Below are 57671 nucleotides of genomic sequence, written 5' to 3' on the forward strand. Positions count from 1 at the left end.
CGGCTCGCGGAGACCGGCCTGGAACCGATCCTCCTGGAGCGGACCGCGGGGCGCACCAACGTCGTCGCCCGCGTCGAGGGGACGGACCCGGCCGCGGACGCGCTCCTGGTCCACGGCCACCTCGACGTCGTACCCGCGCAGGCCGCCGACTGGAGCGTCGACCCGTTCTCCGGGGAGATCCGCGACGGGGTGGTGTGGGGGCGGGGCGCCGTCGACATGAAGAACATGGACGCGATGATCCTGGCGGTCGTGCGGGCCTGGGCCCGGGAGGGGGTACGGCCGCGGCGGGACATCGTCGTCGCGTTCACCGCCGACGAGGAGGCCAGCGCCGAGGACGGCTCCGGGTTCCTCGCCGACCACCACCCCGAACTGTTCGAGGGCTGCACCGAGGGCGTCTCCGAGTCCGGCGCCTTCACCTTCCACGACGGCACCGGGCGGCAGCTCTACCCCATCGCCGCCGGGGAGCGTGGCACCGCCTGGCTCAAGCTCACCGCGCGCGGCCGGGCCGGCCACGGCTCCAAGGTCAACAGCGAGAACGCGGTCACCCGGCTCGCCGCCGCCGTCACCCGCATCGGCGAGCACCGGTGGCCGCTCCGCCTCACCCCGACGGTCTCCGCCGCCCTCACCGAACTCGCCGCCCTCTACGGCATCGAGCCCGACCTGCACGAGGTCGACCTCCTCCTCGACAAGCTCGGCCCGGCCGCCAAGCTGGTCGAGGCCACCGTCCGCAACAGCGCCAACCCGACCATGCTGAACGCCGGTTACAAGGTCAACGTCATCCCCGGCGAGGCCGTCGCCTTCGTCGACGGACGCTATCTGCACGGCACCGAGGACGAGTTCCGCGCCACCCTCGACCGCCTCACCGGCCCCGACGTCGACTGGGAGTTCCACCACCGCGAGGTCGCCCTCCAGGCACCGCTGGACTCACCGACGTACGCCCGGATGCGGGCCGCCGTCGAGGAGTTCGCGCCCGACGGGCACGTGGTGCCGTACTGCATGTCGGGCGGCACCGACGCGAAGCAGTTCTCCCGGCTCGGCATCACCGGCTACGGCTTCGCCCCGCTGAAGCTCCCCGAAGGCCTGGACTACCAGGCCCTGTTCCACGGCGTCGACGAACGCGTCCCCGTCGAGGCCCTGCACTTCGGCGTCCGCGTCCTGGACCGCTTCCTGCGCACAGCGTGACACCCGAGAGGAGAGAGCACGTGGAGACCAAGGCGTACGGCTCGTGGCCCTCACCCGTCGACGCGGCCCTGGCGGCGGCGCACGACGGCTTCGCCGAGTGGGTGGGCTTCGTCGGCGACGAGCCCTGGTGGACCGAGCCCCGGCCCACGGAGGGCGGCCGCAGAACCCTGGTCAGCGGCTCCACCGGGGAGTCCGTCCTGCCCGCGCCCTGGAACGTCCGCAGCCGGGTCATCGAGTACGGCGGACGGCCCTGGGCCGGTGCCGTACCCGACGGCGAAGGTCAACCGCTGCTGGTCTTCGTCCACTTCGACGACCAGCGGCTGTACCTGTACCGCCCCGGCGAGGAGCCCCGGCCGCTGACCCCGCCCGGACCCCGCTGGGCCGACCCGCAGTTGCTCCTCGACCGGGGCGAAGTCTGGTGCGTCCTGGAGGAGTTCACCGGGCCCGCACCCACCGACGTCCGTCGGGTGCCCGCCGCCGTACCGCTGGACGGCTCGGCCGCCGACGACCGGGCCGCCGTACGCGAACTCACCGAGGAACGGCACCGGTTCGTCACCGGACCGCGTCTGACGCACGACGGACGCCGGGCCGCCTGGCTCGCCTGGGACCACCCGCGGATGCCGTGGGACGGCACCGAACTGCTGGTCGGCGAGGTCGGCGCCGACGGAAACCTGCACTCGGTCCGCACCGTGGCCGGCGGCCCCACCGAGGCCGTGGCCCAGGTGGCGTGGTCCGCCGACGACCGGCTGCTGTACGCGAGTGACCGCAGCGGCTGGTGGAACCTGTACCGCGACGACGTGGCCCTGTGCCCGCGCGAGGAGGAGTTCGCGGGACCGCTCTGGCGGCTCGGTCACAACTGGTTCGCACCGCTGGACAACGGGCTGGTCGCCGTCCTCCACGGCCGCGGGGCGATGACACTCGGGATACTCGACCCGGAGACCGGCGAGATCGCCGACGCGGCCGGGCCGTGGACCGAGTTCTCCGCCACCCTCGCCGTGCACGGCACCCGCGTGCTCGCGGTCGGCGCCGGCCCGCGCACCGCCCACGAGGTCGTCGAACTCGACACCGCCTCCGGCCGGGCCCGGGTCGTCGGCACCCCGCACCGGGACGCGGTCGACCCCGCCTACTACCCCGATCCGCGGATCCGCACCTTCGCCGGCCCCGGCGGCCGAGAGGTGCACGCCCACATCCACCCGCCCCACCACCCCGGCCACCGCGCCCCCGAGGGCGAACTGCCGCCCTTCGTCGTCTGGGCACACGGCGGCCCCACCAGCCGGACACCGCTCGTCCTCGACCTGGCCATCGCCTACTTCACCTCCCGGGGCATCGGCGTCGCCGAGGTCAACTACGGCGGCTCCACCGGATACGGGCGGGAGTACCGGGAGCGGCTGCGCGAGCAGTGGGGCGTGGTCGACGTCGAGGACTGCGCGGCCGTCGCGCTCGCCCTCGCCGAGGAGGGCGCCGCCGACCGGGCCCGGCTGGCGATCCGCGGCGGCAGCGCCGGCGGCTGGACCACCGCCGCCTCCCTGACCAGCACCGACGTCTACGCCTGCGGCACCATCTCCTACCCCGTCCTCGACCTCACCAGCTGGGGCGCGGGGGAGACCCACGACTTCGAGTCCCAGTACCTGGAATCCCTGATCGGCCCGCTCGCCGAGGTGCCCGAGCGGTACGTCCAGCGGTCGCCCAGCGAACACGCCGACCGGCTCACCGCGCCCTTCCTGCTGCTCCAGGGGCTGGACGACGTGATCTGCCCGCCCGCGCAGTGCGAACGCTTCCTCGCCCGGCTCGACGGCCGCCCGGTGCCGCACGCGTACCTCACCTTCGCGGGCGAGGGCCACGGCTTCCGGCGCGCGGAGACCCTGGTCCGCGCGCTGGAGGCGGAGCTCGCCCTCTACGCTCAGGTGTTCGGGCTGGACGTGCCCGGAATCCCCGAGCTGGAACTGGTGAAGTGAGCGAAGTACCGGAACAGAGCGACATGCCGGAACGGATCGAAGTGCCGGAGCAGGCCGAAGTGGCCGAACTGGTGAGACCGCCGCGGCTCTCCGCCGGAGCCCGGGTCGCCGTCGTGGCGACGAGCGGGCCGGTGCAGGAGGAACGGCTCCAGGCGGGCCTCGACGTCCTGCGCGGCTGGGACCTCGACCCGGTGGCCGCACCCCACGCGCTCGCCAGGGACGCCGAACTGGGCTACCTCGCGGGCTCCGACGCCGAGCGCGCGGCCGACCTCCAGCGGGCCTGGTGCGACCCGTCCGTCTCCGCCGTGCTCTGCGCGCGCGGCGGCTACGGCGCACAGCGCCTCGTCGACCTGCTCGACTGGGAGGCGATGCGGGCGGCGGGCCCGAAGGTGTTCGTCGGCTTCAGCGACGCGACCGTGCTGCACGAGGCGTTCGCGACCCGGCTCGGCCTCGCCACCCTGTACGGTCCGGTGGCCGCCGGCGCCGACTTCGTCAAGAGCACCGAGGCACAGGAACACCTGCGGGCCACCCTCCTCGCCCCGGAGACGGTCCGCACCATTGCCTCCCGGGGCACCGCGCTGGTGGGCGGCCGGGCCACGGGCGTCACCGTCGGCGGCTGCCTGCGGCTGCTCGCCACCGGCATCGGCACCCCGCACACCCACACCGGCACCCGGGGCGGCCTGCTCCTGCTGGAGGACGTCGGCGAGGCCCCGTACAGCCTCGACCGGAGCATCACCCAGCTGCTGCGGTCCGGTCTGCTGGACGGCGTCGCCGGGATCCTGCTCGGCTCCTGGGACCGGTGCGGGCCCTACGAGCGGCTGCGGCCGATGCTCCTCGACCGGCTCGGCGGCCTGGGCGTGCCGGTGCTGGAGGAGTTCGGGTTCGGGCACTGCGAGGCGGCCCTGACCATGCCGCTCGGGGTCGCCGCCGAGCTGGACGCGGACGCGGGCACGCTGACCCTGCGGGAGCCGGCGCTGAGCTGAGGCCGGCGCCGAGCCGGGGCCGGCGCCGAGCCGGCGGCCCACCCGGGGGGCCGTGCGGTGTATTCCGTGAGGCGTCCGCGCCGGGTCCGCGTAGGGTGTCGGGATGCCGCACACCGCTTCCCGCTATCTCGCCGAGGGCCCCCGCGTGGGCATCCGCCCGTACACCTACGAGGACGGTGCCGAGTTCATCGCCCGCGCCAGGGAGAGCAAGGACCTCCACCAGCCCTGGTTGTTCCCGCCCACCACGGACGCGGCCTACGCCGGCTACGCGGGGCGGCTGATCGAGGACCGCAGCAAGGCCGGGTTCCTGGTCTGCGAGAAGGAAGCAGGGGAGGGCGGGGCGGGCGGGGAGCGCGGTGAGCAGGGCGGGGCGATCGCCGGGTTCATCAACATCAACAACATCGTCGAGGGCGGCTTCCAGTGCGGTGCGCTCGGCTACGGCGTGTTCGCGCACGCGGCCGGGCGCGGCCTGATGCGGGAGGCGATGGGCCTGGTCGTGGACCACGCCTTCGGACCGATGCGGCTGCACCGGCTGGAGATCAACGTGCAGCCTGGCAACGCCGCGTCCATCGCGCTCGCCCGCGGGGCCGGGTTCCGGCTGGAGGGCTTCTCACCGAACATGATCTACATCGACGGGGCCTGGCGGGACCACGAACGCTGGGCGATCACGACGGAGACGCGGGCCGGCGCCTGACCTCGTACGGAGGCGGCCTTTGCGTAATCCTGACCGGCAGCTCCCCTGGTCAGCTCAACCGGCGGCGGGTTCCATGGTGATCGTGACGAGGATCCGACGTGAGGTACTGACCCTGCCCGCGGCGGAGTTGGGCCCGGACAACCCGCTGCCGCCGCTCCGCCTCCTCGAGGAGATCCACCGCGTCGACGAGCGTGACCGGGAGGACCTGCCCCGGGACATGGCCCGTCAACTCGGCCACGAACCGCTGGGCAGCCTGCTCCCGGTGCGGATCCGTGACGGCTACGGCAGAACGCGCACACCTCGCGGGATCGACGCCCTGGTGATCGAGAACGACCGGCTGCGCGCCACCGTCCTGCCCGGTCTCGGCGGGCGCGTCGCCTCCCTCGTGCACCTGCCCACCGGCCGCGAACTCCTGTACCGCAACCCGGTGTTCCAGCCCGCCAACCTCGCCCTCAACGGCGCCTGGTACGCCGGCGGCATCGAGTGGAACATCGGCGCCACCGGTCACACGGCCCTCTCCTGCGCCCCGCTGCACGCGGCCCGCGTCCCCGCCCCCGACGGCGGCGAGATGCTCCGGCTGTGGGAGTGGGAACGGCTGCGCGACCTGCCCTTCCAGGTCGACCTGTGGCTGCCGGACGGCTCCGACTTCCTGTACGCCGGGGTCCGCGTCCGCAACCCGCACGAACACCCGGTGCCCGGCTACTGGTGGTCCAACACCGCCGTACCCGAGGACCGCCGGATCGTCGTCCCGGCCGAGGAGGCCTGGGAGTTCGGGTCCGAGCGCAGGCTGCGCCGGGTGCCCGTGCCGGCCCCCGACGCCCGACACCCCTACCCGGCCGACTGGTTCTACGACATTCCGGACGGGCGGCGCCGCTGGATCGCCGCGCTGGACGCCGACGGCCACGGCCTGGTGCAGACCTCCACTGACGAACTGCGCGGCCGGAAGCAGTTCGTGTGGGGCTCGGGGCCGGGCGGCCGACGCTGGCAGGAGTGGCTCGGCGGGTCCGGCACCGGCGGCTACCGCGAGATCCAGGCCGGGCTGGCCCGCACCCAGCTGGAGCACGTCCGCCTCGACGCGGAGCGCGAGATCTCCTGGCTGGAGGCGTACGGCCCGCTCTCCGCGGCCCCGCAGGACGTGGCGCGGCAGCTTGAACTCGCCCTGCCGCGCGCGGAGTTCGACGCCGCCCACGCCGCCTGGAAGCCGTACGCGGACGCCGAGCCCGGCGAACTCCTCGCCACCGGCTCCGGCTGGGGCGCCCTCGAAGCGCTGCGCGCCGACTGGAAGCTGCCCGGCACGCCGTTCGCCGAGGCCACGCTGACCGAGGAGCAGGCGCCCTGGCGCGAGCTGCTGCGCACCGGCACCCTGCCCGAACCCCGCCGGGTCAGGCCGCCGGGACCGACCCTGGTCGCCCCGCACTGGCGGGACATGCTGGAGACGGCGCCCGCCACCCCGCACACCGAGTACCACCTGGGTGTCGCCCAGTGGCACGCCGGCGACCGCGCCCAGGCCGTCCGCAGCTGGGAGCGGGCCCTCGCCCTCGCCCCGTCGCTCTGGCCGCTGCTGCGCTGCCTCGCCGTCGCCGACCAGGAGTACGGGCAGCACGAGCGGGCCGCCGAGCGGTACGCCGACGCCTTCGACGACCTGTGCCGGGAGCGCCGCGACGACGGCGCGACCTGGACGGCGGCCTGCGCTGCGCTCGGCCGCGAGGCCGTCGAGGCGCTGCTGCGGGTACGGCGGGTCGCCGAGGCCCGCGCCGTGTGGGAGGCGCTGCTGCCCGCGATCCGGGAGCGCGGGCGGTTCCGGCTCCTGGAGGCGGAGCTGCTGCTGGCCGAAGGGCGGCGGGCGGCGGCCCGGGCCGTCTTCGAGGCCGGGTTCGAGGTGGCCGACCTGCGGGAGGGGTCGGACGCGCTCGGCCGGCTGTGGGCGCGGCTCGGTGACGAGCCGCTGCCCGCCCGGTACGACTTCCGGATGCGGCCGCAGGGCCTGTGACCCGGCCGGTTCAGTCCCGGTGCTGGTCGACGTACTCGAAGACCGAGCCGTCCGGGTGCATCGCGAGCAGCGTGTGGCCGACGGGGGTGGCCATCGGCCCGGCGAGGACGCGGGCGCCGAGGTCGTCGAGGAGCCGGTGGGCCGCGCCGACGTCCTGCACCGCGATGGTCGCGGCCACCTTGCGCAGCACCTCCAGCTCCGACTCAGGTCCGCTCATCAGGAGGAAGGAGCCGACCGCGGCGACCTGGACGTCGCCACGTTCGAAACGGAGGGCTCTGCCGCCGGAGAGGCGTTCGTAGAACGGGATCGCGGTCTCGAGGTCGTCGACGCAGATGCGCAGGGAGGCGCCCAGAATCTCCATGGGCACGAGCCTAGTTGCCGTGGGCCGGGTGTGGGTGCGGAGTCGCCTTGTCATCGGGACCGGCCCGGCTACTGTGCGCGCTCGACTGCGGACCGTGTGTGGTTGATCGCGCAGTTCCCCGCGCCCCTTGGGGGGCGCGTTTCGACGCGCGGGGTTTTGAGGGTGAGCCTACGGTTACGTGGGTGGTATGCGCCTCGGCCATGAGTGACCGTCCTCCGGAAGGAGCCTCATGAACACCGCCGAACTCGTCGAACTCGCCCAGCAGTTGCGCGTGGACAGCGTGCGGGCGGCTGCCGCGGCCGAGTCGGGGCATCCGACCTCGTCGATGTCCGCCGCCGATCTGATGGCGGTCCTGCTCGCCCACCACCTGCGCTACGACTTCGAGCGGCCCGACCACCCCGGCAACGACCGCTTCGTCCTCTCCAAGGGCCACGCCTCGCCGCTGCTGTACGCCGCCTACAAGGCCGCCGGTGCCCTCGACGACGCCGAGCTGCTCACCTTCCGCAAGCTCGGCAGCCACCTGGAGGGGCACCCGACCCCGCGCCGGCTGCCGTGGGTGGAGACCGCCACCGGCTCCCTCGGCCAGGGCCTGCCGGTCGGCGTCGGTATCGCGCTGTCCGGGAAGCGGCTGGAGCACGGCCGCTACCGGGTCTGGGTGCTGTGCGGGGACAGCGAGCTGGCGGAGGGGTCCGTGTGGGAGGCCGCCGAGCACGCCGGGTACGAGCACCTCGACAACCTCACCGCGATCGTCGACGTCAACCGGCTCGGGCAGCGCGGCCCCACCCGGCACGGCCACGACCTGGACGCCTACGCCCGCCGCTTCCAGGCCTTCGGCTGGCACACCGTGGAGATCGACGGGCACGACGTGGACGCCGTGGACCGCGCCTGCGTCGAGGCCGCCGCCACCCCCGGGCAGCCCACCGTGATCCTGGCCCGCACCCGCAAGGGCCGGGGCGTCGCCGCCGTCGAGGACCGCGAGGGCATGCACGGCAAGCCGCTGCCGGACCCCGAGGAGGCCATCGCCGAACTCGGCGGGGTACGGGACCTCCGCGTCCACGTGAAGGAGCCGCCGGCGGCCCGCGCGCTGCACTCGGTGCCCACCGGCGCGCTCGAACTCCCCCGCTACGACAAGGGAGAAGAGGTCCCCACCCGCGACGCCTTCGGCAAGGCGCTCGTCGCGCTGGGCCACGCCCGCGCCGACGTGGTCGCGCTGGACGGCGAGGTCGGCGACTCCACCCGTACCGAACTCTTCGGCAAGGAACACCCCGACCGGTACTTCGAGTTCTACATCGCGGAACAGCAACTCGTCGCCGGAGCCGTCGGCATGGCCACCCGCGGCTGGGTGCCGTACGCCGCCACCTTCGCCGCCTTCCTCAGCCGGGCCTACGACTTCGTGCGGATGGCCGCCGTCAGCGGCAGCGGGATCAACCTGGTCGGCTCGCACGCGGGCGTGGCCATCGGGCAGGACGGGCCCTCCCAGATGGGCCTGGAGGACCTGGCGATGTTCCGCTCGCTGTACGGCTCGACCGTGCTCTACCCGTGCGACGCCAACCAGACCGCCCGGCTCGTCGCCACCATGGCCGGGCTCGATGGCATCCGCTATCTGCGCACCTCGCGCGGGGCGAGCCCGGTGGTCTACGGCCCGGACGAGGAGTTCCCGGTCGGCGGCAGCAAGGTGCTGCGCTCCTCCGAGGAGGACCGGCTGACCGTGGTCGCCGCCGGGGTCACCGTGCACGAGGCGCTGAAGGCCGCCGACGCGCTCGCCGAGGACGGCATCCTGATCCGGGTCGTCGACCTGTACTCCGTGAAGCCCGTCGACCGGCAGACGCTGCGCACGGCCGCCGAGGAGACCGGCTGCCTGCTCACCGTCGAGGACCACCACGAGGAGGGCGGGCTCGGCGACGCGGTGGCGGAGGCGTTCGCGGACGGCAGGCCCGTGCCGCGGCTGGTGCGGCTCGCCGTCCGCACCATGCCGGGTTCGGCCGCCCCCGACCAGCAGCTGCACGCCGCCGGGATCGACGCCGACGCGATCGCGGTGGCCGGACGGCTGCTGGTCGAGGAGGCGATCGTGCGGTGAACCCGCACGGACTCCGACCCGCCGCAAGGAGAAGACGAAGACGAGGGTGAGGGTGAGGGCGAGGGTGAAGTCGAGAGCGAGGGAGGAGCAGGAGTGGGCACGTACGTCTACGGCGTCACGGCCGCCGCGCACCCCGCTCTGCCCGAGGGCACGGCCGGGGTCGGCGATCCGCCGCGCCGGGTGCGGGTTCTCACGGAGGGTGAACTGGCCGCACTGGTCAGCGAGGCCCCCGACGGGCTGCGGCCCGGGCGCCGGGACCGGCTCGCCCACCAGAACGTGCTGGCGGTGGCCGGAGGCGGCGGCTGCGTGCTGCCCATGCGGTTCGGCAGCGTCGCCCCGGACGACGACACCGTCACCGGCGTCCTCGCCGAACGCGCCGACCACTACCGGGAGCGGTTGCGCGCCCTCGACGGCAAGGTCGAGTACAACGTCAGGGTTTCCCCCGTCGAGGAGGCCGTGCTGCACCGCGTGATGTCCGAGAACCCCGAGCTGCGCGCCCTGGCCGAGGCCGGCCGCAAGGCGGGCGGCGCAAGCCACCGGAGCCGGCTGCTGCTCGGCGAGATGGTGGTGGACGCCGTACGGGTCCGGGAGGCCACGGACGCGGCCGAGGTGCGGCAGGCGCTGGAACCCGAGTCGGCCGCCGTCAGCGCGGGGCCCGGCTCCGCCGACCGGCTCGTCGACGTGTCCTTCCTCGTGGACCGGCACTCCGCCGAGACCTTCCTGGCCGGGGTCGAACGGCTGCGCAAGAGCCATCCGCATCTCGACCTGAGCCTCATCGGGCCGCTCCCGCCGTACAGCTTCGTCGAACCGGGGCCCGCCGAACCCGCGGTCTCCACGGCCGGCCGCGGACCACGTCACGAGGAGGACGGATGACCGCACAGGGCGGACTCCGGTACGTGTACGCCGTCTGCCGTCCGTTCGCGGCGGCCCTGCAGGCCCAGCTCACCGGCGTGGCCGGGGTCCCGCCGGGGCTGCTCAGGCACCACGGGCTGGTCGCCGTCGTCAGTACGGTCCCGGAGGGCGACTTCGCCGAGGAACCGCTGCGGGACCATCTGGCGGACCCGGACTGGCTGGCCGCGACCGCCCGGGCCCACCAGGGCGTGATCGACGCGCTCACCACGGTCACCACGCCGCTCCCGCTCCGGCCGGCCACGGTCTTCCCGGACGACAGCGGCGTACGGATCATGATGGAGGCCCGCGAGGCCGACTTCCTGCGCACCCTCGACCGGCTCGAAGGACGGGTCGAGTGGGGGGTGAGGCTGTACGCCGACCCGCCCGGGCCCGAGGCGAAGCGCCGGGCCGCCGAGGAATTCGCCCACGACCTGCACGAGCGGCTCTCGGCACGCGCCGAGGACTCCCGGCTGCGCCCTCCGCGGAGTGCGACGCTCTCCGAGGCGCCCGGGCCGGGCCTGCTCGACGCGGCCTATCTGGTGCCGCGCGCGGATTCCGAGGCATTCGTCGAACTGGTCGACCGCACCAGGGACCAGGCACCGGGTATCCGGGTGGAGCTCACCGGGCCCTGGGCGGCCTACTCCTTCACCGAGCAGGGCGCCGGAGCGGCCGGGCCGCGCTGACCGTCGGCGCACGCCGTGCGGCGGCCCGGCTCGCTTGCGGGCCCGCTTGCGGGCTCACTTGCGGCCCAGGATCTCTCCGTGCAGTACGGCGAACCAGCCGTCCTCCTGCGCCGCCCACTCCCGCCAGGCCGCCGCGATCTCCGCCAACCGCTCCGTGGTCGCGTGGCCGCCCTCGGTGGCCCGCTCGGCGTAGGAGGAGGCGACCGTACGGTCCGCCCACAGCCCGCCCCACCAGGCCCGTTCCTCGGCCGTGCTGTACGTCCAGGTGCCGGAGGTGGCCGTGATGTCCGTCAGCCCGGCCGCCAGTGCCCAGGACCTCAGCCGCCGGCCGGCGTCCGGCTCGCCCCCGTTGGCGCGGGCCACCCGCCGGTACAGGTCCGACCAGTCGTCCAGGCCGGGCACCGCCGGGTACCAGGTCATCGCCGCGTAGTCCGAGTCCCGTACCGCGATGAAGCCGCCCGGTTTGGTCACCCGGCGCATCTCGCGCAGCGCCTGCACCGGGTCGCCCACGTGCTGGAGCACCTGGTGGGCGTGGACCACGCAGAAGGTGTCGTCCGGGTAGTCCAGCGCGTGCACGTCGGCGACGGCGAAGTCCACGTTCGTCAGACCGCGCCCGGCGGCGGTCGCGCGGGCCTGCTCCAGGACGCCCGGCGCGTGGTCGACGCCGGTGACCCGGCCGTCCGGGACCAGTTCGGCCAGGTCGGCGGTGATCGTCCCCGGACCGCAGCCGATGTCCAGGATCCGCATGTGGGGCTTCAGCGAACCGAGCAGATAGGCCGCGGAGTTGGCGGCGGTGCGCCAGGTGTGGGAACGGAGCACCGACTCGTGGTGCCCGTGCGTGTAGACGGCCGTCTCCTGTGCCTTCGACATGGCTCAACCCCTTCGCGTCACACCGGCGGACGGGGCCGGACGGCCCCGTCCCGCGGTATCCGCAACGCTACGCCCGCATGTCGAATGATGAGACCTGCGTTTCGCGATATGGACTGACGGCTCGTCACGCCGGATGGGTGGATCAGGGCAGCGGCCGGTACACGGTCAGGGCCCTCGGCAGCTTCTCCACGGTCAGCTCACCCGTCACATCGGTGACTTCACCGTCGTAGGCGAGCGGTGTGCCGGCCCCGATGCCGGTCAGGCGCAGCCGGGTCACCCGGGCCCCGGCGCGGGTGGCGTCCGGGTGCCTCCCGCCCGAGCGGACCCGGGAGTGGGGGAGGGGGAGCGGGCCCGCGAGGGCGGCGGAGAGCAGGCGGAGCGCGGGATGCCGGCCGCCGTGCACCACGCGTACGTCGAGCCGCCCGTCCGCCAGGTCGGTACGGCGGCCCGGGGTCAGGGCCAGCCGGTGGTAGAGGCAGTTGCCGACGAACAGCAGCCACAACGGGTGCGTCTCGCCGCCCAGTTCGACCCGGAGCGGACGCCGGTCGGTGCGCAGCACCCGCAGCACGGCCAGCACCTCGGCGGGCCACGCGCCGATCCGGTGCGACCAGCGTTCCCGCTCCCGGACCAGCTCCGGATAGACGCCCAGGCTCAGCGTGTTCAGGAAGACGCCCTCCAAGCCGCCGGAGGCGAACCGGCCGACGTCCACCCGGATCGCCTCGCCCTCGCGCACCGCCCGGCCGAGGCCCCGGCCGTCCTCCACGCTCAGGTCGTGGGCGAAGTGGTTGAGGGTGCCGCCGGGCAGTACCGCGAGCGGCAGCCCGTGGCGCAGGGCGACGCCGGCCGCCGCGTTCACGGTGCCGTCGCCGCCGCACACCCCGAGCGCCCGCGCCCGCGCCGCCGCCTTCGCCAACTCGGCCTCCACCTCGCCCGGTTCGCACTCCACCAGCTCCGCGGCGGGCAGCTCGCGGTGCAGCACCCGCATCCGCTCGGCGCTGCCCGAGGCCCGGTTGGCCACCACCACCAGTCCCTCCCCGTCCGGCAGCGCCGGGGCCTCGGCGCGCGGCCGGGGCGGCGGGCCGGTCTGCGCCCGGGTCGGCACCAGTCCCCGTACCGCGAACGCGGCGCCCATCCCGAGCGCCGCGCCCGCGAGCACGTCGCTCGGGAAGTGCACGCCCGTGTACACCCGGGACATGACGACGGAGAACGCCAGCGGAGCCACCGTCGCGCCCCACCCCGGGGACTCCAGGGCGACCCCGGTCGCGAAGGCCGCAGCCGACGCGGCGTGCCCGGAGGGGAACGAGGTGGTGATCGGCTGCCGCTTCAGGTGCCGTACCGCGGGCACCGGGTCGAGCAGCGGGCGCGGGCGGCGCACCGAGCGCTTGCCGAGGGTGTTGATGGCCAGCGAGGCCAGGGCGAGCGAGGCCAGGCCGCGGGCGGCGGCCCGGCGGGCCCGGGGCGTGCGGGTCGCGGCCACCGCGGCGGCGGTCGCGCACCACAGCACGCCGTGGTTGGCGCCGCGGCTCAGCCGGGGCAGTACCGGCTCGGCGAACGGCCAGTTCCGCTCGGCGGCGAACTCGAACAACCGGCTGTCGAGGGCGAGCAGCCGGTCGCGCAGCGCGTGCCGGCCGGGCTTCGGGACGGTGAGGTCGACGTCTGGGCTCATGCGGGTGCGGGTACCCTGAAGTGGCACTTTCCTGCCTGCCCGCGCCGCGGTCGAGTGAGCCGAGTGAGAGGAACCCTGGATGCGCCTGCTCCTCATACGTCACGGACAGACCCCGACCAACGTCGACTTCCTGCTCGACACCGCGGTACCCGGTCCCGGTCTGACCGCCCTCGGCGAGCAGCAGGCGGCGGCCCTCCCCGCGGCCCTCGCCGGCGAGGACATCGAGGCCCTCTACGTCTCCACCCTCACCCGCACCCGGCTCACGGCCGCCCCGCTTGCCGCCGCCCGCGGTCTCGACCCGGTCGTCCGCGACGGCATCCGCGAGGTCTTCGCCGGCGACCTGGAGATGCTGCCCGGCCACTCCGGGCGGGGCGAGGAGTACATGCGGACCGTGTTCGCGTGGGCGGCCGGGGACACCGCGCCGCGCATGCCCGGCGGGGAGACCGGGGACGAGGTCCTCGGCCGCTACGACGCGGTGGTCGCCGAGGCCGCGGCGAGCGGCGCCGGGACGGTCGCCATGGTCAGCCACGGCGCGGTGATCCGCCTCTGGGCGGCCGCCCGCGCCGACAACGTGGACGTCCCCTACGCCGCCTCCCGCCTCCTCGCCAACACGGGCGTCGTGATCCTGGAGGGCTCCCCTGCCGACGGCTGGAAGGCGCTGTCCTGGGAGGGCGCGGTCGTGGAGCCGGCGGGGGCGAGCGGGCCGACCGGGGAGCCGGTGGAGTAGGGGCCGCCGTCTTCGGCCGCGGGCCCGGTGGGGGCTGGTCGCGCAGTTCCCCGCGCCCCTTTCAGGGGCGTCCACCGGGCGCCCCTTCAGGGGCGCGGGGAACTGCGCGAGCAACCACGACGCACCCGCACCCGAAGGCGACGGCCCGATAACGGTTTGCCCCATCCCGGCCCCGCCCCGCAGAATCCCTGACCATGGGACATCTGGAAGCCGCGCACCTGGAGTACTACCTCCCCGACGGGAGGGCCCTGCTCGGCGATGTCTCCTTCCGGGTCGGCGAGGGCGCCGCCGTCGCCCTCGTCGGACCCAACGGCGCCGGTAAGACCACCCTGCTGCGGCTGATCTCCGGCGAGCTGAAACCGCACGGCGGCACCGTGGCCGTGAGCGGCGGCCTCGGCGTGATGCGCCAGTTCGTGGGCTCCGTACGGGACGAGACGACCGTACGGGACCTCCTCGTCTCCGTCGCCCCGCCCGGCATCCGCACGGCCGCGCAGGCCGTAGACAAGGCCGAGCACGCCCTCATGACCGTCGACGACGAGGCGGCCCAGCTGAAGTACGCGCAGGCCCTCGCCGACTGGGCCGAGGTGCGCGGCTACGAGCACGAGACCCTCTGGGACATGTGCACCACGGCCGCCCTCGGGGTGCCGTACGAGAAGGCCCAGTGGCGCCAGGTGCGTACCCTCTCCGGCGGAGAGCAGAAGCGGCTGGTGCTGGAGGCCCTGTTCCGGGGCACCGACGAGGTGCTGCTGCTCGACGAGCCGGACAACTACCTCGACGTGCCCGGCAAGCGCTGGCTGGAACAGCAGCTCAAGGAGACCCGCAAGACGGTCCTGTTCGTCTCCCACGACCGCGAACTCCTCTCCCGCTCCGCCGAGAAGATCGTCTCCGTGGAGCCCTCGCCGACCGGCGCCGACGCCTGGGTGCACGGCGGCGGCTTCGCCACCTACCACGAGGCCCGGCGCGAACGCTTCGCCCGCTTCGAGGAGTTGCGCCGCCGCTGGGACGAGAAGCACGCCCAGCTGAAGAAGCTGGTGCTGAGTCTCCGTCAGGCCGCCTCCATCTCGCACGAGTTGGCGTCCCGGTACGCGGCCGCCCAGACCCGGCTGCGCAAGTTCGAGGAGGCCGGCCCGCCGCCCGAGCCGCCGCGCGAGCAGGACATCAGGATGCGGATCAAGGGCGGCCGTACCGGCGTACGGGCCGTGACCTGCGCGCAGCTCGAACTCACCGGCCTGATGAAACCGTTCGACCTGGAGGTCTTCTACGGCGAACGGGTCGCCGTCCTCGGCTCCAACGGCTCCGGCAAGTCGCACTTCCTGCGGCTGCTGGCCGGCGAGGACGTCGCGCACTCGGGGGAGTGGAAGCTGGGCGCACGGGTGGTCCCCGGGCACTTCGCGCAGACCCACGCCCACCCCGAGCTGGAGGGCCGCACCCTCCTGGACATCCTGTGGACGGAACACTCCCAGGACCGCGGCGCGGCGATGTCCCGGCTGCGCCGCTACGAACTCACCCAGCAGTCCGAACAGAACTTCGACCGGTTGTCGGGCGGCCAGCAGGCCCGGTTCCAGATCCTGTTGCTGGAGCTGCAGGGTGTGACGGCACTGCTCCTGGACGAGCCGACCGACAACCTCGACCTGGAGTCCGCCGAGGCCCTCCAGGAGGGCCTTGAGGCGTTCGACGGCACGGTGCTCGCCGTCACCCACGACCGTTGGTTCGCCCGCTCCTTCGACCGCTACCTGGTCTTCGGCAGCGACGGCCGGGTCCGCGAGACCGCGGAGCCGGTGTGGGACGAGCGCCGTGTGGAGCGGGTGCGGTAGGGCGGGGCGGTGCCGTAGGGAGGCCCGCGCGCCCGGATGTTCGTACAGTGGAGGCAGGAATCCGGACCGCCGGGACCCACACCACGAGCGGGGTACCACCATGACCGGAGTCGACCCCAGCCGGCTGGACGAGCAGCAGCTCATGAAGGAGCTGGAGACCATCCACCGGACGCGCCACGACACCCTGCTGTACGGCTCGAACGACGCGCTGCGGGCCCACAACGAGCGCATGGCCCAGCTGGAGGGCGAGTACCTGCGGCGCCACCCCCGGCGTCTCGTCGCCGCCGGCCGTACCCGCGAGGGCGCCCGGGAGCGGAACTGCGCCGAGACGGCGACGCCGGGCGCCACCGCGGGCTGAGGCCGTCCGGCCGCGGAACGTCCGGCCACGGCACGGTCGGCTCCACCTGCTCGACACGCCCTCCGGCGCGCCCTCCCACGCGGGAGCGTTCCCGCGCCGGATCCGGGCTGTGACGTCACCCGAAAGTGCGGGCGTGTCCCGCGAATGGGTCCTGCCGCGCGCGGCGGGGCGTGGGCCGGGCTGTGATGGCTGCGGGGGTACGGGCCCCGTGCCTCCGAGTCGTCCGTGCAAGGAGTTCCTCCCATGCGCCGCACCGTTCGCACCCTGTCCGTCGCCGTCCTGGCGGGTGCCGCGTTCGGCGCCACCGGCGCGGCCGCCGTGGCCGTCGACCCCGCCGCCGGGATCAGCCCCGCCGACGCCCGGCCGGGCGCCGTCGTCACCGTCTCGGTGACCTGCGCGGCCGCCGGGGGGCAAGCGCCCGCGGCCATCGACGCCACCTCGTCGGCGTTCGCCGGGCGCACCGTGCGGCTGGCCAGGGCCGAGCAGGAGAGCGGCCTCGTCTACCGGGGGACCGCACGGGTCGTCTCCGACGACCGGCCGGTGACTTATGCGGAGGGGGACGCGGCGGGCGCCGGGCAGGACGGTACCCGGACCGTCGACGGGACCTGCCCGGCGGCGGCGAGCGGTCAGCAGGGACGGCCCTGGAGCGCGCACCTGGCCGTCGCGCGGGACGACGCCGGTACGCCCTCCGTGGGGGACGGCGGCACGTTCCCCCAGGGCGACGGCGGGGCGATGCCGCAGGTCGGCGGTGGGGCCGTGCCGCCCGTCGGCAGCGGCGTGGTGCCCCCGCCCCAGGTGGGCGGCGGGACGGTCACCGGCGGCTCCGGCGGGACGGTCACCGGCGGGGACGACGGAACCGTCACCGGCGCGGACGACGGCATGTATGACGGCACGTCCGCCCGTGGCGACGCGGGCACGGCTCCCCGAGAGGACGCGGGCACCGGCGTGCGCGGGGACGAGGGCGTCACCGGCCGTGCGGACGACGGCAGCACCGGTCGTGCGGACGACGGCAGCACCGGTCGTGCGGACGACGGCAGCACCGGTCGTGCGGACGACGGCAGCACCGGTCGTGCGGACGACGGCACGGCCTCCCGGGGTGATGACGGCACGGCCGTCCGCGGTGATCGCGGTGACGGTGACGCGGCGTCGCGGGGCGACGTCGGTGCCTCGGTCCCTCGGGGAGAGGACGGTGACGTCTCCCACGGGTCTCACGCGGAGGGCGAGCGGCCCTGCTCCGGAGGACAGCAGTCGTGCGGTGGCGCGCAGGAGTGCGGCGACGACGGCTCCTGCGCCGCGTCGGGCGTGCAGCACGGGGTGGCGGCCGGGGACGGCGGCGCCTACAACACCTCCGTACCGGCGCTGGTCGCGGGCGCCATGCTGATCGCGGCGGCCTGCTGCGGCGCCGCGTACCGGCTGTGGGGCGGGCGGGCGTACCGGCTGTGGGTCGGGAGGTCCGGCGCGGACGGGTGACCGGGCGGTCGCCGGGTACCCCGGAGCGCCCACTCCGGCACCGTACGCACGACACGGACCGGACCAGCACACGGCACCACGGACTGCGCGGAGGCGGACATGCGGCGGACGGATCCCGAGAGCCACGGACCGGCGGCCGGCACATCCGCGGAGGAGACCGCTCCCGCCGTACCGGAAGGCCACGGGCCCGTCCGCTACGGGCCGCCCCTGCCCGACGACGGGCTGCCCGTCCTGCCCGAGCTCGCCGCCGTACTGGCCGCCGCCGCGGACCGGGGCGCGGAGGAGCCCGTCGGCGGCGGACCGGCGCTGCTGGAGGCGGCCCGCGGCTACTGGGCGCGCCGTGGGCTGCCCGCTCCGACCGACCGGCTGACGGCGGGTCCCGGCGCCCCCGCCCTGCTGCTTGCGCTCACCGCCGCGCTCGGCGGCGACGTGCTGGTGCCGCGCCCCTGCGCCGCCTGGTGGGCGCCGTACGCCCGGCTTCTCGGCCGGCCCGTCTTCCACGTGGCCACCCCGGCCGAGTCCGGCGGCGCCCCCGACCCGTACGCGCTGCTGGAGACCGTGCGCCGGGTCCGGGACGAGGGCGGCGACCCCCGGCTGCTGGTGCTCTCCGTGGCCGACGACCCCACCGCCACCGTCGCCCCGCCCGAACTGCTGCACGAGACCGTGGAGGCCGCGGCCGGCGCGGGACTGCACCTGGTCAGCGACGAGACCTGGCGCGACACCCTGCATGCCCCGGACGCCACCGTGCTGCTCAGCCCCGCCGAGATGCTCCCCGACCGGGTCACCGTCGTCACCGACCTGGCCGGTGCCCTGCTGCCGGCCGGCTGGCCCGCCGCGGTCGCCCGGTTTCCGGCCGGCGCCACCGGCGGGGCCCTGCAGGCGCGCGTGCTCGACATCCTCACGGCGGTGGGCGCCCGCCTCGCCGGACCGGTCGCGGTCGCCGCGGGGTACGCGCTCGACGAGCCCGAGCCCGTCACCGCGCGCCGGGAGGCCGTCGTACGGCTGCACGCGCGCGTGGCCGCCGCCGCGCACGCCGCGGTCGTCGCCTGCGGGGCCCTGGCCCGGCCCCCGCAGGCGGGCCGTCACCTGTACGCCGACCTGGAGCCGCTGCGCGCCGCGCTCACCGGCCACGGGGTCGGCGACGCACAGGAGTTGGAGGACTTCCTCACCGCCCGGCTCGGCATGCCGGCGCCCGGCGGCCACCGGTTCGGCGACGACCTGGGCGCACTGCGCGTCCGGCTCGCCACCGGGCCGCTGCTGGGCGGCACCGAAACGGAGCGCCTGGAATGCCTCACGTCACCCACGCCGTTGGAACTGCCACACGTGCAACGCGCGTTGATGTCCTTGGGGTCGGTACTCGACGATCTCCGCGACGACGCTCAGCGATGGGAGCCTCCTCGATGACGCAGCAGACGCATGAGTCAGGGTCCGCGACGACTGCCACCACGACGACTGCCACGACGACTTCGACCACGACGACTGCTCCGACGACGCAAGCCCTCACCACCCCTGCCCTCACCACCCCTGCCCTCGCCACGCCTGCCCTCGCCATGCCTGCCCTCACCACGACGGTCGCGACCGCCGCTAGCGCCATAGCGGCCACGGCGACCGGAGAAGCCGGTCCCGGCACGGCCCTGTCCCCGACTCCGACCCCGTACGCGCCGCCGTTCCCGCCGCTGGCCGAACCCCGCCCGCTGGGTGAACTCCGGGTCTGGCCGCGGACCTTCCACGACCGCCTGACCGCACCGCTGCCCGGCCTCAAGGCCATGGCCCGGTTCGCCCGCGAGGGCTCCGTCCGCCCCGGTCGCGAGGGTCTCGCCGACGTCCGCCGGCTGCCCTACGAACCCGGCCCGCTGCCCCGCGCGGACCCCGACACCGTCGCCGTCACCTGGGCGGGACACGCCAGTTGGGTCGTCCGGATCGGCGGTCTTACCGTCCTCACCGACCCGGTCTGGTCCCGCCGCATCCTCGGCACCCCCGCCCGCGTCACCCCGGTCGGTGTCCCCTGGGAGACCCTGCCGCGCGTCGACGCGGTCGTCCTCAGCCACAACCACTACGACCACCTGGACGCCCCCACCCTGCGCCGCCTCCCGCGCGACACCCCGGTGTTCGTGCCGGCCGGGCTGGGCCGCTGGTTCCGGCGCCGCCGGTTCACCACCGTCACCGAGCTGGACTGGTGGGAGGCGGCCGAACTGTCCGGGGTCCGCTTCGACTTCGTCCCCGCCCACCACTGGTCCAAGCGCACCCTCACCGACACCTGCCACAGCCTCTGGGGCGGCTGGGTGCTCACCGCCCCCGACGGCGCCCGCGTCTACTTCGCCGGGGACACGGGCTACGGCCACTGGTTCTCCCGCATCGGCCGCCGCTACCCCGGCATCGACCTCGCCCTGATGCCCATCGGCGCCTACGACCCCCGCTGGTGGCTCAGCGACGTCCACCTGGACCCGGAGGAGGCGGTACGGGCGACGCAGGACCTGGCGGCGCGGCGCATGGCCCCCATGCACTGGGGCACCTTCATCCTCTCCGCAGAGCCGGTCCTGGAGCCCTTGACGCGGGTACGGGCGGCTTGGGAGCGGGCGGGGTTGGCCCGGGAAGACCTCTGGGATCTGCCGGTGGGAGCTTCAAAGATGCTGGAGTGGAGCGCCCCGTAAGGGACGCGGGGCTGTATCTGTATGCGGCTGTCGCCGCGTGGGCGCGATCAGCCACGAAGCACCGGCACTCCGCAACGCACCTTCACGCGGCGGACCGAACCCGTCGCCACACACTCGGCGCCACACTGATCGCCACCGTCAGCGCGACCGCCACCACAACCCCCTCCCACGGCTCCGGAAACAACGACCCGCCCAGAATCCCGATCACCTGATACGCCGCCGCCCACGCCAGGCACGCCGCCACGTTCCCCCGCGCGAACCGCCGCAACGGCCACTGAGCCAGCAGACACGCCAGCATCACCGGTATCCGTCCGGCCGGCACCAGCCGGGACAGCACCAGCACGGCCACCCCGTGCTCGGCCAACTTCCCCTGCGCCTGCTCCAGCCGCTCCTCCGGCGCCCGCGCCCGTATCGCCTCCAGCCACCGCGACCCGTTCCTCGACCGCAGCCCCCGCCGCCCCAGCCAGTACAGCGCCGCGTCCCCCAGGAAGGCCGCCAGCGAAGCCGTCACGAAGACCAGCGCCAACGCGAACGGTGCCGTCTGGTGGAACGCCACCACCGCGGCCGAACTCACCAGCGCCCCCGTCGGCACCACCGGCACCAACGCCCCGATCAGCACCAGCAGGAACAGCGTCGGATACCCGATCGCCTGCTGCGCGGACTCGGTCGAGGTGGAGGTCGCCGCCGTGGAGCCGGCGGCGGCCACCATGACCACCAGCAGTCTCACCGCGCGACCTCCAGCCGCACGCTCTCCCCGTGGCCGAGCCTGTGCACCGCCACCTGCGGCGCGTACTCCGCCGCAAGGCGCACGAACTCGTCGCCGGGCGCGTGGAACTCGTGCGGGCGTACCCCGTCCATGCCGATCGGCCAGTACGTCCCGTAGTGCACCGGCACCGCGCTGCGCGGCCCCAGCAGCGCCAGCGCCCGCGCCGCCCGGCCCGCGTCCAGATGCCCCTCGCCGAGGTGCGGCCCCCACCCGCCGACCGGCAGCAGGGCCACGTCCACCGGCCCCACCGCCTCGGCCATCTCGTCGAACAGCCCGGTGTCCCCGGCGAAGTACGTCCGCGCCGCGCCCTCGACGACGTACCCGAGAGCGGGCGAGCGGTGCGGTCCGACCGGCAGCCGGCGGCCGTCGTGCCGCGCGGGCACCGCCCGTACGACGAGGGGGCCGACGGCTGTCTCGTCCCCGACGTCCACCTCGGTGATCCGCAGCCGGCCGAGGCGGCGGAGCGCGGGCACCGCCCGTGGTGCGCCCCGGGGCACGAGCAGGCGCGTGCCCGGGGCGAGGCCGGCGAGCGAGGGGACGTGCAGATGGTCCGCGTGCAGATGCGAGACGAGCACGAGGTCCGCGCGGCGGGCCTCGGGCGGCGGCGGGGCGCCCCGGCGACGGCGCAGGTGGGCGAGCCGGCGCGCGAACAGAGGATCGGTGAGCAGGCGCATGCCCGAATCCTCGATCGTGCAGGTGGCGTGACCCCACCAGGTGATCTCCACCGGCACCTCTTTGCCTCCTTCGCGCGACTCCCCGAAGCCTACGTGCAGGAGTAGGGTCGGCGGCGAAACCCGGAGGTGAGGGGGGACGCCATGGGACAGGTGCGGGGTGCCTCCGGCGGGCTCGCGCCGGTGCGGGTGACCGCGATCGCGAGTCTGACGCCGCTGGAGGAACTGGAGATCGACCCCTTCCTGGTCGATTCCCGCAGCCAGCACGCGATGTGCGCGCGCTGGGCCGTGGAACACGGCTACGTCATCGCCCGCGAACTCCTGGTCCGCGGCCTGCGCCCCGACCACAGCGCCCTGTGGAGCGGCGTCCGGCCCGGCCTCGACGTCTTCGTCGCCCCGAGCCGACGGGTCCTGGAGAGCGCGCTGTCGTCGGTCGAGGACTTCATGGCGGAGTGCGCGAGACGCGGGGTCCGGGTGGAGACGGTGGGCCGCGCCGAGCCGTGCTACGACGCGCAGATGAAGGCCCGGGTCCACCGCAGGCTGTCGATGCCGACGGCGGGCTACGACGGACGCTAGGCGCTCCGCGGGCAGGGCCGCGCGACCCGTCGCGGATCCTCCGCGCCGCCGTCGTGGCCGGTCGCGCTGTTCCTCCCTCCGGTTCGCCATCGACGTCACACGCGTCCCGTGCTCGTCCGTGTGAAAGTGTTGACGGCGGTGGACCCGCAGTCGGCGGGGTCGCGGAGGTGAGGTCGGTGGGGCGTGCGGTGGCGGCGGGTCGTCAGTCAGGTCGGGCGGAGCGTCACGGTGTGGGCGGTGTCCACCGTCACCATGCTGGTCCTCGCCGGCATCCTGCCCGACTTCCAGCTCCAGTCGCCCGACGGTGACAGCACCACCCGCATCGCCGTGACCGCCGCTCTCGGCGCCGGCGCCTTCGGTGTGCTCTCGGCCGTCGTCTGGCCCCTCCTCGTACGGCTGCTGCTGCTCGTGCCCGCCCTCGTCCTCGGCCTGCTGGTCTTCTTCCTCAACGGCTCCCTCCTCCTCGTCGCCCTGCGCATCAACCCCTCCGGGCAGAGCGAGGCCGCGCCGGAGACCGCCGTGATCGTGGCCGCGGTGATGTCCGCCGTCGCCTCGGCCACCGGCGGTGCCCTCGCCGTCCGCGACGACGACGCCTACCGCAGCCGGCTCTCCCGCCTCGCCATCCGCCGTCGCAGATCCCATCCGCCCTGCCCGGCCACCCCCGGCACCGTCTTCCTCCAGCTCGACGGCGTCGGCCACGACGTGCTCACCGCCGCGGTCGCCAAGGGCCTGATGCCGACGGTGGCCGGCTGGCTGGGCGCGGGCGAAGGACACTCCAGCCACCGCCTCACCCCCTGGCGCACCGACTGGTCCAGCCAGACCGGCGCCAGCCAGCTCGGCATCCTGCACGGCTCCACCTTCGACGTCCCGGCCTTCCGCTGGTACGAGAAGGACAGCCGCGAGGTGATGGTCTGCAACCGGCCGACCAGCGCCGCCGAACTCCAGCGCCGGGCGATCGAGCGCACCGCAGACGGCGGTCTGCTCACCCTGGACGGTGCCAGCCGCGGCAACCTGTTCGGCGGCGGCGCCGACGAACAGGCCCTCGTCCTGTCCATAGCCACCCGCCGCCGCGGCCGGGAGAACCGTTCCCGCGCCGGTTACTTCGCTTACTTCGCCGACCCGGCCAACGCCGTCCGCACCGCGCTCTCCTTCTTCGCCGAGGTCGCCCGCGAGATCGGCCAGTCCACCGCGGCCCGGCTCCGCAAGCAGCGCCCGCGTGTCGGCCGCGGCGGCCTCTACCCCTTCGTCCGCGCCTTCGCGACCGTCGTCGAACGGGACGTCGTCGTCGCCGCCGTCATGGGCGACCTGCTCGTCGGCCGCACCGCCGTCTACGCCGACCTGGTCGCCTACGACGAGGTCGCCCACCACTCCGGCCCGCACAGCCGGGACGCCGAGAAGGTGCTGCAACGCCTGGACCGCGCCCTCGCCCTGATCGAGAAGGCCGCCGAACACGCCCCGCGGCAGTACCGGATCGTCGTCCTCTCCGACCACGGCCAGAGCCCCGGCGAGACCTTCCACACCCGCTACGGCCTCGGCCTCGGCGACCTGGTCCGGGCCGGCTGCGGACTGCACGTGCCGCGCAGGGCCGAGCGCACCCACAGCGGCACGGAGGCGCGGGCCGCCGTCCGCGCGGCGCTGCGCAGGCCGGTCGAGGAGGGCGGCGAGAAACACCGGCCCACCCGGCACTCCGAACCGATCGTGCTCGCCTCCGGCAACCTCGGCCTGGTCTCCTTCCCCGACGTACCGCACCGGATGACCAAGGAGGAGATCGACGCACGCCACCCCGCGCTGCTGCCGACGCTCGCCAACCATCCCGGCGTCGGGTTCCTGCTGGTGCGCAGCGCGGAGCACGGTGGCGTGGTGCTCGGCGCGTACGGCGCGGAGATCCCGCTCGACCGGCTCGACGGCCCCGCGGGGCCGCTGGCCGTGTTCGGGGCGGGCGCCGCCGACGCCGTGCGGCGCACGCACTCCTTCCCGCACACCGCCGACATCATGGTCAACTCGTGGTACGACCCCGAGAGCGGGGAAGTGCTGGCGTTCGAGGAGCAGATCGGGTCGCACGGGGGGCTGGGGGGTGCGCAGGGGCGGCCGTTCCTGCTGTCGCCGGTCTGTGTGTCCGAACCGGTGGGGGAGGGGGAGGAGCTGGTGGGGGCCGAGGCGGTGCACGGGGTGTTGCGGCGGTGGCTTCGGGAGGCGGACGGCCCGCAGGTGCCGTTGGCGGAGGACCGACAGGAGAACGTCGCGTAGTTCGTTCGCTGCGGGGCGGTGGGGACTTGTCGCGCCCACGCGGCGGAGCCGCAAATTGACACAGCCCCGCGCCCCTGACGGGGCGCGTCCCCACCGGCGAAAAATCGGCTGCGTTCGTGAAGCCTCCGGCTCACACTGTTCGAGTCGCAGTAGTCCTCGAACACCCTCAAGGAGCAGCCTCTTGCAGGCAGCCGTGTCCGTCACGCCCTCCCGTATCCCCGAACTCCTCCTCGGCCTCGCCACCGTGCGGCCGGTGTTCATCTGGGGCGCCCCCGGTATCGGGAAGTCGTCCCTGGTGCGGGAGTTCGCCGATTCGCTCGGACTGGAGTGTGTGAGCCTGCTGGGTACGCAGCTCGCGCCCGAGGACCTGATCGGGGTTCCGCAGATCAGGGACGGGCGGTCGGTGTTCTGCCCGCCCGAGTCGATCGCTCGCGACGAGCCCTACTGCCTCTTCCTCGACGAGCTGAACGCGGCCACCCCCGATGTGCAGAAGGCGTTCTACTCGCTGATCCTCGACCGGCGCATCGGCAACTACGAGCTGCCCAAGGGCTCGATCGTCATCGGCGCCGGCAACCGGGCCACCGACAACGCCCTCGCCCGGCCCATCGCCTCCGCGCTCGTCAACCGGCTGGCCCACGTCCACCTGGAGGCCTCCGCGCACGACTGGCTCGCCTGGGCCGGGGCCAACGGCATCCACCCGTGGATCCTGGACCACCTCACCGACCGGCCCGACCACCTGTGGTCCAAGCCGCCGAAGACCGAGGAGCCGTTCTCCACACCGCGCTCCTGGCACATGCTCTCCGACGCCCTGCACTCCTTCGGGCGGGAGCTGGACGAGGAGACGCTGAAGGTGCTGGCGCACGGCACGCTGACCCCCGCCCACGCCACCGCCTTCTGCGGGTACGTCAAGATCGTGCGCAGCCGGTTCGGGATCGAGGCGATCCTCAAGGGAGACGCGGGATGGCCGCCCCGGATCGAGGACCGCGACCTGCTCTACTACCTCGCCGAGTCGTTCCGGGGACGGCTGGTCAAGGAACTGCCCGTCGACAAGGAGCACATGTCGGCGAACGGCCGGCAGACCGCGTACCGCGCCAAGTCGCTGCTGGTGCAGCTCGCCGAGATCTCCGTCGAGGTCGCCCAGACCGTCATCGCCTCCGACGCCGACGGCAACCCGGTGCTGCCCGCCTGGTTCCTGATCGAGGCCGCCCGGGACATGCCCCGGCTGGTGGAGGCCCGGCGATGAGCCGGGCCGCCGCCCGCAAGAAGCAGGACCCGGCCGCCGAGAACTTCGCGGCCGGCGTCGAGCTGCTCCGCGCCAACCCCGCCCTGCGGGCGGTGGAGTTCACGATCTGCCGGCACGAGAAGTGCGAACTCGGCCCTCGGGAGGGGCTGGTGCGCGCGGACTCCGACGGAGTCCTGCACGCGCACGCCACCCGGCGGGCCGAACCCGCCGAGTGGGCCTGGGCGTTGGCGCACTGCACCATCCATCTCGGCTTCGGCCACCTCCCGGCCGCCACCGGGCCGCGCGAGCAGCCCGACCGCTACGACCTCGCCGCCCGCTGCGCCGTCGTCAACCGCTTCCTGGAGACCTTCCCGATCGGCGAGGCCCCCGACCACCTGCCCGCCTCCTACCCGGAGGGCGACGAGGAGCGGCTCGCCGCCGGCTGGCGCCGGACCGGCGGCATCCCGGCCGCCTACGAGCACGGCGGGACGAACGGCGGCGAGCCCGACCAGCTCCTCCTCTCCTGGAGCAAGTGGGCCGGCCAGGTCCCCGACTGGCAGGTCGGGTTCGCGCACGCGCTGACCCGTACCATGTCCCGGGCGATGGACCTGGCCGGTGGCCGCCGCACCTCCATGGCAGGGCCGCCGACCCCGCGGCGCCCCTGGGAACGGGCACTGAGCTGGTTCGTCTCCTCCTACCCGCTGCTCGGCGGCATCGCGGCCGGCATCACACTGGTCGCCGACGCCGAACTGGCCCGCGCCCACGACATCGCCGTCGCCGCGGTGAACCCCGAGGCAGGCGAGATCTACGTCAACCCGCTGCGGACCATGGACGAAGAGGAGTGGCGGTTCGTCCTCGCCCACGAGATGCTGCACGCGGCCCTCCGCCACGGCGACCGCCTCGGCGCCCGCGACCACTACCTCTTCAACATCGCCTGCGACTACGTCATCAACGGCTGGCTGGTCGAGATGCGCGTCGGCACCATGCCCGAGGGACTGCTGTACGACGCCGGGTTGAGGGGGCTGTCGGCCGAGGAGGTGTACGACCGGATCGCCGTCGACCTGCGAAGGATGCGGCGGCTCGCGACGCTGCGCGGCAAGGGGCGCGGTGACGTGCTCGGCGCACCGCTCGGACCGCCCGGCGCCTACGTCGACCTCGACGAGTTCTACCGCCGCGGACTGTGCCAGGGACTCGACCTGCACCAGACGCAGGACCGGGGCCTGCTGCCCGGCGGCCTGGTCGAGGAGATCCGCGCGCTCAGCCACCCGCCGCTGCCCTGGGACGCCCGACTCGCCCGCTGGTTCGACGAGTTCGTGCCGCGCCCGGAGGCCGTACGGTCGTACGCCCGCCCCTCGCGCCGGCAGTCGTCCACCCCGGACATCCCGCGCGCCGGCCGGTACTTCCCGCCCGAGGAGGTCGCCCGGTGCACCTTCGGGGTGGTCCTCGACACCTCCGGCTCCATGGACCGCACCCTGCTCGGCAAGGCCCTCGGTGCCATCGCCTCCTACGCCGAGGCCCGTGACGTACCGGCCGCACGCGTCGTCTTCTGCGACGCGGCCCCGCACGACGCCGGCTATCTCCCGACCACCGAGATCGCCGGCCGGGTCCGGGTGCACGGCCGCGGCGGGACGGTCCTGCAGCCCGGCGTCGACCTGCTCCAGCGTGCCGACGACTTCCCGCCCACCGCGCCGGTCCTGGTGATCACCGACGGCTGGTGCGACGTCCTGCGGGTCCGCCGCGAGCACGCGTACCTGATCCCGGACGGACGCCGCCTGCCGTTCACTCCCCGTGGGCCGGTCTTCCGGGTGCGGTGAGCCCCGATGTGATCGGATGGGGGCGAGCGAACCGGTTCATTCGCCTTCATCGCCGAAAGGAACAACCGTGGCTACCACGCGCACCGCACACACCGTCTGGGAAGGCAGCCTTACCGAGGGCAACGGTGTCATCACCTTCGACTCCTCCGGTATCGGCGAGCAGCCCGTCACGTGGGCCTCGCGCTCCCAGGAGGCGAACGGCAGGACCAGCCCGGAGGAGCTGATCGCGGCCGCCCACTCCAGCTGCTTCTCCATGGCGCTGTCGCACGCCCTGACCGGGGCCGGCACCCCGCCCACCAAGCTGGTCACCAACGCCGACGTCACCTTCCAGCCGGGCACCGGCATCACCGGCATCCACCTGACCGTCGAGGGCACCGTCCCCGGCCTGGACGCGGACGGCTTCACCGCCGCCGCCGAGGACGCCAAGAAGAACTGCCCGGTCAGCCAGGCCCTGACCGGCACCACCATCACCCTGGACGCGAAGCTCGCCTGATCGCAGTCCCCGCCGCGATGCCGCGCCCCCTCCTCCGAGGGGGCGCGGCATCGTTGTTTACGGGGTACCCGGCATTGACAACGGCTCGCTCAAGTTTTGTGCTGGATTCGGGGAAGCGCCCGGGCGGAAAGGGGACGGACATGGCACGTGCGGTCGGTATCGACCTCGGTACGACGAACTCGGTGGTGGCCCTGCTGGAGGGCGGTGAGCCCACCGTCGTCGCCAACGCCGAGGGGGCGCGTACCACCCCGTCGGTCGTGGCCTTCGCGAAGAACGGCGATGTGCTGGTCGGCGAGGTCGCCAAGCGGCAGGCGGTGACCAACGTGGACCGCACCGCGCGCTCGGTCAAGCGGCACATGGGCGACGCGGCCTGGCGGTTCCCGGAGAGCGGGAGCGTCGACGGCACCCGGTTCCGGGCCCAGGAGCTCTCGGCACGGGTGCTGCAGAAGCTCAAGCGGGACACCGAGGCCTACCTCGGCGAGGACGTCACCGACGCGGTGATCACCGTACCCGCGTACTTCGACGACTCCCAGCGGCAGGCCACCAAGGAGGCCGGGGAGATCGCCGGTCTGAAGGTGCTGCGGATCATCAACGAGCCGACGGCCGCCGCGCTCGCCTACGGCCTCGACCGGGGCGAGGAGCAGACCGTCCTCGTCTTCGACCTCGGGGGCGGCACCTTCGACGTGTCGCTGCTGGAGATCGGCGACGGGGTGATCGAGGTCAAGGCCACCAACGGCGACACGCATCTGGGCGGCGACGACTGGGACCAGCGGGTCGTCGAGCATCTCGTGAAGCGGTTCAAGGGGCAGTACGGCGTCGATCTCGGCAACGACAAGATGGCGGTGCAGCGGCTGCGCGAGGGCGCCGAGAAGGCGAAGATCGAGCTGTCGTCGTCGACGGAGACCTCGGTCAACCTGCCGTACATCACCGCCTCCGCGGAGGGGCCGCTGCACCTGGAGGAGAAGCTGACTCGGGCCCAGTTCCAGGAGCTCACGGCCGACCTGCTGGACCGCTGCAAGAAACCCTTCCACCAGGCCGTCAAGGACGCGGGCGTGCAGGTCTCGGCGATCGACCACGTCATCCTGGTCGGCGGCTCCACCCGGATGCCCGCCGTCACCGACCTGGTCCGCGAACTCACCGGCAAGGACCCGCACAAGGGCGTCAACCCGGACGAGGTGGTCGCGGTCGGCGCCGCCCTCCAGGCGGGTGTCATCCGCGGCGACGTCAAGGACGTGCTGCTGCTCGACGTCACCCCGCTGTCCCTGGGCATCGAGACCAAGGGCGGCATCATGACCCGGCTCATCGAGCGCAACACCACCATTCCGACCCGGCGTTCGGAGATCTTCACGACCGCGGCCGACAACCAGCCCTCGGTGGGCATCCAGGTCTACCAGGGCGAACGCGAGATCGCCGCGTACAACAAGAAGCTGGGCGTCTTCGACCTCACCGGCCTGCCGCCCGCGCCGCGCGGGGTGCCGCAGATCGAGGTGGCCTTCGACATCGACGCGAACGGGATCATGCACGTCTCGGCGAAGGACCTGGCGACCGGCCGCGAGCAGAAGATGACCGTGACCGGCGGCTCCGCCCTCCCCAAGGACGACATCGACCGCATGATGCGGGAGGCCGAGCAGTACGCCGAGGAGGACCGCAGGCGCCGCGAGGCCGCGGAGACGCGGAACCAGGCCGAGCAACTCGTCTACCAGACCGAGAACTTCCTCCGGGAGAACGAGGAGCGGGTGCCGGCCGGCACCAAGGCCGACGTGGAGGCGGCGATCACCGAGCTCAAGGCGCTGCTGGAGCGGAACGCCGACACCGGCGAGCTGCGGCAGGGGGTGGAGAAACTGGCGAGCGTGAGCCAGCAGATGGGGCAGGCCATGTATGCGGCTGCCTCCGGCGGTTCGGCCGAGGAACAGCGGGCGCCCCAGGCCGAGGAGGAGGGAGTGGTGGACGCCGAGATCGTGGACGACGAGAGGGGTGCGGCCGGGTGAGGCACCGCCGGGTTCCGCCGTCGTGGCCGAGCGCCGTTGCGGCGGAGAGAAATACCTAGTTCTCTGTGGTCTCCCAGCCTCTTCGTTCCGGGCGGGGGCCCAGCTGCCTCGGGTCCCTTGAGCGGTACACCAGGTACGGGCGGAACAGGTACTGCACCGGGGCGCTGAACATATGGACCAGGCGGGTGTAGGGGACCAGGGCGATGAGGAGCATGCCGATGACCGCGTGGACCTGGTAGAGGACCGGGACCTCCGCCATGAGTGCCGTGTCCGGGCGGAGGGTGAAGAGGCTGCGGGCCCAGGGGGCGATCGTGGCGCGGTAGTCGTAGCCGTCGCCGGAGCTGTGGCTCAGCTTCGCCGTCATGCCCAGCACGATCGCGGCGACCAGGACCAGGTACATGACCTTGTCGTTCGTCGTCGTGGCGCGCAGGACGGGGGCCCGGGTGCGGCGGCGGTAGAGGAGGAGGGCCAGGCCGGCCACCGCGAGGACGCCCGCGAGCGTGCCGCCGTAGAGGGAGAACAGGTGGTACGTGTGCTCGCTGACGCCGAGCGACCGCGTCCAGGACGCCGGGACGAACAGGCCGACGACATGGCCGGCCAGGACGAACAGGATGCCGTAGTGGAAGACGGGGGAGGCGATGTCCAGCAGCCTCGACTCGTAGACCTGGGAGGAGCGGCTGGTCCAGCCGTACTTGTCGTAGCGGTAGCGCCAGACGAGGCCGGCCACCAGGAGCGCGAGGGCGACGTAGGGCAGGGCGCCCCACAGGAGGGTGGTCATGGGCGCACTCCGCCGGGCGTGGCCGGCAGGGCGGCGCAGACCGCGTCCAGGACGCACGCGTAGGGGGTGCCGAAGTCGGTGAGCCGGGAGCGGAGTTGTGACAGGCAGTCGCGGTGCTCGGTGAGCAGGTCGGTGTTGCCGGTGCGGGCCGTGAACTCCAGGACGGCGGGGAGGAAGTCGGGCAGCTCCTCGCCGGTGAACTCCATGCCGTACGCCTTGTAGATGTCCTGGAACCGGACCAGGGACATGCCCCGGCGCCGGGTGTCGCCGTCCCGCCACCAGCTGAGGTAGAGGCTGTGCCGGTTCTTGAAGTCGAAGACCTGCACGTAGTGCGCGGCCAGCTCCTGCGGTGGGGTCACCGTCGCGTGGTCGGTGAACTCCCGCAGTTGCGGGGCGGCTTCGCGCAGCAGCGGCAGCCGGGCGACGAAGTCGTCGTCCGGGTAGGTGAGACAGAGCGCCGCCGCCTGGTAGAACACCGCGTCCGAGGGCATCAGTCCTCCTTCGCCTCGTCGGGAGTGTCGGCGGTCTGCCGTCTGCGCAGACCGTGGAAGTTCTGCACCGACACCACAGGGAGCAGTTTCCGGCCCGAGTCCTGGCCGAACGGGCCGTCGCCGCCCATGCCGGGGCCGCCGTCGAAGTCGAGGCTGCACCCGTCGGGCAGCGCGGACTCCTCCAGACGGCGGGCGTCGCCGACGGCCGCCGTCGGGATCACGTACCGGTCCTCGTACTTGGCGATCGCCAGCAGCCGGTACATCGCCTCGATCTCCTCGGGCCGCATCCCGACCGCGGCGGTGACCGCCGGGTCCGGTTCCTCGCCCAGGTTGAGCGCCCGCATGTGGGAGCGCATCGCCGCGAGCTTCTCCAGGCAGGCGCGGACCGGGGCCGGGTCGCCCGCGCTGAACAGCTCGGCCAGGTAGGCGAGCGGGATGCGCAGGGTGTCGATCGCAGCGAACAGGTTGTCGGCGTCCTCGCCGTCGTGGCCGGTCTCGGAGAGCGCGTCCACGACGGGGGAGAGCGGCGGGATGTACCAGACCATGGGCAGCGTGCGGTACTCCGGATGCAGCGGCAGGGCCACCCGGTACCTGCTGATCAGGGCGTGGACGGGGGAGCGGCGGGCCGCCTCCGTCCAGTCGTCCGGGATGCCCGCCGCCGCGCAGGCCCGCCGCACGGCCGGATCCTCCGGGTCGAGGAAGACGCCCAACTGGGCTTCGTACAGCGCCTTCTCGTCCTCGGTCTCGGCCGCCGCCGTCACCTTGTCGGCGTCGTAGAGGACGACCCCGAGGTAGCGCAGCCGGCCCACGCAGGTCTCCGAGCAGACCGTCGGCAGGCCGACCTCGATCCGCGGGTAGCACAGGGTGCACTTCTCGGCCTTGCCGGTGGCGTGGTTGAAGTACACCTTCTTGTACGGGCAGCCGGTCACGCACATCCGCCAGCCCCGGCACCGGTCCTGGTCGACCAGCACGATGCCGTCCTCGGTCCGCTTGTACATCGCCCCGGACGGACAGGAGGCCACGCACGACGGGTTGAGGCAGTGCTCGCAGATCCGGGGCAGGTAGAACATGAAGGTCTGCTCGAACTCGAACCGCACCTTGTCCGAGGCATGTTGGCGGGCGCGCTCGACCATCGGATCCAGGTCGCCGTGGGCGGGGGCGCCCGCGAGATTGTCGTCCCAGTTCGCGGACCACTCGATCTTCATCGGTTTGCCGTCGAGCTGGGAGACCGGGCGGGCCACCGGGTAGTCGTCGCCGAGCGGGGCGTCGGTGAGGTTGCGGTACTCGTACGTCCAGGGCTCGTAGTAGTCCTTGATCTCCGGGAGCCTCGGGTTGGCGAAGATCCCGGCCAGCTTGTGCAGCCGGCCGCCCGCCTTCAGCTTCAGGGCGCCCCGCCGGTTCAGCTCCCAGCCGCCGCGCCACCGTTCCTGGTCCTCGTAGCGGCGCGGATAGCCCTGGCCCGGCCGGGTCTCGACGTTGTTGAACCAGACGTACTCCATGCCCCGCCGGTTGGTCCACGCCTGCTTGCAGGTGACCGAACAGGTGTGACAGCCGATGCACTTGTCGAGGTTCATGACCATCGCGATCTGGGCCATCGGACGCATCAGTACTCGACCTCCTGGGCGCGGCGCCGGATCACCGTCACCTCGTCGCGCTGGTTGCCCGTCGGGCCCAGGTAGTTGAAGGCCCAGGACAGCTGGGCGTAGCCGCCGATCAGGTGCGAGGGCTTGAGGATCAGCCGGGTCAGCGAGTTGTGTATGCCGCCGCGCATGCCGGTGGTCTCCGTCTTCGGGACGGCCACCGTGCGCTCCTGGGCGTGGTGCATGTAGACGGTGCCGGCCGGCATCCGGTGCGAGACGACCGCGCGGGCCACCACCACGCCGTTGCGGTTGACCGCCTCCACCCAGTCGTCGTCCCCGACCCCGATCGCGTCCGCGTCCTGCGGGGACATCCAGATGTTCTGGCCGCCCCGGGAGAGCGCCAGCATGAACAGGTTGTCCTGGTACTCGGAGTGGATCGACCACTTGCTGTGCGGCGTGAGGTAACGGACCGTCACCTCCTGCTGCCCGTCCGGACCGAGGCGTGGCTCTCCGAACAGCCTGTTCATGTCCAGCGGCGGCCGGTAGACGGGCAGTGCCTCGCCGAGTTCGTGCATCCAGTCGTGGTCGAGGAAGAAGTGCTGGCGGCCGGTGAGCGTGTGCCAGGGCTTGAGGTGCTCGGTGTTGAGGGTGAACGCGGTGTACCTGCGTCCGCCGGACTCGCTGCCCGACCACTCCGGCGAGGTGATCACCGGGACCGGCGCGGCCTGGGTGTCGGCGTACGTGACCAGCCTGCCCTCGTGCTCGGCGGCCAGGTGGGCCATCTCCTGCCCCGTGCGCCGCTCCAGGGTGCGGAAACCCTGGGTGGCGAGGCGGCCGTTGGTGGTGCCGGAGAGGGCGAGGACGGCGTTGGCCGCCTTCACCGCCGTGTCGAGGGCGGGCCGGTCCTGGTATCCGGTGCCGTTCAACTGCCCCAGACGCGCGACCTCTTGGTCCGGCTTGAGGGTGATGCCCTTCGCGGGCAGGCCCAGTTGTTCCACCAGCGGGCCGAGCGCCGCGAACCTGGCGCCGACCGCCGGGTAGTCCCGCTCGACCACGACCAGGTTCGGCATGGTCCGGCCGGGCACCGGCTCGCACTCCCCGCGCTTCCAGTCCCGCACCACCCCGCCGGGCTGCGCGGTCTCGCCCGGGGTGTCGTGCTGCAACGGCACGGCCACCAGGTCCCTGCGCACACCGAGATGGTCCACGGCCAGCTCGCTCAGCCGCTCCGCGAGCGCCTTGAAGGTGTCGAAGTCGGTGCGGGCCTGCCAGGGCGGGTCGACGGCCGGGGTGAAGGCGTGCACGTACGGATGCATGTCGGTCGACGACAGGTCGTGCTTCTCGTACCAGGTGGCGGCCGGCAGCACGACGTCCGACAGCAGCGTGGAGGAGGTCTGCCGGAAGTCCAGGGAGAGCAGCAGGTCGAGCTTGCCCTCGGGTGCCTCGTCCCGCCACCGCACGTCCCGGGGCCGCTGGTCCGGGTCCGCCTCCTCGGCGCGCAGGGAGGAGTGCGTGCCGAGGAGGTGCTTGGTGAAGTACTCGGCACCCTTCGCCGAGGAGCCGAGCAGGTTGGCCCGCCAGAGGGTCAGGACGCGCGGCCAGTTCTCCGGGGCGTCCGGGTCCTCGCAGGCGAACTTCAGGGTCCCCGCCCGGAGTTCCGCCACCGCCTCGGCCACCGGATCGCCCGGCGCCTCGCCCAGTGCGAGCGGACTGCGGTCGAAGGTCGGGTACGACGGCATCCAGCCCGAACGGGCCGACAGCGCGAGGCAGTCGGCGCCGGTCATCCCGGCGAACCTGCCCTCTCCGAGCGGCGAGGCCAGCACGTCGGCGCCGAACCGGTCGTAGCGCCACTGGTCGGTGTGGAGGAACCAGTAGGCCGTGCCGATCATCTGGCGTGGCGGCCGGGACCAGTCGTTGGCCGAGGCCAGGCAGGCCCAGCCGGTGACCGGGCGGCACTTCTCCTGGCCGACGTAGTGCGCCCAGCCGCCGCCGTTGCGGCCCTGGCAGCCGGTCAGCTGGAGCAGGGCCAGGAACGCGCGGTAGATGGTCTCGGAGTGGAACCAGTGGTTGGTGCCGGCGCCCATCAGGATCATGCAGCGGCCCTTGGAGCGCTCGGCGGTCCGCGCGAACTCCCGTGCGATCTTGATGCACTTGGCGGCCGGGACCGAGGTGTGCCGCTCCTGCCAGGCCGGGGTGCCCGGGGTGTCCGGGTCGTCGTAGTGGGTGGGCCAGCCGCCCGGCAGCCCGTGCCGCCACACGCCGTACTGGGCGAGCAGCAGATCGTAGACGGTCGTCACCAGCGGACCTTGCGCACCGCCGAGGCGGGTCGCCGGGACCCCGCGCCGCAGCACGTCCCCGCTGCCCTGGCCGTGCGCGCCGCCGTCCGTGTCGAAGCGCGGCAGCAGCACCTCGACCCCGGCCGCCACCGCGCTGCCGTACAGGGTCAACTGCGGTTCGATGTCGCCGAGGTCGAGATTCCAGCGACCCTTGCCCGGGTCCGTCCAGCGGAAGCCGAGGGAGCCGTTCGGAACCACCGCGCGGCCGGAGACGGAGTCCAGGACGACCGTCTTCCACTCGGCACCCTCGCCGTCCTGGCCGAGGTCGGCGGCGCGCAGGAACTTGCCCGGCACGTACGCGCCGTCCCGCTCGGTGAGCGTCACCAGGAACGGCAGGTCGGTGAACTTCCCTACGTAGTCCGCGAAGAACGGGGTCTCGCGGTCGACGAAGAACTCCTTGAGGATCACGTGGCCCATCGCGAGGGCCAGCGCGCCGTCGGTGCCCGGGTGCGGGTGCAGCCACTCGTCGGCGAACTTGGCGTTGTCCGCGTAGTCGGGGGAGACCACCACGACCTTCTGGCCGCGGTAACGGGCCTCCGCCATCCAGTGCGCGTCCGGGGTGCGGGTCACCGGGACGTTCGAGCCCCACATCATCAGATAGGCCGCGTCCCACCAGTCGCCCGACTCCGGCACGTCCGTCTGGTCGCCGAAGACCTGCGGCGAGGCCACCGGCAGGTCCGCGTACCAGTCGTAGAACGACAGCATCGGGGCGCCGATCAGCGAGTGGTAGCGGGCGCCGGCCGCGTGCGACACCATCGACATCGCGGGGATCGGGGAGAAGCCCGCGATCCGGTCCGGGCCGTACGTCCTGATCGTGTGCACCTGCGCGGCGGCGACGATCTCCACCGCCTCGTCCCAACTCGCCCGTACCAGACCGCCCTTGCCGCGGGCCTGCTGGTAACGGCGGCGGCGCTCCGGGTCGTTCTGGAGGTCCGCCCAGGCCAGCACCGGATCCCCGAGCCGCCGCTTCGCCTCCCGGTACATCTCCAGGAGCACGCCCCGGACGTACGGATACCGCACCCGGGTCGGCGAGTACGTGTACCAGGAGAACGCGGCGCCGCGCGGACAGCCGCGGGGCTCGTACTCGGGACGGTCGGGACCGACCGACGGGTAGTCCGTCTCCTGGGTCTCCCAGGTGATGATGCCGTCCTTGACGTACACCTTCCAGCGGCACGAGCCGGTGCAGTTCACCCCGTGCGTGGAGCGCACCACCTTGTCGTGGCTCCAGCGGTCCCGGTAGAAGGCGTCCGCCTCCCGGCCGCCGGTCAGGGCCACACTGTGCAGGTCGGGCGCGGGCGTGCCGGGCCGGAAGAACCGGCCGGCGCTCAGCAGCGCCGCACCCGGCTCCTTCGGCGGTGTCCGCGTGTCGGTCACGTCCGCTCCCTCGCTCACCCGTCGCTTCGACGCTAGGGGCGGGCCGGGGAACGCACCTGTTCAGGGCGCCCGGACGGGTCAGACCTTGCGGGCGACCCCGCCGTACACCGGGACGATGCCCTCCGCCTGGATGGCCACGTCCACCGGCTCCGGGCGCCAGCCGGAGACCGGGATCACCCCGGGGCCGAGCAGCTCCAGGCCCTCGAAGAAGCGGTGGAAGGCGGGCAGCGCACGCGGGTGGAAGGGCGTGCCGCTGCGCCGGAAGTTCGCCGCCGCCTGCTCCATCGCCTCCGGGCTGAGGTCCGGGGTGACCTGGGAGAGGATCAGGTGGCTGCCCGGGGCGAGCGCCTCGACGTACCGGCGCAGCAGGCCGTACACGTCGTCGCCGTCCGGGTCGTCGTCGAGGTAGTGGGTCAGCGCCACCAGCGACAGGGAGACCGGCTCCTTGAAGTCCAGGCTCTCGGCGGCCCGGGCCAGCAGGGTGTCGACGTCCCGTACGTCGGCGTGCACGTACGCGGTGCTGCCCTCGTCCGTGCCGCGCAGCAGCGCCTCCGCGTGGCGCAGCACGATCGGGTCGTTGTCGGCGTACACCACCTTCGACTCCGCCGCCACGCTCTGCGCCACCTGGTGCAGGTTCGGCTCGGTCGGGATGCCGGTGCCGATGTCCAGGAACTGGCGGGTGCCGGACTCGGCGACGGCCCGTACGGCCCGCTGCATGAACCGGCGGTTGGCGCGCGCCCCGCGCAGCACGGTGCCGTCCACGGCGAGAATCCGCCGGGCCAGCTCCTCGTCCACCGGGTAGTTGTCCTTGCCGCCCAGCCACCAGTCGTACACCCGCGCCGGATGCGGCCGGCTCGTGTCGATCGAGGTCGGGGCGGGCTCGGGTGCGGTCACGGTCGGTGCTCCTCGGATCAGGGTCTGGTGCGGGATCGGAGTGTGACGCGGGGATCGGAGTGTGGCGCGGGATCAGAGCTTGTCGCGGTACTCGCGCAGCAGTTCCTCGGTCCGGTGTGCCGAGGCCGCGCGGGCCGTCATGTGGTCCAGGACCTCCAGATGCGCCCCGACCTCGTCACGGGAGTCCAGGTACAGGGCGCCGGTCAGGTACTCGGTGAAGACCATGTCGGGCAGCTCCGGCTCACCGAACCGGAACAGCGTGAACGGCGCGTACGTCCCCGGGTGCGGGCCGCTCGCGAACTCGGCGATCTGGAGGGTGATCCGGTCCCGCTCGCTGTAGGCGAGGAGCTTGTCGACCTGGTCGCGCATCACCTCGGAAGGGCCGCTGACCGGGCGCCGCAGCACCGTCTCGTCCATGATCACCCACAGGTGGGGCGGATCGTCCTGCTCCAGCAGCCGCTGCCGGGTCATGCGCAGCGCCACATGCCGTTCCACGGCCGAGGGATCACTGTGGCCGATCGTCCCGGCCTCCATCACGGCCCGCGCGTACGCCTCGGTCTGCAACAGGCCGGGCAGGAAGTGCGGCTCGTAGGAGCGGATGACCCGGGCGGCGCCCTCCAGGCTCACGTACAGGCTGAACCAGTCCGGCAGCACGTCGTGGAACCGCTGCCACCAGCCCGGCTGGTTGGCCTCCTCGGCCAGCCGCACGAACGCGGCCTGCTCCTCCTCGGGCACCCCGTACGTCTCCAGCAGCACCTGGATGTACGGGATCTTCAGCGAGACCTCGGCCATCTCCATCCGCCGTACGGTCGCCTGGGCCACCCGCAGCACCCGCGCCGCCTCGTCGCGCCCCAGGCCGGCCGCCTCGCGCAGCTCCTGCAGCCGCTTGCCGAGCACGACCTGCCCCACTGTGGGCGCAGCACGCCGCTCACTCACGCCACGCCTCCCCTACGTGCCCAAGTACGGGGAGCAGTGTGTCACGCGATGCCGCGTCGCACACCTGGTCGAGGGAACTACTTCCGTCAACTTACCGGTGAGTGCGGGTACTTGGTGCCAGCACGCAGTGCCACCCTCGGCGGGGCCGGGCGAGGCGGGGCCCAGGGCGACGACCGTGGCGAGGACCCGGACACGCGACCGTGGTCACCGCCCGGAGCCCCCGGTCATGGCAGGCTGAACGCACCCACGCCACTCGCCGGTCCCCGGGAAGGAAGCCGCACCATGGCCGTCGCACCGCTGTCGCAGCAGGAGATCGAGGACCGGCTGGCCGAGCTGCCCGGCTGGTCGCTGGACGGCGACCGGCTCGCCCGCGCCTACCGGCTCGACTCGCACTTCGCCGCCGTCGCCCTGGTCGTGCACATCGCCCGCGTCCAGGACGAACTCGACCACCACTCCGACCTCACCCTCGGCTACAACACCGTCGCCCTGACCGTGAACACCCACAGCGTGGGCGGCGCCGTCACGGCCAAGGACTTCGAACTCGCCCACAGGGTGGAGGACATCGCCCCAGGCCACGGCGCACACTGAGCCATGTGCTCGACTACGACAAGGAAGCCGGGGCCTACGACGCGACCCGCGGCGGCGAGCCCCGCGCCGAGGCAGCCGCGGACGCCGTCCTCAGCCTGATCCCCGACAGCATCGGTAGTGCGGGGAGCACGGGGGGCGCCGGAAGCGTTGGGGGCGCCGACGGTGCCGGGAGCGCCGGCAATGCGGGCACCGCGGGCAGTGTGGGCGGCGCGGAAGGCCCCGCCCGCCGTGATCGCGCGGGCAGTCCGGACCGCGACGGCAGTCCGGTGCACGCAGGGCGCCCCAGTCGCCCCGGACGTCTCCTCGACCTCGCCTGTGGCACCGGCATCGTCACCCGGCGGCTCGCTGCCGCTCGGCCCGCGCTCCAGGTCACCGGGGTGGACCGCGCGCCCGGCATGGCGCGGATGGCGGCGGTTCGGCTGCCGCCGGGATCGGTCCTGCTCGCCGACAGCCGTCGGCTGCCGTTCCCCGACGCCACGTTCGACGTCGTCACGACGGTCTGGCTGCTCCACCTCATGGCGGACGGCACCGAGGTCCGCGGGATCGTCGCCGAGTGCGCGCGGGTGCTGCGGCCCGGCGGGGTGTACGTCACCACCGTCGACAAGGCCGCCGCGCACGACGTAGGCAGCGACATCGACGCCGTCCTCGCCGCCCGCCCGCGCCGCCCGGCTTCCGACGCCGCCGCGGAGGTGCGCGCGTACGCCCTGGCCAACGGCCTGCTGCCTGCCGGGCAGGCCGCCTTCGCCGGCGTCGGACAGGGCCGCAGCCCCCGCTCCACCCTCGCCGACCTGCGGCGCGGCTGGTTCACCATGCTCCCGCCCGACGACCCGCGCACCGAGGACTTCGCCCGCCGGCTGGCGGCCCTGCCCGACCAGGACCGCCGCCGCCCCGACCCCCGCTTCGCCGTACGGGCGTTCAGGAAACCGGCGGCCTGCTGAAGTCCATCGTCCAGTTGGTCAGCCAGCTCTCCCCGCCGTCCACCGAGAACGCCTGCTCCCAACGCGCGCCGGAGGGGGACACCCCCGACCACACGAACCGCACCCGGACGTCCTCGCCGTCGTGGCTGTCGTCGCCGTAGAACTCCCCGCGGTCACCGTCGAACCGTCCGACGACCGGCGGGAACAGCCTCCCGCTCCGGCTCGCCGCCCAGTGCAGCGACCACTGTCGGGTCTCCGGGTCGAAGAGCCGCAGGGTCGCGCCCTTCGCGCCCAGGTACGGCATGTCGATCTCGTCGACGTTGGCGGCGCCGTCGAACAGCGGCCGGCAGCTGCTGACGGCGGGGAACTCCACCCAGGCGCTCTCCGGGTCGAGGAAGCCGGTACGGCGGCGGTTGCGGACCTCCCAGTCGCCGTGCAGGAAGTCGAAGTCGTTCGGGGTGCTCATGCGCGGCCTCCGGTGGTTCCTTCGGGCAGGGAGTCGGCCAGATAGGCCTCCAGGTCGGGTACCTCGGGTACGAGCAGGTGCCGTACCCAGGCGTCCCGTTCGTGCTGGATCGGCGGCAGCTCCCAGACACAGCCGATCCACGGCAGGTCCGGCTCGACGAAGTGCTCCGGGTCCTGGTCCGGACAGCCGAGCACCGGCTGGCCCGCCGCGGCGCCCCGGAAGTGGAGCACGTTGTCCCAGACCCAGCTGTACGCGTTGAGGTAGGCGCCGCTGTCCCCGCCCCGGTGCAGGACCACGAAGGTCGCGGGCGGGGTGCCGTCCGGCTCCGGCAGCAGCCGGGGCAGGATCGCGTACGCCGCCTCCTCGACGCCGGGCGCGATGCCCGCGGGATCGGCGGTGACGTGGTAGCGCTTGACGCGCCGGCCGGCCACCGTGATCGGCGGCGGCACGGTCAGCAGTTTCTCCGTGAAGCTCATGGGCGTGACGCTAGGCCCGCTCCACTGACACCCTCTGTCAGTGGAGTCGGGGATCCTGGGACGGTGAAGTCCAGCCGGCTCGTCGCCATCGTCCTCCTGCTCCAGACCCGGGGCCGGATGACCGCCGCCCAGCTCGCCGCGGAGCTGGAGGTCTCCGCTCGCACGGTCTACCGGGACATGGAGGCCCTGAGCGCGGCCGGCGTCCCGCTGTACGGCGACGCGGGCCACGCCGGTGGCTACCGCCTCCTCGACGGCTGGCGCACCCGCCTCACCGGTCTGACCACCGCGGAGGCCGAGGCCCTCTTCCTGGCCGGCGCCCCCGGCCCCGCCGCCGACCTCGGGCTCGGCCCGGTCCTGGCCGCCGCCCAGCTCAAGGTCCGCGCCGCCCTGCCGCCGGAGCTGCGCGGCCATGCCGACCGGATCAGCGGCCGCTTCCACCTCGACGCCCCCGGCTGGTACGCGGACGCCGACGACACCCCGTACCTCCCGGCGGTCGCCGAAGCGGTCTGGAACGGCCGTGCCCTGGACGTCCGTTACCGCCGCTGGCGCGAGCCGACCGAGGTGCGGCGCCGCCTGGAACCGTACGGACTGGTCCTCAAGGCGGGCCGCTGGTACGTCGTCGCGGCCCCCGGCCCGCGTACCTACCGTGTCGACCAGATCCTCGAACTGACCGTTCTGGAGGAGGAGTTCAGCCGCCCCGACGGCTTCGACCTGGCCGCCCACTGGACCGCCTACCAACGCGACTTCCACGCCCGGCTGTACGGCGGCGGTGCCGAGGCACTGGTGCGGCTGGCGCCGGGGGTGACGCTCCCCAGGGCGAAGACGGTCGAGGTGACCGCTGCCTGGACCGTGGCCCGGGTCCCCGTCGAGTCGGCCGACCACGCGGTAGCCGAATTCCTGCGCCTGGGCACGGACATCGAGGTCATCGACCCGCCCGAGCTGCGCGAACGCATGGCCCGAACGATCGCCGAACTGTCCGAAAGATACGGCAACCGCAGGGCCGGTGGCGCCGACTGACAGAGGACCCGTCCGACTCCCGGAAGGTACCTCACGTGCAGCACCAGCACCCGCACCGCAGAAGCCGTTCCGCCGTCCTGGCGGCACTGACCGCCGTGACCGCCCTGATCGCCGCGGGCCTCACCGCACTCTCCACGACCGCCGCCGCCGCGGCCACCGCCCGCCAGGTCGAGGCCCTCGACCGGGGCGTGGTCAGCGTCCACACCGACTCCGGGAACCTGGTCGGCTGGCGCTGGCTCGGCACCGACCCCGACGACGTCTCCTTCAACGTCTACCGCGCCGGTACCAAGGTCAACCCGACGCCGGTCACCGGCTCCACGAACTACTTCCACTCCGGCGCCCCGGCCCAGGCCGACTACACCGTCCGCGCGATCGTGAACGGCGTCGAACAGGCCGACTCCGTCCACGCGATCCAGTTCCGCGCCGGCTACAAGGACGTCCCGATCACCCCGCCCGCCGGTGGCACCACCCCCGACGGCGTCTCCTACACCTACGAGGCCAACGACGCCTCCGTCGGCGACCTCGACGGCGACGGCCAACCGGACTTCGTCCTCAAGTGGCAGCCCACCAACGCCAAGGACAACTCCCAGTCCGGCTACACCGGCGACACCGTCCTCGACGGCATAAAACTCGACGGCACCCGCCTGTGGCGCATCGACCTCGGCCGTAACATCCGCTCCGGCGCGCACTACACCCAGTTCCAGGTGTACGACTACGACGGCGACGGCAAGGCCGAGGTCGCCATGAAGACGGCGGACGGCACGGTCGACGGCACGGGCGCCGTGATCGGCAGCGCGTCGGCCGACTACCGCAACTCCAGCGGCTACGTCCTGTCAGGACCCGAGTACCTGACCATGTTCAACGGCCAGACCGGCAAGGCGATGGGCACCGTCGACTACGTCCCCGCCCGCGGCACCGTCTCCTCCTGGGGCGACTCGTACGGCAACCGCGTCGACCGCTTCCTCGCCGGGACCGCCTACCTGGACGGCGCCCGCCCCTCCCTGATCATGGCGCGCGGCTACTACACCCGCACGGTCATCGCCGCCTGGGACTGGCGGAACGGCGCCTTCACCCGCCGCTGGACCTTCGACACCAACTCCTCCACCAACACCGGCAAGGGTTACGACGGCCAGGGCAACCACCAGCTGTCCGTCGCGGACGTCGACGGCGACGGCAAGGACGAGATCGTCTACGGCTCGATGGCCGTCGACGACAACGGCTACGGCCTCTGGACCACCAAGAACGGCCACGGCGACGCCCTGCACGTCGGCGACCTCGACCCCGCCCGCCCCGGCCTGGAGGAGTTCAAGGTCGACGAGGACAGCTCCAAGCCGTCGTCCTGGATGGCCGACGCCAGGACCGGCGAGATCCTCTGGTCCACCGACCCCAACGGCGACAACGGCCGCGGTGTCTCCGGTGACATCTGGGCCGGCAGCGCGGGCGCCGAGTCCTGGTCGTCCCACGCCGACGGGGTCCGCAACCCGCAGGGCACGATCGTCGCGAGCCGCAAGCCCTCCAGCACCAACTTCCTCTCCTGGTGGGACGGCGACCCGGTCCGGGAGCTCCTCGACGACACCCACATCGACAAGTACGGCACCTCCGCCGACACCCGCCTCCTCACCGGCGCCGACGTCCACTCCAACAACAGCACCAAGGCCACCCCGTCCCTGTCCGGCGACATCCTCGGCGACTGGCGCGAGGAGGTCGTCTGGCCGACGACGGACAACACGGCCCTGCGCATCTACTCCACCCCCTACGAGACCACCACGAAGATCACCACACTCCTCCAAGACACCCAGTACCGCACCGCCCTGGCCTGGCAGAACACCGCCTACAACCAGCCCCCGCACCCGAGCTTCTTCATCGGCGACGGGATGACCACGGCGCCTCGGCCGACGGTGTACACGCCCTGACACGAAGAGGGCGCGTGCCCGGTGCGGCACGCGCCCTCGCTCGTCAGGCGACCGTGCAGGTCTGGTCGCCCAGCTTGAAGGCCGTGGGTCTGGTGTTCGAGCCGGTCCAGGTGCCGGTGAAGCCGAAGGAGACCGACGAGCCCGCCGCCACCGTGCCGTTCCAGCTGACGTTCTTGGCGGTCACCGCCGCGCCGGACTGGGTCCAGTCGGCGTTCCAGAGCTGCCCGACGGTCTGGCCGTTCGGGAAGGACCAGCCGAGGGACCAGCCGCTCCAGGAGGCGCTACCGGTGTTGGTGAGCCGGACGTCCGCCTGGAAGCCGCCCGTCCACTGGTTGGTGACGGTGTAGGCGACCGTGCATGCGCCCGTCGGCGTCGGGTCCGTGCCTCCGCCACCGCCACCGCCGGTGTCCGAGGTGTCGCCGTAGATCACACCCCGGCCGTTCGTCGAGACGTACACCCGCCCGTACACCCGCGGGTCACCCGTGATGGCCGCGCCCGTCCAACCCCACTGGTGGGCGTCGTCGTTGATGCGGGTCCAGGTGGAACCCGCGTCCGTGGAGCGGAAGATGCCGCGGATGCCGCCGATCTTCGCGCTGGTGTAGAGGGTCTGGTACGAGGCTCCGGTCGCCGCCTTGCCGAAGCCGATCGTGTCGGCCTGGTCGACGTTCGCGAGCCTGGTGAAGGTCGTGCCGCCGTTCGTGGAGTGCCAGAGGCCGTACGCGCCGTCCGTCGCGCCGCCCGCCAGCCATACGTCGCCCTTCGTCCCGGGCAACGCCTTGAACCGCACGCTGTCGCCGCTCGGCAGCCCGGTCGCGGCGGACGCCGTGAACGTCGCGCCGCCGTCCGAACTGACGTAGAACTTGCCGGACTTGAAGCCGTAGAAGGTCTTGGGGTCGACGCGGTCGGACTCGACGACCGCGCCCGCCGGGATGCCGCTCGACGCCGACCAGGACGAACCGAAGCCCGTCGTGTACTGCACGCCGGCGCCCGCCGGACTCCACAGGAACCGGCTCCCGTCCGAGCCCGCGGCGACCGTACCGCCACCGCTCACCCCCGAAGGGTCCGTCCCCGCGAACCAGTTGGCCCCGTTGTCCGTCGAGAACGCGATGTGCGGGCCGGAGCCCAGATTCCCCACCCGGACCACCGTGTCCGGGTTCGACTCCGCGAAGTCCAGGCTCGTGGTCGTGGTGAACGTCGGGGACGTGTACATCATCGACGGAACCTTGGTGAGGTCCGTGTGGCGGAAGCCGCCGATGTCACCCAGCGCGCTGAAGAGCTGGGCCCCGCCGGACGGGGGAGCGGCCAGGTCATTGACCGAGGTCTCCTCCAGGCCCTGCACCATGGGTTTCACCGTGAACTGGCCGCCGCTGTCCCACTTCGTCAGGTCCTCGGTGCCGTACAGCGTCGCGCCCGTCCCGTACATCATCCGGTCCGAGTCGAACGGGTCGATCTCCAGCGACTCCGTCATCCACCCGAGTTTCGGGGTCTGTTCCGGCGGCGACGGGTTCGCCCCGAAGGTCAGCCAGGGGGAGGACGAGACGTCGATCGTGTAGCGGTTCGAGCGGTTCGGGTACGACGTGTAGTCCCAGGCCTTCGTCCAGGTCGCCCCGCTGTCCGTGGAGCGGAAGAGCTGGGTGTCCGGCCACCAGGAGCTGTAGGCCGTCGCCATCACCGTCCCGGGATGCTGCCGGTCCACCGTCAGGCCGCTGAACCCGTAGTAGGTGTCGGCCTCCGCGACCGGGCTGATGTCCGTCCAGGTGCCGGTCGCCGTCGCGTACCGCCACAGCCGCCCCTTGCCGCCGTCGTACGGACCGCCCTTGTCGCTGTAGGCGAGGTAGAGGTAGCCGTTCTTCGCGTCCAGCACGCCCTTGTGGGCGAGGTATCCGGTCGGCTGACCTGCGAGCCTCGTCCAGGTCGCGCCCGCGTCCGTCGAGCGGTACACCGCGTTGTCCTTGTCGGCGACCCCGACGTAGACCGTCTTCGTCGCCGTACCCGCCGTACCCGTCGACTCGTCGAAGGTGACCCACACGATGCCCTGGTTGTCCGAGGCGTAGCCGGTGGTGTCGGTCGAATCCTGGACGTAGTTGCCGACGTTGGGGAAGTTCGTGACCTGCGACCAGGTCACCCCCGAGTCCGTCGACCGCCACAACCCCTTGCCGCTGGGCGCGCCCAGATACAGCACGCTGTCCTTGTTCGGGTCGATCGCCAGCCGCTCGCCCATGCCCCGGCCCGGCATGTTGCCGCCCAGCTTGAAGGGCAGATCGGTCTTCTGCCAGCTCGCGCCCCGGTCGGCGGAGCGCAGCACCGCGCCGTTCGTCGGGTCCCAGCTGTTGGTGTAGGTCCCGACCGCCGCGTACACCTTGTCCGGGGCGACCGGGTCGGACGCCAGGCTCACCACACCCGTGTGCCCCCAGTCGTCCCAGCCGACCGAGTCCAGCAACGGCGTCCAGGTCTGCGTCGACTCCGACCAGCGGTAGGCACCGCCGATGTCGGTACGGGCATAGGCGAGGTTCTTCTCGGTGCGGTTGAAGACGATGCCGGGGACGAAACCACCCCCGTCGATCCGGGCGTTGTGCCAGGTGTAGGTGTCGGCGGCGAGCGCCACCTGCCCGGTGGGGGTGGCGAGCGCGGGCGGGGTACCGGCGAGCAGCCCGGCCGCGAGGGCGAGAACGGCGGTGAGGATGCGAGTTCTTCGCATGGGGGGTCCCTTCCAGGGAGGGCAAGCGCTTTCTTCCGGGTGTGAGAGATGCCGGGCGACCCCCAGTGCGGGTGGGGATCGCCCGGCCGGTAGGCCCCGCCGTCAGGTGGCGGAGCCACGCACACAGAGCTCTTTCGGACGGTTCCTAGGGAGAAGCGGCGCCCACAGCGCCCCGTCAGGGGCGCGGGGCTGTGTCTGATCTGCGGCTACCGCCGCGTGGGCGCGACCAGCCGAAGCGGACCCGCAGCCGAACCACGGCCCTACCCTCATTGCGCCCGGCGGGGGCTATTCGAGAAGCTCCGCGTACGAGCCCATGGCCAAGGCGATGTCCGCCTGGGCCCAGAACCGGTGATACGTGAACACGGGCGCGGCCCCGCCCGCCAAGTAGCTCTGGATCTTCGACCACGCGGGGTCGTTCTGGTAGAAGCTCCGCAGCGACGCGAACGTCGACGACGAGTTGATCGCGTCCCCGTTCGGCATCTTCCCGGACCAGCCGCTCGGTACGTACACGGTGTCGTCGAACCGGTTGTAGTCGGCCCGCGTCTCCGGCACCGCGATCCCCAGGCTGTCCTGGTAGTGCCCCCACATGCCGTCGAGCAGCGCCTTGGCCGTCGACTTCGCCGTCGCGTCACCGGACTTGGCGGCGTAGTACGTCAACGTCTTCGCGTACGCGGCGGCGACACCCACGTCGTTCGTGTAGTCGGCGACCGTGACGTGAAGTCCGCTGTTCGCCCCGGGACTCGACGCGTTCCAGGTGTCGGGCTGCCCCGACCACTGAAGCGTCGACGGGATCAGATACGTGCCGTCGGGGTTGATCGTGGTCTTGGACAGCGCCCACGCCACCCACTTGTCGAGGATCGCCTTGGCGCTCGCGTTGCCGGTCTGCTGGTAGTACTCGGCGACCCGCTCCATCGACCAGGCCTGGAATCCGAACCACTGGTTGGACGGCGGGTCGTGGTACACCGGCTCCCAGTCGTAGTACATGCCGTAGAACGTCGACGTACCGGACGGCGGGCTCGCGTACCGCCCCTGCCAGCTGTTGGTCGCGCCCCCGGCGATGGCGCCCTCGGACGACTGCAGCCAGCGGTAGAACTCCAGCTGCCGGGTCAGGGACGTACCCCAGTCCGCGGCTCCCGTGGCCGACTTGGGCTTCAGGTCGGCGTACGAGCTGAGTGCGTACGCGGCGAGCGGGTTCTGATAGCCGCCGTGTACATGGCTCGACCCGATCCGCCAGGCCCAGCCCGCACTCGAATCCGTCGCCCCGCCCCACGCGTAGTACCAGGAGAGCAGGTAGTCCGAGGCGTCCTTGCCGGTGCCGGCCGCGCAGGTCGTCGGCCCCACACAGTTGCCGATCTTCTTGAAGTACTTGTCGTACATGGCGTAGCGCAGATAGTCGCCCATCTTCGCCGCCTTGCCGACGGTGGCGGAGACGTCACCGCCCTTGCCCTGCTCCTTCGCCCACACGTCCGCCCAGTACGCGGCCTGCACCGCACGCGCGTCGGCGTCCGGGGCGTCCGTGTACTTCCACTGCTTGGCGTAGGACGAGTCGCCGGTGAACAGGTCCAGGTAGCCGTTGGTCCCGCCGTACTTGAAGGCGTCGCAGGTCGGCTGCGGAACGGTCTCCCACACCGACTCCTGCGGACCGCGCTGGAAGGTGTTGATGTACGACGGCCCGTCCGCCGTCGGCCCCGCCTCGCAGCCACCGCCCGGCGTGTCACCGTAGCCGTAGACGTTGTCGACGTCCTGCAGCCAGTGCATGCCGTAGACGTCGTCGGTGCCGTACGCGGACTTCAGCTCGGCGGCGATCGGATCCGATCCCACCGGCACCGACGTGTCCAGCTTCGCCGGATACTCGTTCGGAGTGTCCGACTCGGGGGCGTAGGTGGCCGGTTTGGACGCGTTGTAGAAGGAATTGGTCGGCTGGTCGGCGTGGGTGGGGATCATGTACTTCTCCATGAGGGCCCACGCGCCGTTGAACTTGGACCAGTCACCGGTGACCTTGCCGTACATGGCCTGCAGCCAGAGAAGGTAGCTGTACGCCTCCGACGTGGTCTCGTGGCCCTGGTCGGGGGCCTCGACGATCAGCGTCTCGACCGAGTGGTAGGGGATCCCCTCGGGGGAGAAGTAGCCGTTCGCCGGGTTGGTGATCTTCCCGTAGAGGTCCAGGAAGCGCGCGTCGTACGCGTTCGACGCGGCCAGCTCGGTCACGGTGACCGTGGCGCCGGTGTAGCCGGTCGCGGACGCCGTGAAGGTCGCCGAGCCGGTGCCGGAGGAGTCCGCGGCGACGGTCACGTTCTGCGCGGTGCTCCAGTTGGACGGCGTGAACGTCAGCGACGAACCGGCGCTCACCGAAAGGCCGGTGTTGCCGGCCGTGCGCGCCACCGACACCGTCACAGTGGCGCTCGGCTGCTTCGACAGACTCACCCCGAAGGTGCCGGTCGCGCCCTGCTGGATGCCGAGCTGGGCAGGCGAGGCCACCACCGCGGGGCCCGAGGCGACCGTGATGCCGACCGGCGTCGAGGACGCGGACGCCCCCAGGCTGTCGTACGCCTTCGCCACCAGCGAATGACTGCCCACGGTCAAACTGGAGACGGAGAGCGAGTACGGCGCCGAGGTGTCCGTGCCCAGCAGCGTGGTGTCGTCGTAGAACTCGATCTTGCTGATCGTCGCGCCGTCGGCCGCCGCCGCGGTCGCCGCCAGCGGGATCGCGTCCCCCTGCGTGTAGACCGCACCCGCGGTCGGGCTGGTCAGCACGGCGATGGGCGGCTGGTGCGCGCCCGCGCACGTCGTGCCGTTGATCGCGAAGGCGGCCGGCGCCGTGTTCGTGCCGGTGTACGCGAACTGCGCGCCCGTCGACACCGCCGCGCCCGCCGCGATCGTGCCGTTGTACGACGCGTTCTGCACGGTGACCGAGGTGCCGGACTGGGACCAGGTGCCGTTCCAGCCGTTGGACAGCTTCTGGTTGCCCGTGTACGCGTAGGTCAGCGTCCAGCCGCTGATCGCGTCCGTACCGCGGTTGGTGATCGTGAGGTCGGCGGTGAAGCCGGTGCCCCAGTCGTTGGTCTTGTAGTCCACGCTGCACTGGACCGTCGCCGCCTGGGCGGGCGTGGTCCCCGTGGCGAGCATCGACAGCGGCAGCGCGAGGGCCGCGACGACCGCCGTCCACAACCGGCGCACGGCTCTGCGCCGCCGCCCGGTACCTCCGGGATGTGCGGGATGCATGTGCTGGTTCCTCCTTGCGCTTGCGGCTCGGGGAGAAGTCAAGGCTTGAACCAGTGGGAGCGCTCCCATAGTGGAGACGTGGCATGGTGCGGTCAAGGCCGTTGAAGAGTCGAAAAGATTCGACGGACCCCCCTGGAGAAAAGTCAAGCAACTCCCCTGTTCTTTGCCCGCACTTGGCGCTACCTTCCTTCGCACCAGTGGGAGCGATTCCGTTCAGTCGACGCGTCCGTCACGACGCGCCCGAGCTGCAAGGAGTCGCTCATGCGACACCCCCCGCGTTCAGTTCTTTTAGCCGTCACCGGTGCGGTCGCCCTTGTCGGGGCCGCGCTGGTGCCGGTGGTGTCGGCGTCCGGAGCGACGCCGGCCTGCACGGTCGAGTACGCGGTCACCAGCCAGTGGGACACCGGCTTCCAGGGCTCCGTGACCATCACCAACAACATGGCAGCCGTGAGCAGTTGGAGCCTGGGCTTCGACTTCGCGAACGGCCAGAAGATCACCCAGGGCTGGAACGCCAAGTGGTCCCAGTCCGGTACGGCGGTCACCGCCGCCAACGAGAGCTGGAACGGCTCCCTCGCCACCGGCGCGAGCGTGAGCGCCGGGTTCCTCGGCTCCTGGTCGGGCAGTAACGCCCTACCGACGGCGTTCAAGCTCAACGGCACCACCTGCAACGTGGATTCGGAGCCGACCCCGACTCCGACGCCGACCGAACCGCCCGCCACCGGGACGGCTCCCGCCCTGCACGTCTCCGGCGCCCGGCTCGTGGACGCCTCCGGCACGGCCCACCGCCTGCTCGGCGTGAACCGCTCCGGCGGCGAGTTCATGTGCGTCCAGGGCTACGGCATCTGGGACGGCCCGGTCGACGACGCCGCCATCAAGGCGATCGCCGACTGGAAGGCCGACGCGGTCCGCATTCCGCTCAACGAGGAGTGCTGGCTCGGCCTGTCCAACGTCAAGTCCGAGTACGGAGGGGCCAACTACATCAACGCGGTCAAGGAGCTGGTGGCCCGCGTCGAGTCGTTCGGCCTGACGCCGATCCTCGACCTGCACTGGACCTACGGCCAGTACACCGGCAACTCGGCGGGCTGCTCCGACGTGCACGCCACCTGCCAGAAGCCGATGCCCGACGCCCAGTACACCCCGTCCTTCTGGTCCTCGGTGGCCGGCACCTTCAAGGACGACCAGGCGGCCGTGTTCGACCTGTTCAACGAGCCGTACCCGGACCGGGCGACCTCGACCGTCACCCAGGCCTGGCAGTGCTGGCGGGACGGCGGCACCTGCTCCGGGATCGGCTACCAGGTCGCCGGCATGCAGAGCCTGGTGGACGCCGTCCGGGGCGCCGGCGCGAAGAACGTCATCATGATCGGCGGCCTCGCGTACTCCAACGACCTCGGCCAGTGGCTGACGTACAAGCCCACCGACCCGGCCGGCAATCTCGTCGCCGCGTACCACGTCTACAACTTCAACACCTGCGCCAGTGAGACCTGCTGGAACTCCACCCTGGCCCCGGTCGCGGCCCAAGTGCCGCTGGTCGCCGGGGAGGTCGGCGAGAACACCTGCTCGCACGCCTTCGTCGACCAGGTCATGAAGTGGTTCGACGACCGCGGCCTCTCCTATCTGGGCTGGACCTGGAACACCTGGGACTGCTCCTCCGGCCCCTCCCTGATCTCCGACTACACCGGTACGCCCACCGCGTACGGCGTCGGACTGCGCGACCACCTGCGAGCGATCAACCCGTAGGCACGCCCACCGAAGAAGAAGGAACCCGCACTCATGAGTCGTACCAGAACAGCGGTACTCGCCGCCCTGGCGCTCGTCGCCGGGGTGTCCGGGCCGGCGGTCGCCGTGGCCCCCTCTGCCCAGGCGGCGATCTCCGCGATCCCCTGCACCGTCGACTACAAGATCCAGAACGACTGGGGCGCCGGCTTCACCGCCGCCGTCACCGTCACCAACAACTCGGCGGCGAAGTCGAGTTGGGCGGTGAAGTGGTCGTACGCCGGGAACCAGCAGGTGACCAGCTACTGGAACAGCAAGATCGCGCAGAGCGGCACCGCCGTGACCGCGAGCAACGAGACCTACAACGGCACCCTGGCGACCGGTGGTTCGGTCAGCTTCGGGTTCAACGGGTCGTACAGCGGGACGAACGCGGTCCCGACCGCCTTCACCCTCGACGGCGTCACCTGCAACGTCGACGACGGCAGCAGCGGCGGCGGCGGTGGCGGCGGTGGTGGCACCGGCACCCGCGTCGACAACCCGTACGCCGGTGCCAAGGTGTACGTGAACCCGGAGTGGTCGGCGAAGGCCGCCGCCGAGACGGGCGGCAGCCGGATCTCCAACCAGCCCACCGGCGTCTGGCTCGACCGGATCGCCGCGATCAACGGCACCAGCACCAGCATGGGCCTGCGCGCCCATCTCGACGCGGCGCTCGCCCAGAAGGGCACCGGCGAGGAGGTCGTCCAGCTGGTCGTCTACGACCTGCCAGGACGCGACTGCGCGGCCCTCGCCTCCAACGGCGAGCTCGGCCCGACGGAGATCGACAAGTACAAGACGCAGTTCATCGACCCGATCGCGGCGATCCTCGCCGACAGCAAGTACGCCTCGCTGCGGATCGTCACCACCATCGAGATCGACTCGCTGCCCAACCTGGTCACCAACACCGGCAGCCGGGCCACCGCCACCGCCAACTGCGACACCATGCTGGCCAACGGCAACTACGTGAAGGGCGTCGGCTACGCGCTCGCCAAGCTCGGCGCGATCCCGAACGTCTACAACTACCTGGACGCCGGCCACCACGGCTGGCTCGGCTGGGACGACAACTTCGCCCCCGCGGCCAACATCTTCAAGCAGGCGGCCACGAGTGAGGGCGCGACCGTCGACGACGTGGCCGGGTTCATCACCAACACGGCCAACTACAGCGCCTTGAAGGAGAACAACTTCACCATCAACGACTCGGTGAACGGCACCTCCGTCCGCCAGTCCAAGTGGGTCGACTGGAACCGCTACGTCGACGAACTCTCCTTCGCGCAGGCCTTCCGCACCCAGCTGGTCTCGGTCGGCTTCAACTCCGGTATCGGCATGCTGATCGACACCTCCCGCAACGGCTGGGGCGGCAGCGCCAGGCCGGCCGGCCCCGGCCCGACGACCAGCGTGGACGCCTACGTCGACGGCGGCCGTTACGACCGCCGGATCCACGTCGGCAACTGGTGCAACCAGGCCGGAGCCGGCCTCGGCGAGCGCCCGCAGGCCAGCCCGGCCGCCGGGATCGACGCCTACGTCTGGATGAAGCCTCCGGGCGAGTCCGACGGCTCCAGCTCCGCCATCCCGAACGACGAGGGCAAGGGCTTCGACCAGATGTGCGACCCGACGTACACGGGCAACGCCCGCAACGGCAACAGCATGTCCGGCGCCCTGCCGAACGCGCCGCTGTCCGGGCACTGGTTCTCCGCCCAGTTCCAGCAGCTGATGGCGAACGCGTACCCGCCGCTGTAGGCGCCGCCCGCTGAGCCGGGTTCGAGGCTGCGGGCCGTGGGTGGCTGGTCGCGCCGGCGCGGCGGAGCCGCAGATCGATGTAGCCCCGCGCCCCTTTCGGGGCGCGGGTGTCCGCCGGGGTCAGTCCGTCAGGGACAGACCCCGGCGGACCGCTCGCTCGACCGGGGAGTGGTTGCCGTCCGGGCGGTCCAGCTCCAGCGGTGCCCTCAGGTACAGCGGGGGCTGGGCCAGGAAGCGGGGGCGGGTGCCGTGGTGGGGCTGGGCGGCATGGACCAGGAAGGGATGGCAGAGGTAGACGTCGCCCGGGTGCCCGGTGGCGTAGGCGAGCGGGCGGTGCGCGGAGGCCGCGTCGAGCTTCGGGCCGAGCTCGTGGAGGGTGGCGCCCCGCTCGCCGTAAGGCTCCAGGATCCGCGGCACGTCCAGGTGCGAGCCGACCCGGATGCGGGTCGGCGCGTCCTCCTCGGTCACCTCGCTGAACAGGAAGAGCATCAGCAGGGCCCGCTCACGGGACCACAGGTTGGCGTACCAGTCGGTGGCGCCCTCCGGCATGAAGCTGGTGTCGATGTGCCAGCCCGCGTCGTCCGGCTCCTCCTCGTGCGGGAACCGCAGCGGGAAGGCGCCCAGCGAGTAGCGCGGGTCCCACCGGCGCGCACCGACCAGCAGGTCGAACGCGTCGTGCAGGGCCTGGGAGTTGGGGGCGGCGGCGAAGGGGCCGTCCGCCTTGCCGCCCACCCAGACCACCGGGTCCTTCCAGGTGCCCGGGTCCTCGGGGTCGTATCCCGTCTCGCGCCAGAGCAGCCGGGCGCACCCCTCGGCGACGCGCGGCGGGAACGCGCCCTCGATCTTCACGAAACCGTCGGTCAGGAAGCGTTCGACCAGCTCGTCGTCCATGCGGTCATCGTGGCCCGCCGGCCTTGCCGTCCGCATCCGGTTTTTTGCCGCACCGGCAACAGGACTGGCCCCCGGGCGGTGCGCCGTCGCACCCTGGCGGCACGCGGACGAGAGGCTGATTACATGACGCACGACCACCGGCACACGGACACCCACAAGCACACCCGGACCCCTACCCACGAGCACGAGCACGGGCACGAGCACGACCACGCGCACGCGAACACCGACATCGACTGGGCCGAGATGGCCGGTCATCTGGAGTCGCAGGCGGAGCTCTTCGCGCCCCTGTACGAGAGCGCGCTGGGCTGGCTCGGCAAGGAGGTCACCGAGCCGGGGCTGATCGTCGACCTCGGAAGCGGGCCGGGGGTCGTGTCGTGTCTGTTCGCCGAGGTGTTCCCGGGCGCCCGGGTGCTGGCCGTGGACGGCAGCGAGCCACTCCTCGACCGGGCCAGGGCCCGCGCCGAGCGGCTGGGCATGGCCGACCGTTTCGGCGTGCTTGCCGGTCAACTGCCGCAGGTGCTGGATGAGTTGGACTATCCGGCGGACCTGCTGTGGGCCGGGCACAGCCTGCACCACCTCGGCGACCAGCGGGCCGCGCTCACCGCCTTCGCCGAGCGGCTGGCGCCCGGCGGCACGCTGGCCGTCCTCGAAGGGGGCCTGCCCACCCGCTTCCTGCCCCGCGACATCGGCATCGGCCGCCCCGGGCTCCAGGCCCGGCTCGACGCGGTGCAGGAGGAGTGGTTCGCGCGGATGCGCGCCGAACTGCCCGGCTCGGTCGCCGAGACCGAGGACTGGCCGACGCTCCTCACCTCCGCGGGCCTCAAGCACGCCCGGACCCGCAGTTTCCTGATCGACCTGCCCGCTCCCGCCTCCGACCGGGCCCGCACCTACGCGGTCGAGATCTTCTCCCGCTTCCGCGACTCCCTCACCGGCGACCTCGGCGCCGACGACCGCGCCATCCTGGACCGCCTCCTCGACCCGGCCGACCCGGCGAGCCTGCACCGCAGGTCCGACCTGTTCGTCCTCGGCGTCCGCACCCTCCACACGGCGGTACGGCCCGCCTAGCCGGAACGGCCCGGTACCGCTCGGTACCGGGCCGCCCGCCCTCCCCGGGCCGGTGGGCGGCGCGGGAACCGCCGCCGTCAGTTGTTGGCGAGGAACTGCTTGGCCAGCGAGTCGCCGAGGGTCACCGCCGCGCTGTGGCTCTCTATGGGGGAGACCTTGGAGTTCTTGAACAGGATGTAGGTCACGCCGGAGTCGGCGCCGCCGGTCGCCGGGTCGGGGTCGATGCCGAGCGCCTTGGCGGTGGCGTACGACGCCTCGCCGATGATCTTCGTGGGGCCGGTGTCGCCGACCACCGCGTACTCGACCTTGTTGTTGTAGATCACGGCGACCACGCCGCCGCCCTTGATGCCGGCGCTGGAGTAGTTCCAGATGCTGCTGGAGCTGGGCACCACGATGTACGGCAGCGACTCGGCCTTCAGCGGCTTGCCGTCGGACTGGTGGAACGCGGTGTCGTCCTGGTACCAGGGGTCGCGGTCCTCGTTGCAGTTGGTGGTGCGCTGGCCGTCGCAGTCGATGTCCATGTCGGCCTTCCAGAACACCGCGCCGTTCTTGCCGCACACGGGGATCGTGGCCGAGGTCTCGTCGTCGGTCTTGTACTTGCCGCTGGAGATCTGGGAACAGGACGTCACCTTGGCGAGCAGGTCGGCCGCGCTGACCGAGCCCTCCTGGGCGGACCTGGGAGTGGCGCCGGACGCGCTCGCGGGGAGCACTCCGGCGGCGAGCAGTGCGGCCCCGGAGGCCGCGGCAAGGGTCAGTGTTCGGATGCGCACTGTGGGGGGTCCCCTTCTGTTAGGAAAGTTTCCTGACCGGGTGTCGTACAAGGTGGACCCGGCTGCATGTCCGCGTCAACCCCTGGATGTCAACTCGGTGATTTCTCGCGCATTGCGGTGAAATGGGCCCCGGGGAACACTGGTGGGGCAGGACATTCCGGATATTTACGCAGGAGCCGTGCGGAGGTTCGGCGGTGGCTCCGGTGGCTCCTGGAAGGCGAGGGGTCATGTTCGTACGCACGGTGTACGTCACCGGCGATCCGGCGAAGCTGGAGGCGGCCGTCAGGGCGCTCAACAGCGAAGGGCGCGAACTGCTCGAGGAGCGCCCCGAGTACCGGGGCGCGGGCGTCTTCATCGACCGGGAGCTGGGCAAACTGCTCGCGGTGAGCTGGTGGGGCAGTGAGGCGGCCCGGAGCAACAGCGACCAGGTCATGCGCGAGCGGCGCAGGCCGATGCTGGAACCCTTCGCCGGCACCGTCGCCGTCGAGAACTACGAGGTCGCCGTCTTCCACGCCGTGCAGCAGCCGAGAACGGGCGGCGGCATGCGCTCCACCCGGGTGGAGTTCGACCCCGCCGACACGGACCTGTTCGCCGAGACCTTCCGCTCCTCGGCGCTGCCCCGGCTGGAGGCGCTGCCCGGCTTCGCCCGGTGCTCCCTGTTCGTCGACCGGCAGCGGGGCCGGGGCATGGTCGGCTCGCTCTTCGTCGACCGCGCCTCGATGGCGGCCTCGCGCGCAGGCCAGGCCGAGGCGCGACGCGCGGACGCCGCCAAGGCGCGGGTGACCGTGGTGGGCCTGGAGGAGTTCGAGGTCCTGCACGCGGACGTACGCCCCGGCTGACCTGTCCCGCACAGGAGTCGGGAACGCCGACGGGGCCTGGAACGCCGACGGGGCCGGGAACGCGAACGGCCGCTCCGCCGTGTGGACTGCGGAGCGGCCGTGCTGCGGCTTTCGCTCAGCCGACGTCGAAGGTGGCCGGGTCCGGGCCGATGCGCCGGTCCTCGTTGAGCGCGCTGATCGCCGCGAGGTCCTCGGTGTCCAGGCTGAAGTCGAACACCTGGATGTTCTCCTTGATCCGGGACGGGGTCACGGACTTCGGGATCACGACGTTGCCGAGCTGGACGTGCCAGCGCAGCACGACCTGGGCCGGGGTGCGGTTGTGCTTCTGCGCGATCGCGACGATCGCGGGGACCTCCAGGAGGCCCTTGCCCTGGCCGAGCGGCGACCACGCCTCGGTGGCGATGCCCTGCTCCTCGTGGAACTCCCGGGCCGCGTGCTGCTGCAGATGCGGGTGCAGCTCGATCTGGTTGACCGCCGGGATGACCGAGGTCTCCGCGATCAGCCGCTCCAGGTGCTCAGGAAGGAAGTTGGAGACACCGATCGCCCTGATGCGGCCGTCGGCGTGCAGCTTCTCGAACGCCTTGTACGAGTCGGTGTACTTGCCCCGGGCCGGCAGCGGCCAGTGGATGAGGTACAGGTCCAGGTAGTCCAGACCCAGCTTCGCCAGCGACGCGTCGAAGGCGCGCAGTGTCGCGTCGTACCCGTGGTCGGCGTTCCAGAGCTTGGTGGTGACGAAGACGTCCTCGCGCGGCACGCCGGACGCGGCGATCGCCTTGCCGGTGCCCTCT

The 57671-nt window shown here is 72.5% G+C and carries 46 protein-coding genes (2 of these 46 running past the window's edge); 28 read left to right on the forward strand and 18 right to left on the reverse strand.

The features are described 5' to 3' along the window. The 5 genes from ACGF5O_RS23460 to ACGF5O_RS23480 all read left to right on the forward strand — a co-directional run. Positions 1-1182 carry the 3' portion of a M20/M25/M40 family metallo-hydrolase gene (locus ACGF5O_RS23460; protein ID WP_393811815.1) on the forward strand. It extends 123 nt beyond the left edge of the window, so the window shows 1182 of its 1305 coding nt (coding positions 124-1305); its start codon lies off the left edge, out of view; its stop codon occupies positions 1180-1182. Between the two features lie 20 nt (positions 1183-1202). Next, positions 1203-3137, forward strand: coding sequence for a prolyl oligopeptidase family serine peptidase (locus tag ACGF5O_RS23465; protein ID WP_393811816.1), 1935 nt, complete (start codon positions 1203-1205; stop codon positions 3135-3137). 59 nt (positions 3138-3196) lie between these two features. Further along, a complete protein-coding gene (locus ACGF5O_RS23470) occupies positions 3197-4120 on the forward strand; it encodes an LD-carboxypeptidase (protein WP_393811936.1) in 924 nt (307 codons plus the stop codon). Positions 4121-4223: 103 nt separating this feature from the next. Beyond that, entirely contained in the window at positions 4224-4814 is a 591-nt protein-coding gene (locus ACGF5O_RS23475) for a GNAT family N-acetyltransferase (RefSeq protein ID WP_393811817.1), read from the forward strand. Between the two features lie 73 nt (positions 4815-4887). Next, positions 4888-6804, forward strand: coding sequence for a DUF5107 domain-containing protein (locus ACGF5O_RS23480; RefSeq protein ID WP_393811818.1), 1917 nt, complete (start codon positions 4888-4890; stop codon positions 6802-6804). Between the two features lie 10 nt (positions 6805-6814). Here ACGF5O_RS23480 and ACGF5O_RS23485 read toward each other — a convergent pair whose 3' ends face one another. Continuing rightward, positions 6815-7165, reverse strand: a complete 351-nt coding sequence (locus tag ACGF5O_RS23485; protein ID WP_393811819.1) for a VOC family protein — start codon at positions 7163-7165, stop codon at positions 6815-6817. Between the two features lie 229 nt (positions 7166-7394). Here ACGF5O_RS23485 and ACGF5O_RS23490 point away from each other — a divergent pair, with 229 nt between their 5' ends. The 3 genes from ACGF5O_RS23490 (at position 7395) to ACGF5O_RS23500 (ending at position 10816) form a co-directional block, all read left to right on the forward strand. After that, complete coding sequence (locus ACGF5O_RS23490; protein ID WP_393811820.1) at positions 7395-9242, forward strand: transketolase; 1848 nt, start codon at positions 7395-7397, stop codon at positions 9240-9242. Between the two features lie 93 nt (positions 9243-9335). Continuing rightward, on the forward strand, positions 9336-10115 hold the full coding sequence (locus ACGF5O_RS23495) for a GvpL/GvpF family gas vesicle protein (RefSeq protein ID WP_393811821.1): 780 nt from the start codon (positions 9336-9338) through the stop codon (positions 10113-10115). Next, positions 10112-10816, forward strand: coding sequence for a GvpL/GvpF family gas vesicle protein (locus ACGF5O_RS23500; protein ID WP_393811822.1), 705 nt, complete (start codon positions 10112-10114; stop codon positions 10814-10816). The genes ACGF5O_RS23495 and ACGF5O_RS23500 overlap by 4 nt, the downstream gene beginning before the upstream one ends. 54 nt (positions 10817-10870) lie before the next feature. Here the strand turns inward: ACGF5O_RS23500 and ACGF5O_RS23505 are convergent, their stop codons facing one another. Together ACGF5O_RS23505 and ACGF5O_RS23510 are read right to left on the reverse strand one after the other, a co-directional pair. Further along, positions 10871-11686, reverse strand: coding sequence for a class I SAM-dependent methyltransferase (locus ACGF5O_RS23505; RefSeq protein ID WP_393811823.1), 816 nt, complete (start codon positions 11684-11686; stop codon positions 10871-10873). Positions 11687-11828: 142 nt separating this feature from the next. Beyond that, positions 11829-13352 carry a bifunctional phosphatase PAP2/diacylglycerol kinase family protein gene (locus ACGF5O_RS23510; protein WP_393811824.1) on the reverse strand — a complete coding sequence of 508 codons (1524 nt, stop codon included), beginning with the start codon at positions 13350-13352 and terminating at the stop codon, positions 11829-11831. A gap of 79 nt (positions 13353-13431) precedes the next feature. On the opposite strand from ACGF5O_RS23510, the gene ACGF5O_RS23515 reads away from it, so the two are divergent. The 6 genes from ACGF5O_RS23515 to ACGF5O_RS23540 all read left to right on the forward strand — a co-directional run bounded on the left by ACGF5O_RS23515 (position 13432) and on the right by ACGF5O_RS23540 (position 20372). After that, positions 13432-14079, forward strand: coding sequence for a histidine phosphatase family protein (locus ACGF5O_RS23515; protein WP_393811825.1), 648 nt, complete (start codon positions 13432-13434; stop codon positions 14077-14079). Positions 14080-14273: 194 nt separating this feature from the next. Beyond that, positions 14274-15893 (forward strand): ABC-F family ATP-binding cassette domain-containing protein, encoded by a 1620-nt coding sequence (locus ACGF5O_RS23520; protein WP_393811826.1) that lies wholly within the window; start codon positions 14274-14276, stop codon positions 15891-15893. Positions 15894-15993: 100 nt separating this feature from the next. Further along, a complete protein-coding gene (locus ACGF5O_RS23525; protein ID WP_393811827.1) occupies positions 15994-16251 on the forward strand; it encodes a DUF6158 family protein in 258 nt (85 codons plus the stop codon). Positions 16252-16494: 243 nt separating this feature from the next. Continuing rightward, the gene (locus ACGF5O_RS23530; protein WP_393811828.1) at positions 16495-17721 is read left to right on the forward strand and encodes a hypothetical protein; all 1227 of its coding nucleotides are present in this window, start codon (positions 16495-16497) and stop codon (positions 17719-17721) included. Between the two features lie 99 nt (positions 17722-17820). After that, complete coding sequence (locus ACGF5O_RS23535; protein WP_393811829.1) at positions 17821-19125, forward strand: aminotransferase class I/II-fold pyridoxal phosphate-dependent enzyme; 1305 nt, start codon at positions 17821-17823, stop codon at positions 19123-19125. Positions 19126-19271: 146 nt separating this feature from the next. Then, positions 19272-20372, forward strand: coding sequence for an MBL fold metallo-hydrolase (locus ACGF5O_RS23540; protein WP_393811830.1), 1101 nt, complete (start codon positions 19272-19274; stop codon positions 20370-20372). An 82-nt stretch (positions 20373-20454) separates the two neighbouring features. Here ACGF5O_RS23540 and ACGF5O_RS23545 read toward each other — a convergent pair whose 3' ends face one another. Together ACGF5O_RS23545 and ACGF5O_RS23550 are read right to left on the reverse strand one after the other, a co-directional pair. Beyond that, positions 20455-21081 (reverse strand): DedA family protein, encoded by a 627-nt coding sequence (locus ACGF5O_RS23545; protein ID WP_393811937.1) that lies wholly within the window; start codon positions 21079-21081, stop codon positions 20455-20457. A 14-nt stretch (positions 21082-21095) separates the two neighbouring features. Further along, positions 21096-21869: an MBL fold metallo-hydrolase gene (locus tag ACGF5O_RS23550; protein WP_393811831.1), complete on the reverse strand. Its 774-nt coding sequence runs from the start codon at positions 21867-21869 to the stop codon at positions 21096-21098. A gap of 84 nt (positions 21870-21953) precedes the next feature. On the opposite strand from ACGF5O_RS23550, the gene ACGF5O_RS23555 reads away from it, so the two are divergent. The 6 genes from ACGF5O_RS23555 (at position 21954) to dnaK (ending at position 30149) form a co-directional block, all read left to right on the forward strand. Next, positions 21954-22385: a hypothetical protein gene (locus ACGF5O_RS23555; RefSeq protein ID WP_393811832.1), complete on the forward strand. Its 432-nt coding sequence runs from the start codon at positions 21954-21956 to the stop codon at positions 22383-22385. A gap of 228 nt (positions 22386-22613) precedes the next feature. Beyond that, positions 22614-24632, forward strand: coding sequence for an alkaline phosphatase family protein (locus tag ACGF5O_RS23560; protein WP_393811938.1), 2019 nt, complete (start codon positions 22614-22616; stop codon positions 24630-24632). Positions 24633-24813: 181 nt separating this feature from the next. Continuing rightward, a complete protein-coding gene (locus ACGF5O_RS23565) occupies positions 24814-25875 on the forward strand; it encodes an ATP-binding protein (RefSeq protein WP_393811833.1) in 1062 nt (353 codons plus the stop codon). Further along, positions 25872-27668: a hypothetical protein gene (locus ACGF5O_RS23570; protein WP_393811834.1), complete on the forward strand. Its 1797-nt coding sequence runs from the start codon at positions 25872-25874 to the stop codon at positions 27666-27668. The genes ACGF5O_RS23565 and ACGF5O_RS23570 overlap by 4 nt, the downstream gene beginning before the upstream one ends. 67 nt (positions 27669-27735) lie before the next feature. Continuing rightward, on the forward strand, positions 27736-28161 hold the full coding sequence (locus ACGF5O_RS23575) for an OsmC family protein (protein WP_393811835.1): 426 nt from the start codon (positions 27736-27738) through the stop codon (positions 28159-28161). 140 nt (positions 28162-28301) lie between these two features. After that, complete coding sequence (dnaK, locus tag ACGF5O_RS23580) at positions 28302-30149, forward strand: molecular chaperone DnaK (protein ID WP_393811836.1); 1848 nt, start codon at positions 28302-28304, stop codon at positions 30147-30149. Between the two features lie 55 nt (positions 30150-30204). Here dnaK and narI read toward each other — a convergent pair whose 3' ends face one another. From narI to ACGF5O_RS23610, 6 genes are all read right to left on the reverse strand, one after another. Continuing rightward, positions 30205-30927, reverse strand: coding sequence for a respiratory nitrate reductase subunit gamma (gene narI / locus ACGF5O_RS23585; protein ID WP_393811837.1), 723 nt, complete (start codon positions 30925-30927; stop codon positions 30205-30207). Beyond that, positions 30924-31418: a nitrate reductase molybdenum cofactor assembly chaperone gene (gene narJ, locus ACGF5O_RS23590; protein ID WP_393811838.1), complete on the reverse strand. Its 495-nt coding sequence runs from the start codon at positions 31416-31418 to the stop codon at positions 30924-30926. Before narJ ends, narI begins: the two co-directional genes overlap by 4 nt. Beyond that, on the reverse strand, positions 31418-33022 hold the full coding sequence (gene narH / locus ACGF5O_RS23595) for a nitrate reductase subunit beta (protein WP_393811839.1): 1605 nt from the start codon (positions 33020-33022) through the stop codon (positions 31418-31420). The genes narJ and narH overlap by 1 nt, the downstream gene beginning before the upstream one ends. Then, the gene (locus ACGF5O_RS23600; RefSeq protein ID WP_393811840.1) at positions 33022-36705 is read right to left on the reverse strand and encodes a nitrate reductase subunit alpha; all 3684 of its coding nucleotides are present in this window, start codon (positions 36703-36705) and stop codon (positions 33022-33024) included. The genes narH and ACGF5O_RS23600 overlap by 1 nt, the downstream gene beginning before the upstream one ends. Positions 36706-36783: 78 nt before the next feature. Then, positions 36784-37599 (reverse strand): SAM-dependent methyltransferase, encoded by an 816-nt coding sequence (locus ACGF5O_RS23605; RefSeq protein WP_393811841.1) that lies wholly within the window; start codon positions 37597-37599, stop codon positions 36784-36786. A 72-nt stretch (positions 37600-37671) separates the two neighbouring features. Beyond that, positions 37672-38535: a helix-turn-helix domain-containing protein gene (locus ACGF5O_RS23610; protein ID WP_393811842.1), complete on the reverse strand. Its 864-nt coding sequence runs from the start codon at positions 38533-38535 to the stop codon at positions 37672-37674. Positions 38536-38817: 282 nt separating this feature from the next. Between ACGF5O_RS23610 and ACGF5O_RS23615 the strand changes: the two genes are divergently transcribed. Then, positions 38818-39123: a 4a-hydroxytetrahydrobiopterin dehydratase gene (locus ACGF5O_RS23615; RefSeq protein WP_393811843.1), complete on the forward strand. Its 306-nt coding sequence runs from the start codon at positions 38818-38820 to the stop codon at positions 39121-39123. Between the two features lie 5 nt (positions 39124-39128). Beyond that, complete coding sequence (locus ACGF5O_RS23620; protein ID WP_393811844.1) at positions 39129-40061, forward strand: class I SAM-dependent methyltransferase; 933 nt, start codon at positions 39129-39131, stop codon at positions 40059-40061. Here ACGF5O_RS23620 and ACGF5O_RS23625 read toward each other — a convergent pair. Further along, the gene (locus ACGF5O_RS23625; protein ID WP_393811845.1) at positions 40039-40506 is read right to left on the reverse strand and encodes a hypothetical protein; all 468 of its coding nucleotides are present in this window, start codon (positions 40504-40506) and stop codon (positions 40039-40041) included. The two genes, ACGF5O_RS23620 and ACGF5O_RS23625, sit on opposite strands and share 23 nt — an antisense overlap. Continuing rightward, entirely contained in the window at positions 40503-40982 is a 480-nt protein-coding gene (locus tag ACGF5O_RS23630; RefSeq protein WP_393811846.1) for a hypothetical protein, read from the reverse strand. The genes ACGF5O_RS23625 and ACGF5O_RS23630 overlap by 4 nt, the downstream gene beginning before the upstream one ends. Before the next feature lie 63 nt (positions 40983-41045). Between ACGF5O_RS23630 and ACGF5O_RS23635 the strand changes: the two genes are divergently transcribed. Next, a complete protein-coding gene (locus ACGF5O_RS23635; protein ID WP_393811847.1) occupies positions 41046-41999 on the forward strand; it encodes a helix-turn-helix transcriptional regulator in 954 nt (317 codons plus the stop codon). Positions 42000-42034: 35 nt separating this feature from the next. Next, positions 42035-43912, forward strand: coding sequence for a rhamnogalacturonan lyase (locus ACGF5O_RS23640; protein WP_393811848.1), 1878 nt, complete (start codon positions 42035-42037; stop codon positions 43910-43912). Positions 43913-43955: 43 nt separating this feature from the next. Here the strand turns inward: ACGF5O_RS23640 and ACGF5O_RS23645 are convergent, their stop codons facing one another. Further along, a complete protein-coding gene (locus ACGF5O_RS23645) occupies positions 43956-46610 on the reverse strand; it encodes a cellulose binding domain-containing protein (RefSeq protein ID WP_393811849.1) in 2655 nt (884 codons plus the stop codon). A 285-nt stretch (positions 46611-46895) separates the two neighbouring features. Next, positions 46896-49832, reverse strand: coding sequence for a glycoside hydrolase family 48 protein (locus ACGF5O_RS23650; RefSeq protein ID WP_393811850.1), 2937 nt, complete (start codon positions 49830-49832; stop codon positions 46896-46898). 261 nt (positions 49833-50093) lie between these two features. Here ACGF5O_RS23650 and ACGF5O_RS23655 point away from each other — a divergent pair, with 261 nt between their 5' ends. Together ACGF5O_RS23655 and ACGF5O_RS23660 are read left to right on the forward strand one after the other, a co-directional pair. Then, positions 50094-51569: a cellulose binding domain-containing protein gene (locus tag ACGF5O_RS23655; RefSeq protein ID WP_393811851.1), complete on the forward strand. Its 1476-nt coding sequence runs from the start codon at positions 50094-50096 to the stop codon at positions 51567-51569. A 33-nt stretch (positions 51570-51602) separates the two neighbouring features. Next, a complete protein-coding gene (locus tag ACGF5O_RS23660; protein WP_393811852.1) occupies positions 51603-53318 on the forward strand; it encodes a glycoside hydrolase family 6 protein in 1716 nt (571 codons plus the stop codon). Between the two features lie 120 nt (positions 53319-53438). Here ACGF5O_RS23660 and ACGF5O_RS23665 read toward each other — a convergent pair whose 3' ends face one another. After that, a complete protein-coding gene (locus tag ACGF5O_RS23665) occupies positions 53439-54209 on the reverse strand; it encodes a phytanoyl-CoA dioxygenase family protein (protein WP_393811853.1) in 771 nt (256 codons plus the stop codon). 123 nt (positions 54210-54332) lie between these two features. Between ACGF5O_RS23665 and ACGF5O_RS23670 the strand changes: the two genes are divergently transcribed. Further along, positions 54333-55274 (forward strand): class I SAM-dependent methyltransferase, encoded by a 942-nt coding sequence (locus tag ACGF5O_RS23670; RefSeq protein WP_393811854.1) that lies wholly within the window; start codon positions 54333-54335, stop codon positions 55272-55274. Between the two features lie 77 nt (positions 55275-55351). Here ACGF5O_RS23670 and ACGF5O_RS23675 read toward each other — a convergent pair whose 3' ends face one another. Next, entirely contained in the window at positions 55352-56044 is a 693-nt protein-coding gene (locus ACGF5O_RS23675; RefSeq protein ID WP_393811855.1) for a glycoside hydrolase family 75 protein, read from the reverse strand. A 227-nt stretch (positions 56045-56271) separates the two neighbouring features. Here ACGF5O_RS23675 and ACGF5O_RS23680 point away from each other — a divergent pair, with 227 nt between their 5' ends. Next, the gene (locus ACGF5O_RS23680) at positions 56272-56883 is read left to right on the forward strand and encodes a hypothetical protein (RefSeq protein ID WP_393811856.1); all 612 of its coding nucleotides are present in this window, start codon (positions 56272-56274) and stop codon (positions 56881-56883) included. A 115-nt stretch (positions 56884-56998) separates the two neighbouring features. Here the strand turns inward: ACGF5O_RS23680 and ACGF5O_RS23685 are convergent, their stop codons facing one another. Next, on the reverse strand, positions 56999-57671 hold the 3' portion of the coding sequence (locus ACGF5O_RS23685; RefSeq protein ID WP_393811857.1) for an aldo/keto reductase. The gene runs 164 nt beyond the window's last position; 673 of the gene's 837 nt are visible here — the last part of the coding sequence; the start codon falls outside the window, past its right edge; it ends in the stop codon at positions 56999-57001.

Origin of the sequence: Streptomyces sp. NPDC048291 (genome assembly GCF_043201715.1) — a bacterium.
Taxonomy (GTDB): Bacteria; Actinomycetota; Actinomycetes; order Streptomycetales; family Streptomycetaceae; genus Streptomyces.

Coding starts and splice junctions, on each gene's coding strand:
- narI (WP_393811837.1), bottom strand. CDS start 30,927: ATGACCACCCTCCTGTGGGGCGCCCTGCCCTACGTCGCCCTCGCGCTC.
- ACGF5O_RS23500 (WP_393811822.1), top strand. CDS start 10,112: ATGACCGCACAGGGCGGACTCCGGTACGTGTACGCCGTCTGCCGTCCG.
- ACGF5O_RS23515 (WP_393811825.1), top strand. CDS start 13,432: ATGCGCCTGCTCCTCATACGTCACGGACAGACCCCGACCAACGTCGAC.
- ACGF5O_RS23535 (WP_393811829.1), top strand. CDS start 17,821: ATGCGGCGGACGGATCCCGAGAGCCACGGACCGGCGGCCGGCACATCC.
- ACGF5O_RS23490 (WP_393811820.1), top strand. CDS start 7,395: ATGAACACCGCCGAACTCGTCGAACTCGCCCAGCAGTTGCGCGTGGAC.
- ACGF5O_RS23660 (WP_393811852.1), top strand. CDS start 51,603: ATGAGTCGTACCAGAACAGCGGTACTCGCCGCCCTGGCGCTCGTCGCC.
- ACGF5O_RS23615 (WP_393811843.1), top strand. CDS start 38,818: ATGGCCGTCGCACCGCTGTCGCAGCAGGAGATCGAGGACCGGCTGGCC.
- ACGF5O_RS23645 (WP_393811849.1), bottom strand. CDS start 46,610: ATGCGAAGAACTCGCATCCTCACCGCCGTTCTCGCCCTCGCGGCCGGG.
- dnaK (WP_393811836.1), top strand. CDS start 28,302: ATGGCACGTGCGGTCGGTATCGACCTCGGTACGACGAACTCGGTGGTG.
- ACGF5O_RS23545 (WP_393811937.1), bottom strand. CDS start 21,081: ATGGTGGCCGCCGCCGGCTCCACGGCGGCGACCTCCACCTCGACCGAG.
- ACGF5O_RS23510 (WP_393811824.1), bottom strand. CDS start 13,352: ATGAGCCCAGACGTCGACCTCACCGTCCCGAAGCCCGGCCGGCACGCG.
- ACGF5O_RS23505 (WP_393811823.1), bottom strand. CDS start 11,686: ATGTCGAAGGCACAGGAGACGGCCGTCTACACGCACGGGCACCACGAG.
- ACGF5O_RS23680 (WP_393811856.1), top strand. CDS start 56,272: ATGTTCGTACGCACGGTGTACGTCACCGGCGATCCGGCGAAGCTGGAG.
- narH (WP_393811839.1), bottom strand. CDS start 33,022: ATGCGTCCGATGGCCCAGATCGCGATGGTCATGAACCTCGACAAGTGC.
- ACGF5O_RS23650 (WP_393811850.1), bottom strand. CDS start 49,832: ATGCATCCCGCACATCCCGGAGGTACCGGGCGGCGGCGCAGAGCCGTG.
- ACGF5O_RS23630 (WP_393811846.1), bottom strand. CDS start 40,982: ATGAGCTTCACGGAGAAACTGCTGACCGTGCCGCCGCCGATCACGGTG.
- ACGF5O_RS23655 (WP_393811851.1), top strand. CDS start 50,094: ATGCGACACCCCCCGCGTTCAGTTCTTTTAGCCGTCACCGGTGCGGTC.
- ACGF5O_RS23665 (WP_393811853.1), bottom strand. CDS start 54,209: ATGGACGACGAGCTGGTCGAACGCTTCCTGACCGACGGTTTCGTGAAG.
- ACGF5O_RS23520 (WP_393811826.1), top strand. CDS start 14,274: ATGGGACATCTGGAAGCCGCGCACCTGGAGTACTACCTCCCCGACGGG.
- ACGF5O_RS23540 (WP_393811830.1), top strand. CDS start 19,272: ATGCCTGCCCTCACCACGACGGTCGCGACCGCCGCTAGCGCCATAGCG.
- ACGF5O_RS23480 (WP_393811818.1), top strand. CDS start 4,888: ATGGTGATCGTGACGAGGATCCGACGTGAGGTACTGACCCTGCCCGCG.
- ACGF5O_RS23530 (WP_393811828.1), top strand. CDS start 16,495: ATGCGCCGCACCGTTCGCACCCTGTCCGTCGCCGTCCTGGCGGGTGCC.
- ACGF5O_RS23485 (WP_393811819.1), bottom strand. CDS start 7,165: ATGGAGATTCTGGGCGCCTCCCTGCGCATCTGCGTCGACGACCTCGAG.
- ACGF5O_RS23525 (WP_393811827.1), top strand. CDS start 15,994: ATGACCGGAGTCGACCCCAGCCGGCTGGACGAGCAGCAGCTCATGAAG.
- narJ (WP_393811838.1), bottom strand. CDS start 31,418: ATGCCCTCGGACGCGGTGTTCTACCAGGCGGCGGCGCTCTGTCTCACC.
- ACGF5O_RS23475 (WP_393811817.1), top strand. CDS start 4,224: ATGCCGCACACCGCTTCCCGCTATCTCGCCGAGGGCCCCCGCGTGGGC.
- ACGF5O_RS23625 (WP_393811845.1), bottom strand. CDS start 40,506: ATGAGCACCCCGAACGACTTCGACTTCCTGCACGGCGACTGGGAGGTC.
- ACGF5O_RS23670 (WP_393811854.1), top strand. CDS start 54,333: ATGACGCACGACCACCGGCACACGGACACCCACAAGCACACCCGGACC.
- ACGF5O_RS23570 (WP_393811834.1), top strand. CDS start 25,872: ATGAGCCGGGCCGCCGCCCGCAAGAAGCAGGACCCGGCCGCCGAGAAC.
- ACGF5O_RS23555 (WP_393811832.1), top strand. CDS start 21,954: ATGGGACAGGTGCGGGGTGCCTCCGGCGGGCTCGCGCCGGTGCGGGTG.